Consider the following 57,589-nt stretch of genomic DNA (forward strand, 5'->3'; position numbering starts at 1 on the left):
CCGATCTGGAAAACATCCGCAGGGCCACATCCTGCACAATATCCTCGGCATCCCGTTCCGATGTATCCTGAATCCTCGACTGCACATAAGAGCGCAACGAGCCATACTCCTCATTAAAGAAGTCGGTCAGGTTATTTCGGTTATCGGTTTTGGCTGCCATTCAGATGGTTCGGGTTGCTTTTCATCTATAGAGACGAAGAAATTATTTTCTATTGCAGTTTCTCCACAATTTTTTTTGAAAGGATGCTTTTTTGTGGATTTGGATGCTTTGTAATCCTCTTTTAAACCAATACGCCAACCTTAAATTAAATATTTGCACGTATTTTTGGCTTCATGTCAGATATCGATATCATTGGTCAGTATAGGGAACAGTTTGTTACGCACTTACAAACAAGGATAAAGCTGGGGGAGCCCAAAAACCTTTACGAACCTGTTCACTATATTTTAGGATTGGGAGGCAAACGAATGCGTCCCATACTTACTTTGATGACGGCCGAGGCCTTTGGCGTAAAAGCGGAGGATGCCCTGGATGCAGCATTGGCAGTGGAAATGTTCCACAACTTTTCGTTGGTGCACGATGATATTATGGACGATGCCCCGCTTCGACGCGGAAAAACAACGGTGCATGAAAGATGGGATGTTAATACGGGAATCCTTTCTGGTGACGCCATGTTGATTCTGTCCTATCAATTTTTTGAAAGCTACCCAGCGGAAACATACAAAGAACTCACAAAATTGTTCAGTAAAACCGCATTGGAAGTATGCGAAGGCCAACAATACGATGTGGACTTTGAGACCCGGGACGATGTTACCATTCCCGAATATCTTAAAATGATAGAGTACAAGACCTCTGTGTTGGTCGCAGCCGCCATGAAGATGGGAGCCATCGTAGCCAATGCTCCAAAAAAAGATGCCGATGCGATTTACGAGTTTGGACGCAATCTGGGCATTGCCTTTCAGTTGCAAGATGATTATTTGGATGCCTTTGGCGACCCCAAAACCTTTGGAAAACAGGTTGGTGGGGACATTATGGAGAACAAAAAGACCTATTTGTTCCTAAAATCCTTGGAAAAAGCCTCCAAAGATGATCAAGATGGCTTGTTGCATCTGTATTCCATTAAACCTGAAGATTCCACAGCGAAAGTGGATGCGGTGAAAACCATTTTTAAGGAAAGCGGGGTAGTGGAGGAAACCAAAAAAGCCATCCAAGAGTTTACCCAAAAAGCATTTGATGCTTTGGCAAATACCGACCTTCCAGAAAAAAACAAAGCCTTGCTAAAGCAATTTGGCGAAAGTTTGATGGAGCGAACCGTTTAAAACAGCCGTTTGAACAATGCTCTTATAAACGGCATCGGTTTGGGTGCGGTCACAATTTTTAGCTCTTCCCACAGATTGGTCTCGTTCTCCAGGAATTTCAAAATCAAGGAAGCCTTTCTTCTTTTGAACATTGACTCGAAGATTTCGTGTCCTAGATGATTGCTCTCATATAAAATGTCCAGCAAAAGCATATCGTAGAACAAAAACCTGCTTTTTTGATGGAACTCGGACAACGGTTTCCCGGTTTTCAGATGACTTACCAATTTGGGCACTTGCTGGCTCGTGTTATAAAACGTGTAGCCTGTGCTTGGTTTGGCCCAACCCCCTGCGATACCGATGCGGGAAACACGGTCGGTGTTGTGTTGATGAAATGGGTGACAGGTCATGGGAATGCTGCCAAACTCAGTTTCCACAATGGCGTATTTGGTATTGTTATATTTTTCTTTAATGTATGTTTTGATGGCCTCTTCGTACTCGCTTTTCTCCAAAAGATGCTCTGAAAACAGGGTGTATTCCACCAAGGCTTCTGTTTCTGAAATTGGAAGCACATACATAAAACGTGTATTGCCTTTTTGGGGGACGGAGAAGTCCATAAAAGTAGCTTCGCCCGGATTAAAAACAGACTGGTCGGTTTTTATTTGCCATCCCAAAAAGTGTTGTTGCAAAACGGGAAACTCCTTCTGTTTAGTTGAAATTGATGCGTCGTACAAGCTGGAAAACACCTTTTTGCCCGTAGAGGTCTGTGATTGGGTGGTTACCAAAACCTCATTTTCTTGCTCTTGGATATCGGTTACTTCTTCCTGAAGCCAAGTAATGTTGGGATAGGTTTTTACCTTTGGTAAAAAGTGATTGTAGAAGTCAATACTGCGAAGCATTTTGTAAGTGTAGGGTGAAATGGAGGTGGATTTTTCAAGTTGCAGTCCGCCCACATAAATGTTGTCCCAAGTTTTATGGATTAAATCATCAAACGGGCCATTGCCCCGTTCCCAAAAGCACCAAGTTCGATCGTTTTTGGACTTGTCGTCCTTGTCAATTATTAAAATTGATTTGGAAGCAAAGAATTTGTCCTTGCCCAAGGCATCGGCCAACAACAGGCCAGCAGCTCCCGCTCCTATAATGATGTAATCGTAGTTGGGCATGGGTTCAAAGATAGGGGAAAGAAGGAATAAAGATTTTTATAAAAGCATGAATACTTTAAAGCAGGATGTACAGTGCGAATTGCTATTGAAGTTTATCGGTCAAGGCTTCAATAAGATTAAGTAAATCATCTTCAATAATCTGCCAAACAATTTCTAGATCAATTCCAAAATATTCGTGAACAATGCGATTTCGGAAACCTCTTAAATGATTCCATTCAATTTCTGGGTTATCGGATTTGTAGTCTTCGCTCAAGCGGTTGGCCGCTTCACCGATAATTTCAAAATTTCTGATAACTGCGTCCACGGTTTTACCATCATCTTCAAAGTCATCAAACCCCATGTCTTTGGTATATAATAAAATCTTTCGTGCAGATTCAACCATATCGCCAATTAAAAGGGAATAGTCTCTTTTAGACATAAATCAAGTCGGATAGAATGGTGTTAAGATATTGCTCTTTGATACCCTTTTTGGAAACCAAATCTACTTTTAGACCCAAAGCTTTTTCAATCTCGTTGGCCAAATCGATAAATCTGATTCCTATTTTCCCATCAAATTCTACCATAATATCAATGTCGCTGGTATCTGTTTGCTCATTACGAGCGTAGGAACCAAACAAAGCCATAGAGGATATGGGGTAGCGTTCTTTTAAACGTACCTTAAGCTTTGAAAGTTTGTTTACTATATTTTGGGTTGTTTCCACACTCAAAGTTAACAATTCCCTCTAAAAATATTCTTTTTTGGAATACTCTTGGGGTGAATTAAACCATTTTGGTATTAAAAAACCGTATACCGCAATCCAAAGAACCCGCGGATGCCTTGGTTGGGGCCGTACACGTAGGCGGGGTCAAAAGTAAGGGCGTAGGGATTGTTCGGTGTAGCCACGGCATTACCAGAACTGTCAAAAGTCACTTCTTTGTCAAACGGGTCGTTGGCTCGGGCAATGATAAAGGGATTGCCCCGGTTCGGCGTCCAATCCAACAGGTTTTTGATACCTCCGTAAACTTCAAAATTGTTCAATCCTTTGTAGGTAAACTGGATGTTCTGGATACTCCACGTAGGAGAATATTCCTGTCTCGGGTCCAGGTCACCCAAAAGGGGCAATCGCATGGGGCCGTATAAATTTCCCGTATAGTCCGCTGTCAATTTTAACGAGTGAAAGGTGTATGATAAATTCCATGTAGCGGTAATGCTTTCGGTTAGAATCTGTTGCTGGGTCACTCCGTTTTCGGTACTGCTCACATCCTGCCAAGTGGCCCCGACCATAATCTTAAAACTGCTCGGAAAAGCAATATCCAAATTGGCACTTACCCCTTGCGAAACTGATTTTCCATCCAGATTATCATAAATGATTTGGTTGGGATCGGTCTCGTAATCAGGCAAGATTACGTTGGAAAATCTAGTGTGGAATGCCGAAGCATCAAGTCCGATAAAGGTGCCGTTATCACTATAAATCTTCTTCAAATAGTTGATGTTGACATTAACTGACCGTTCGGGTTTCAGCTCTTCAGCAATAATCACTTCCCGCGCACCGGTCAATGCTGCGTGTTCCTCCGTAAACAAATTGACTACGCGAAATCCCGTTCCAGCGTTCACCCGAAAAATATCGTTGTTGGAAACCTTCCATTTGTAGGCGGCCCGGGGAGTTAAAATATTGCCGTGTCTTTGGTCATAATCATACCGAAGCCCCACCAAAAAGGAATGTTTGGGCGCAAAACTGTATTCATCCTGCGCAAAAAGACTCGGAATCCAAATGTTATCGGCCTCAGTGGTCGCAGGTGTATTGTCGTCATAATAATTGTACCGAATCGCACTTCCGAACAGCAAATCGTGATTGCCGGCGATTTTGTCCCAAGTGAGCTGAGCAAAACCAATGCGCTGGTCTGCCAAATATTCCGTATCGCCATACACCGAGTTCTGGTTGTGGTCATTATAGGAAAATGACAAGAGGAGTTTTTCTTCCAGAGGCAATTGATATTTCCCCAACACCTCCCATCTACGGGTGTAGATGCTTTCGCCATAAATTTCATCGCCACCACGATACTCCGGCGTCCATTGCATTTCGCCACCCCAACGATCCTCATAAAAAAAGCGTCCCGCCAAAGAGAACAAACGGTTATCGCTTCGCTCAAAATTCCACTTTTGAAAAATGGAAATACGATCTTGAAGGGTCAGATCGGTAAAATTATCGCCGTTGTTGTCCACGGGGATGTCGTAATTAAAATAATTGACGCCCAAAAGAAGATCTGTTTTTTGGCCAATTTCAATTTTACTGCCCACATCCAAATTGTACTCGCCCCAACTCGTGGCAAAGCCATCGGCAAAAAATTCCGGAGCGCTCAATGCATTTTTGGTGATGATGTTGATGAGTCCACCCACAGCCTCACTTCCGTAAAGTGAAGAAGCAGGGCCTTTTACGATTTCAATCTGCTCAATCAAGGAATTGGGAATACCCGTAAGGCCATAAACCGTCCCCAAACCACTTACTATGGGCATCCCATCGATAAGAACCAAAGTGTATGGTCCCTCTAACCCGTTGATGTGAATATCTCCCGTGTTGCACACATTGCAATTGATCTGCGGACGCACCCCGTTTACGTTTTGAAGTGCATCAAAAACACTAGCAGTAGGGTTCTTTTTAAGAAAGTTAGGGGAATAGACCTCGACGGGCACGGGACTTTCCAATCGGCTAACGGGTTTGAGGGTGCCCGTGACCACGGTTTCATCCAAACTTTGTGCAGAAGCATCCAATTGTATGTTGATGGTTTTTGATTCATTGGCGCTTAAGCTGATTTTGGTTTGATACGATTGATACCCCAAAGAGGTTACCAATAATACATAGTCGCCTGGCTCAACGTTTGCCAACTCAAATAGACCATCAATATCCGTAGCAGCTCCTATTTCGGTTCCTTTCAACACCACATTTGTCAAGGGTATTGGTTCTCCGTTGTCCGTAACCTTTCCATTTAAAGATGCTGTTTGCCCAAAAGAACAACTGCTTATCAAACCAAGCCATAAAAAGATGATATGCCTATAAATTATTTTCAATGTATATAAAATTAAATTTAGACAAAACTAAAAATAGATTTTGTTAAATAAAAATGTATTTTTGGAAAAATATTTTTTGATGACTAGATCGGAGGAGAATTATTTAAAGACCATTTTTCATTTAGGTGGTGGCGATTCCAAGTCCATAACTACCAATGCGATTGCGGAGCAAATGGAAACAAAACCATCTTCCGTAACCGATATGGCAAAGAAATTATCGGAAAAAGGATTGGTGGATTATGTCCGGTACCAAGGTATTTCATTGACCGATGCAGGGATAAATACAGCTTTGTCCATCATTAGAAAGCACCGATTATGGGAGGTTTTTTTGGTGGAAAAATTGGATTTTACTTGGGACGAGGTACACGAGGTGGCCGAACAACTGGAACACATCAAAAGTGAAAAGTTGATTGACAAGATTGACGAACTCTTGGAATTTCCCAAATATGACCCTCACGGCGATCCCATTCCTACCAAGGATGGAAAGTTTCAGGAGCGTGATGAAAAATTGCTCAGCGATATGCCCATCAATTCCAAAGGAGTATGTGTTGGGGTTAAGGATTCTTCCGTACCCTTTCTCAAGTTCTTGGATAAAAACAATATTGCCTTGGGAAACACCATCAAAGTTTTGGACAAGGAAGATTTTGACAATTCCCTGCGCATCCAAATGGAGGGCAAGGAAATGCGGATATCACATCAAATAGCATCTAATTTATATGTAAAAAAGAACGATTGATGAAAGAAGTAATACACTATTTTCAGGAAATAGACCCGGTATTGGCAGCGTTGTACGCGACGCTTTTTACATGGGGACTGACTGCTGCCGGGGCAGGCCTGGTTTTTTTGTTCAAAAGTCCAAAGAGGGCTTTGATGGATGGCATGTTGGGCTTTACGGGAGGTGTTATGGTCGCTGCCAGTTTTTGGAGCTTGTTGGCACCAGGCATTGAGATGAGCGAGGGGGAAGGCTTTGTAAAAGTGATTCCCGCAGCCGTTGGTTTTTTGCTTGGAGCGGGTTTTATTTTTGGTTTGGATAAAATTTTGCCCCATTTGCACATCAATTTTAAAATGGATGATGCAGAAGGGGTAAAGACGCCCTGGCACCGCACCACGCTACTGGTCTTGGCCATTACCTTGCACAATATTCCCGAAGGATTGGCAGTCGGTGTCCTATTTGGAGGTGTTGCTTCTGGCTTTGAGGGCGCAACCATTGGGGGTGCTGTGGCTTTGGCCTTGGGTATCGGTTTGCAAAACTTTCCAGAAGGTTTCGCTGTTGCCGTACCAATGCGCAGGCATGGTCTCAGTCGAAGAAAAAGTTGGATGTACGGTCAGGCCTCGGCCTTGGTAGAACCCATAGCAGGGGTATTGGGAGCTTGGGCCGTATTGACATTTGAGCCCATTCTTCCTTATGCCCTTTCGTTTGCCGCGGGTGCCATGATTTTTGTGGTGGTGGAGGAGGTAATCCCCGAAACGCAACAAGACAAATACACCGATATCGCCACAATGGGCTTTATCGGTGGATTTATAATTATGATGACCTTGGATGTTGGGCTGGGATAGATTTATTTATCCCCCGATCAAATCAAAAACACCCTTGGTCAAGAACTGATCGGTGTCGGTTAGTCCTGTTGAGATGATTTCGGTATACCCACCATAAGTATTGCCTTGTTTTACGGGAACACGTTCAAAAGTGTATCGACTCCCTTCTTTATTCACCAATTTTAGCACGTAGGAAGTCCCCTCGGATTCAATTACTGCTTCTTCCGGCAAAGAGAGGGGTTTGATGGTGTCCGTCATAATTTTGGCATCCACGAACATACCTGGCAGAAAGTTCGCATCCTCCTCGTGTTCCAAGTGCCCGTGTACCTTGATGGATCTTTTGGCACCGTCAATGGAGGTGCCTACCAAATAAACTTCTGCATTAAAGGCATCTTCTGAAGCTTCTGGAATCCTGAACTGGATTTTTTGGCCTTTTTTCACTTTTAAGATGTCTTTCTCAAAAACCGTGAGTTCCAAATGTACGTGGTCGTTGTCCACAATCTCCAAAATCTCCGTGGCAGGAGAAACATAGCTTCCCTTGGCCACATTCATTTTTGTGATGCTTCCCGAAATGGGTGCATAAATGGGCGCTTCTGATGTAATCTTGCCCTGCTCTACATTACTGGGTGATATGTTCAGCATTTGCAATTGCTCTCGCAAGCCTTGGTAACGGGCCTTGGCTGTTTCATAATCGCTCTTGGCTTGGAGAAAGTTCTTTTGCGAGGCGATTTTTTCTGCAAAAAGGGTTTGGTTTCTTTCAAACTCGGCTTTTAAATAATCCAACTGATTGAAAACCTCCAGATATTCTTGTTGCATCTTCAAAAACTGCTGGTTTTCCAAAACCACCAAAAGTTGCCCCTTTTTTACTTGGTCACCGACCAATAGTGACGTCTTTTTTACAAAACCGCCCATAAAGGCCATTACACTAGCCCGGTTTTCGGGCGGTACATCTATCATCCCAGAAGTCTCCACCATTTTTGGGAAGGTTCTTTTCTCCATCGGACCAATAGTGAGGTCATTGGTGTCGAGTTGATCTTGAGTGACCACGATTCCTGTTTTTTCTTGTTGTTCTTCGGAAGAGGATTCTTCGTTGTTTTTGTTGCCACAGCCCATCAACAGAAGGAGAACAGCGGCTATTTGAAGTATATTTTTCATTGTTATAATGTTATTGTCAAGTAATTAATGGCGATTACGGTTTGATTGTATTGGTTGAGCACATCCAAATAATCCAGTTGGATCTCGTAGGCGTTTTCTAAACTTTGGATGTATTGGAAAAAGTCGATTTCCCCGTTTTGAAAGTTTCCAGAGGCCGCTTTCAAAATCTGATCGGAAAGATGACCGCCTTCGTCTTCGTAATAGGAGAGTTCCTTGGCCTGTTGTTCCAATTGCCCCAGAAGGGTTTTGTAGCGTTGGTTCATCGCAATAGTGATTTCGGTATTTTCCATCTCCGTAATCTTGGTCTGGATCTTGGACGATTTCACCTTGCTACTGTGCCCAAAGAAGAAAAGGGGAATACGGACACCCAGCTGAATACCGTAGAGCGATGTTCCCAAGCCCTTGTTGGTCCCTTGAAAATATTCCAGGTTCAGGTCCGGCAGCAATCTATTTTCTTCCAGGCTCTTTTGGGCATTGCTCAACTCTTGTCGCTTGTCCAAAAATGATGCTTCCGTTTCCAACATTCCTTGCGCATTCAACACCTTAAGTTTTTGTGGTTCTTCATCCACAAGCTCCAAGGTGTCTTCAATCTGCACCAAGCTCACAATCTGATTATAGGTGGTGAGTTGTTGCTGTTGTATCTTGGAATAGGTGTTGGCAATTTGCCGTTGTTTGGCCGTGGCTGTCACCTTTTCCAGATAATTGGTCTCCCCGAGTTCAAAACGTCGGGCGGCTGCGTGCGCAAATTTGCTATAAATACTGTCCAGCGAAGCGTAAAGCCTTGCTTTTTGGTTCAAGGTCTGGTATTGGTAATAGGCAATACTCAGGTTTTGGTACAGTTGCTTCTTTTTTATTTCAAACGAAGATTTTTGAAGCTCATAATGCGATTTTTGAAGTCTGTTTTTTGCTCCGTACACCGTAGGAAACTCAAACTGCTGTTGCGCTCCAAAAACCTTGAGCGGTTCCCCGTTCAAGGCTAGGTTGTTCTCATCATACTGGTAATAAATATCCGTTTTATCAAACTCAAAAGCGGTTCCTATGAGGGTTTCCGCCTGATCTACCAGTAAGGATTCGGCTTGGATTCCTTTGTTATTTTCAAGGGAAAGTGCCATTAAATCCTCGAGATTCAATTTAGTTTGCGAAAACCCTGAAACTGAAATCAACAGCAACATAATGGTCAAAGCACTCTTTTTCGCTTTACGGTCTTTTCTTCTTTTTCCCATCCCACTAAACTTAATATGGTGTGAATACGCATATAACACGGGCAAAACCACCAAGGTGAGTAGGGTGGCCGTTACCAATCCGCCGATGACCACTGTGGCCAAAGGTCGTTGTACTTCGGCACCGGCGTTGGTGGATACCGCCATGGGCAAGAAACCTAAAGCTGCTGCGGATGCGGTCAACAACACGGCTCGGAGCCTATCTTTGGTACCTTGTTTGATCAAATCTTCCATGGAGTTGAAATCACTGCCTTTCAGTTCCTTAAAATGTTCAATAAGCACAATGCCATTCAATACCGCAATACCAAAAAGAGCAATAAAGCCCACGCCTGCAGAAATACTAAACGGCATGTCCCGTAGCCAAAGCAAAAGCACACCTCCAACGGCAGATAATGGAATGGCCGAGAAAATAAGCAAGGCTTCTTTAACAGAACCAAAAGCAAAATAGAGCATAATAAAGATGAGCAACAAGGCAATTGGAACGGCAATCAACAATCTGGCTTTTGCATTTTGAAGGTTTTCAAACTGGCCACCGTAAGTGATGATGTAGCCCGGGGGTAGTGTAATGTTTTCATCGACCAATAATTGCACATCGTCGACAACGGATTGAAGGTCACGGTTCCTTACATTGATGCCGACAACGATACGTCTTTGGGTGTCATCACGGGATATTTTGGCGGCCCCTTTTTGATGGGTAATCTCGGCCAATTCGCTCATCGGAATTTTTCCGCCATTGGGGATATCCACATAAAGGTTTCTTAAGTTGGAAATATCTTGACGGTTCTCGGAATCCAAACGAATGGCCAGATCAAACTGTCGCTCGCCCTCGAATACACTGCCTACCACTTTTCCTGCGAATCCCATCGAAATCATTTCGTTGAGGTCGGCTATGTTGAGTCCGTGGCGTGCAATTTTGGAACGATCAAAAGAAACGTTCATCTGGGGCAAGCCTTCCACTTTTTCCACTACAATATCGGAGGCTCCCTCCACATTTTGGATAAGATCTTTGATTTCGTTGGCCTTTTTGTTCAATGTTTCCAAGTTTTCACCAAAAATCTTGATAGCGATGTCCGCCCGGACCCCGGTGATCAATTCATTGAAACGCATTTCAATAGGCTGGGTAAACTCAAGTTCCATGCCTGGGATTACAGCAAGGGCTTCTTTGAACTTATCTGCCAATTCATCCTTGGTTTTGGCAGATACCCATTCATCTTTGGGTTTAAGGGAAATTATCACATCACTTTCTTCCATGGACATGGGATCAGTGGGTACTTCCGCAGCACCTATACGACTTACTACCTGTTTGACCTCGGGAAATTGATCTATTAATATCTGTTCGATTTTTGTGGTGGTTTCCACTGTTTTGGCCAAAGAGGTCCCTGTTTTTAGTACGGGTTGAATCACAAAATCCCCTTCATCCAATGTGGGTACAAATTCCCCTCCCATGGAGGAGAACAGCAAAATGGCTCCTACTAAAAGTGCGGCAGCTACGGAAAGCACGAGCTTTTTACTTTTCAAGGCCCATTCGATGACCGGTTCGTATTGTTTGTTGATCCAGTTGACCAAACGTGTGGAGATACTTTTTGCTGATTCCCTGGATGGTTTTAGGAACAAGGCCGATGCAACGGGCACATAAGTAAAGCACAAAAGGATCGCCCCCAATAGGGCGAAACTGAAGGTCAATGCCATGGGCTTGAACATTTTGCCCTCCACACCGCTTAACGATAGAATAGGAATGAACACAATCAAGATGATAAGCTGCCCGAATACGGCAGAGTTCATCATTTTTGTGGCACCCTTGAGGGTGATGTCATCTTTGATGGATTGTGTTTCGTTCTTGCCCAAATTGGCAATCTCTGTTTTCTTTTGGGTGATTTGGAAAGCAATGTATTCCACAATGATCACGGCTCCGTCGATAATAATTCCAAAATCGATGGCCCCAAGGCTCAATAAGTTGGCATCTACCCCAAAAATATTCATCAGGGTAAGGGCAAACAGCAAACATAGCGGAATAACCGATGCCACTACAAGGCCCGAACGCCAGTTGCCCAAGAGCAGGACCACCACAAAAATGACGATCAAGCAACCCAGGACCAAGTTTTCGGTCACCGTGAAGGTTGTCCGCCCAATGAGTTCGCTACGATCTAAAAACGGATTAATGTAAACGCCTTCGGGCAAGGATTTTGATATGGACGCAACCCGCTCCTTAACGGCTTCGATCACCCGTTTGGAATCTGCATCCTTGAGCATCATAATTTGCCCAAGGACTTTCTCGCCCTCACCGTTGCCGGTTATAGCACCAAAGCGTGGTGCACTGCCAAAACCAACCTTCGCCACATCCTTAATGTAAATAGGGATGCTGTTTCGGGTCGTTACCACTATATTTTCAATATCCTTTAGGCTGCTTACCAACCCTTCACCACGAATAAAATAGGCTTGATTCACTTTTTCAATATAGCCGCCACCGGTAACGCTATTGTTTTTTTCCAAAGCGGTGAACACTTCTTTGGCGGTAATGTTCAAGGCGTTCAATTTTTGGGTCTGGATAGCTACCTCGTATTGTTTTAGGTGACCGCCCCATGTATTTACTTCAACTACACCGGGAATTCCGGAAAGTTGTCGTTTTACGACCCAATCTTGGATGGTCCTAAGTTCCGTTGAGGTATATAGGTCTTTGTACTTTGGCTTCACATCCAAAATGTATTGATAGATTTCGCCCAAGCCAGTGGTGATCGGCCCCATTTCTGGGGAGCCAAACCCTTCGGGTATACGACTGGATGCTGACTTGATTTTTTCGGCAATGAGTTGTCTGGGCAAATAGGTGCCCATATCGTCTTCGAAGACGATGGTTACGACCGACAATCCAAACTTGGAAACCGAACGGATCTCCTTAACGCCGGGGAGGTTTGCCATTTCCAGCTCTATGGGGTAAGTGACAAACTTCTCCATATCCTGTGTGGAAAGACTGTTGGAAGTGGTCAATACCTGAACTTGGTTGTTGGTGATATCGGGTACGGCGCCGATGGGTATTTGTGATAGTGAGTATAAACCCACAAGGGCTATAGCTGCCGTAAATAGAAGAACAATAAACTTGTTCTTAATACTAAAGTTGATGATTTTTGAAAACATGATTCATAGAAAATAATAGCATTATTAAAGTGGAATAAGGCTTGCGAAAAGTGTTCAGCAAAGCTGAAATACTATGAATTATGCGTGTTTGGGCGGCTGGAAGAGGTTGTCTCCCCAAATGTGGGAGTAAGACATTTGATAGTGGAAATTGCCTTTGGTGGTGACAGGGATTTCGGAGCGAGAATAGATAAAGTCATCGGCTCCGAGGACAAAAACCAAGGGCTGTGCACATTGCGATTGATGCTGAAAGGGCAGTTTTTCGTGCTCTTTTTTCTCCTCTTGGTGTTTTTGGCTGTGTGAGGCTTTTAGTTCCCCGTAGTGTTTGGATACAAAAACCATAAAGTCATCACCATATTCCTCGTTGTGGAATTGGTAGTGCTCAACAAGCTGCCCAAGTTCCGCCAAATCCTTAAAATGAATGTTGGCCCCCTGGAGCAGAATGAGCAAGGATATCCCTATGATAACTATTTTATTCATCCTGACTACGTAAAGTTACGAATATTACGTAGCAGGATAAATAATGGGGTTTAATTTAGAATAAGTCTCATTTTTAAAAACCATGAGGCCCTATTGGGCCTCGATAGTTGAAATTCCATTGTCTTTTAAAATAGCATTTATTTTTGGTAGCTCTTTATCCAATGTGTTGTTCAGTTTTGCCATGTGGCCATCCAGTTCCGTTGTAAGCTCATCGTAAACCACATAAGCTGCATCAGTGGGTCTTGCATCCCCATTCTCAATGCTACGTTGCAATGCATTGAATCTGTTGTTCAATTTAATGGGGAAGTTCAAGGGATCTTGCCCCGATTGGTTCTTGGTTTGATAAAGGTCCTCTTCGATTCCGGTCAAGATTTCCATAAAATCCTCTGAAAGCTTTTTGAACTTTCTGCTGGAAACGCCTTTGCCCAAACTATCCATTTGTTTGCGGATGCTTCTGATTTGAATCACAGCTTCGTTGGCAATGGTAGCTTTGTCGGTTATTTTGGAAGCCAATTCAAACTGTTTTTGAAGGTCTTCCGCAGTGATTCCTTTCAAGTTTGGATCCATTTCAATTTTAAATGGATAGCTTTTAATGACTTCGTCGCCCACTTTCATTTGCACAGTATAGGAGCCAAGAGGTGCTTTTGGACCTGTTCTGGCCGATGCTCCCCAAATTATGATGCCATCAAAAGTGGTTGGACCAGGGTATCTTAGGTTCCAAGTAAAGGTATTGATACCTTTTGCTGTAGTGGGCTTGGTACTGTTCCCTCGACTCCACCAAGATGCATTGTCGTCCTTTTCATATTTAGGTTGGTTGCCACCAAAAGATTCGATAAGGTTATTGTCTGCATCAAAAATTGAAAAAGTGACCGTATCCACTTGCTCTTCCAAATAGTATTGGAAGTTAGCGTTGTAAATGCCCCTAATCGCATCCGTCGGTTTAAAAAGCACATTTTTTTCACTTTTCAGGTCTTCGGAATATTCCCTAAAGGGTTGGATGTCGTCCAAAATCCAGAATCCTCTACCGTGAGAGCCTAAAACAACATCATTGTCCTTGATCACCAGATCACGGATTGGGGTATCTGGCAAGTTCAATTGAAGGGATTGCCAAACTGCTCCATCATTAATGGAAAAATAAACACCGTGTTCTGTAGCCAAGAATAAAAGGCCTTCTCTCTTGTGGTCTTCACGGATAGCTCTGGCAAAGTGTCCATCCTCTATACCTGTAATGATTTTGGTCCAGGTTTTCCCATAATCGTGTGTTTTGAAAACATAGGGAGCCCTGTCATCCACTTGGTATCTGTTGGCCGCCACATACAAGGTGCCTGGATTGTGGATGGATTCTTCAATAATGCTCACCCTTGAATATTTAGGAAGCTCTTCTGGAGTAATATCTTCCCAGTTTTCACCACCATCCCTTGTGATATGGATTTTTCCATCATCGGAACCGGCCCAAATGGTGTTGATATCGTGATTGGATGGCGCTAAAGCGAACACAGTGGCATAAATCTCAGGTCCGTTCATGTCCATGGTGATCACTCCTCCTGTTTTGCCCAAAGTTTCTGGGTCGGCATAGGTAAGGTCTGGACTTATTTTTTCCCAGGTCTGTCCATCGTTGGTGGTTTTCCAAACGTGTTGGGAACAGGTGTACATTACATTCGGGTCTTTTGGCGCGAACATGATGGGGAAGGTCCATTGCCAACGTTCTGGAAGCGCGCTTGCAGGTTCGCCGGAAAAAAATCTTGGATACACTTGAATGTCCCTGACCTGACCGTTGCTGCGGTCGTAACGTGTTAAAAGAGCTCCTTGGCTTCCTGCATAAAAAATATCGGGGTTGGTCGGGCTTTGTGTAATCCAACCGCTTTCACCACCACCTACGGCATAATACCATCCGTGATTGGGTCCACGGGCTTGTTTAAAATCCCATCCATCGCTGGGCATGGCCAGGGTAGAGTTATCTTGCTGGGCACCCACTACATGATATGGGACGTCACTAGTGGCCATCACATGATAAAACTGTGACGTTGGATAATCTTGCTCGGTCCACGTTTTACCTCCGTTGATACTTACTACGCCACCGCCGTCATTCGAATTTATCATTCTGTTCGGATTGTTGGGGTCTATCCACAGGTCGTGGTTGTCGCTATGGGGAGTGTTTATTTTTTCATCAAAAGTTTTTCCTCCATCGGTAGATTTAAAGAATCCTACATTTAGTCCGTACACCACATCTTTGTCTTTGGGGTCGGCATAAATTCTGGAGTAGTAAAAAGCACGTTGTCTCAGTTTGCGTTCGTTGTTGGTCAATTCCCAAGTCTTGCCTGCATCATCAGAACGGAAAACGCCACCTTCGTTGGCCTCTACAATGGCCCAAACACGGTTGGAATCCGCAGGGGAAACGGTTACCCCAATTTTGCCAATGGGTCCTTTGGGCATTCCCGGGTTTTCGGTAAGATCCGTCCAAGTTTCGCCACCATCGGTAGATTTCCAAAGCTTACTATCTGGGCCACCGCCCCACATTTTCCATGCTTTTCGGTACACTTGCCAGGTACTGGCATAAAGTACATCGGGATCGTTCCGGTCTATGATCAAATCGGCTGCACCGGCCTTATCACTTACATAGAGTACCTTTTTCCACGTTTCGCCACCATCTACAGATTTAAAAACACCACGTTCCTCGTTTTCTCCATACGGGTGGCCCAGTGCAGCAACGTAAACAATATTTTCATCGGTCGGGTCTACTCGAACCCTGGAAATGGCTTGGGTTTCTTCCAGGCCAAGGTGGGTCCATGTTTTACCTCCGTCGGTGGTTTTGTACACACCATCCCCTTGTGTAATGCTACCGCGAAGCTGGGTCTCGCCCATCCCGATATAGACCACATCAGGGTTGGTTTCGGCTACGGCCACAGCTCCCACGGAAGAGCTTGTTATTTGGCCATCGGTGACACATTCCCATGTATTCCCGCCATCAATGGTTTTCCAAAGTCCACCTCCTGTGGCCCCAAAATAATATTCGTTGGGCCTGGATGGGCTTCCGGCGCACCCTAAGGTTCTTCCGCCACGGTCAGGGCCAATATTTCTCCATGTAAAACCGCTGTAAAAACTGGTGTCAACGGTAATAGGGGATGCATTTTGTGCGTAAATAAATAGTGTTGAGAGGAACATGGAAAGTAGCATCCACGTTTTTAATGAGGTTGTTGGTATTCTCATGATGTCAAGGTTGGTTATGAGTAGTTAGAATAAAGCTTCAATTTACTCAAACTTTTTGAATTGGATGTGTATTCCAATTATAGTTCTGGATCATCGTAATTGATTCCGGTTGGATTAAAGAGCTCCCAACGATTCAGGGAATAGTTCCAAGGAGCGAAGGTTTGTACCAATTCTACAAACAAAATCCTGAATTCCTCAATTTCTTTTCGTAACAACTCAAGATACTCGGTATGCTTGAAACCCCACATTTCCAGTCCTGAACAACCGGTCTGGACCTCGCGGGCTGCTTTTCTGATGATAGTGGCGTTTTCCATACGTATTGTATAAAGGTAGCCCTATTTGGACATATAAGCATGGCGTCGTTACGCAGTGGTTCGGCATGGTGACACAACAGGCCCAGTTCTGTTTCTTCGAGAGATGCATACTCCTCTCTTCATCATTTACCAAGGAAGCGATTTTATCGGCCAGGTCAAAAATGTGCCCCCTTTTTTGTAAATGGGCATTTTTTCAAATTCTTCTCGGCTTTTGCCAGGTTCATCGTTGTCTTCGAACAGGTTTTAATGGTTTAGCTGTTGTAAAATTAGTCCGTAATCGTGTTGCAAGTCTTCGTGAAGCAATGGAATTTTTTTATTAATGTACTCCAATTGCCTGTTGTATAAGTTTTTAAGGGTCGTATTCCTGTTGATTGATGGCCGGAAAGATTTCAGTTTCTCACAGAAGTACAGCAACAGTTCCACCTCAGTGGCTTTATTTCCCGAATAGCGGATATACTTTTTGATGGTCCGAAGTATTTTTCGAACACTCTTTTTAATGTAGAAATAACTGTTGATGTTGATGTCGGCGAACATATCATCCACCTCTTCTTTTACGGTTTCGATGTACCCTTCCTCACTTTCGGATTCAAATAGCAAATAGGTGAGGAGTTCCTTATTTTCTTTTTTGAATCGGGCCAATCGCAAACAAAGTTGCATTGTTTCATCTTGCGATTTAAACTTCAGCTCTTTTTTTAGTTGGGCAACGGTGGCAGCCTTCATAATCGACTATCTTAAATAAGAGGCTCCGTTTACATCGATAATGGTACCAGAGGAATAAGCTGCTTCGGATGATGCCAAGAACAAAATGGCATGGGCCACTTCTTCGGGTTGGGCCATTCGTTTAAAGGGGGATTCACGGAGCAGGTTTTCACGTTCGGCGGGGGTAAGGGTCTCTTTGGCCATTTCCGTTTCGGTAAACCCGGGCGCAACAACTCCAACATAAATGTTGTGCGGGGCCAGCTTTTTGGCCAGGGATTGGCTCATGGAATTCAATGCAGCTTTGCTGGCCCCGTAAGCTGGTTTTGTGGGCTCTCCGCGAAAAGCACCACGGGAGGAAACGCTCACAATATGTCCGCCTCCTGTTTCCATCATGGCTTTTGCGCCCCAATAACACAAATTGGCAACGGCAAACAGATTGGTCTCAAAGGTTTTTTCCCATGCATTGGTCCAATGGTCAAAATCCACTTTGTCTATTTCGTGGAAAATGGAAATGCCCGCATTGTTAACCAATACATCAAGTTGACCAAATTCTTTTATAAAGTCATTAATCAAGGCTTCGGTTTCTGTCTTTTGTGAAATGTCCCTTTTAAATAGTTGATGCCCTTCACCCGGCAATGCTGCCAAGGTTTGTTGGGCAACTTCATCATTGCTTCTGTAGTTGATGCCTACTTTGGCGCCTTTTTTTGCAAACGCCATGGCGGTTGCTTTTCCGATGCCTCGGGAGGCACCTGTTATCAATACATTTTTTCCTGTGAAATCCATAAAATGATTCTTAATGCTTCAAATATACTAGGATTGTATGTTCTTGACCCTTAAAAAGAATTGAACTACCTTTAAATCTTATCAAATAGCACCTGATTGTAAGAAGATGAGCAAAAGAAAAAGACATTGGTTGTGGAACGTTTTGATAGTGCTTACCATAGTACTTTGTGTTCTCGCTTTTGTGGAACACTATAAAAACTGGCACAAGATCGAAGAGGGCAATCTAAAGATCTTCTCTGGTATCTATTATCAAAAAATACCCTTGACCGAATTGGACAGTGTATTGTTGGTGGACAAGTTGCCCGAAATGGAACGCTCCAGCGGGTTTTCCTGGATGGAAAGGGAAAAAGGGGTTTTCAACGACTCCATTACAAATACCAAAGTATATGTTTTTGTGGATGACCTGTATCAACAAAAGATAAAGGTGGTGCACCACGATTCCCTTAAAATGTACCTGAATCTTAGGGATAGTCTGGAAACCCAAAAATTATATACTATTTTGCAGCGTAATTTGTTGGGTGAAACTGAGCCACCCGAATAATTTCCTAAATAGTCCTGGTTTACCATGAGAATACTCCTTATTGCCCTATTTCTAGCGCCTTGGTCCATATTTTCACAAAATAACATTTCTGTGCATGTGCACAATGTAGCATCCGACAAGGGGCATATAAATGTGGCCGTCTACAATTCGGATGCTACTTTTTTGTCTTTTGATAGAGTATTTAAAGCTGGTAGGGAAGCTGCTCACGAGGGGATTGTACAATTGATGATTGAAGATTTACCTGCGGGCAAATATGCCTTGGCGGTTTTCCACGATGAGAACGGAAATGGTAAATTGGATACGAATTGGTTGGGCGTACCCAAAGAAAAAGTAGCTTTTTCCAAAGGGAAAATGAAAACCTTTGGGCCGCCGAAGTATAATGAGTGTGCATTCCAAATCCATTCCGATTACGAAATCGACGTAAAACTTTAAAAGTTAAAAAATGGGAACAATTTTTATGGCCCAGCTTATAGGGGCCTTGTACGGATTTTTGGCTGTGATAATTGGGGCATTTGGAGCCCATGCCCTTAAAAAGAAATTGACTCCCGAACTGCTGCAGAGTTTTGAGACAGGAGTTAAATATCAGATGTACCACGCTATCTTGCTATTGGTCTTGGGCTTTAATCTCAGTTTTGACAAGCCCTTGGATTCTTGGATAGTAAACTGTTTTATTTTTGGAACCTTATTGTTTTCCTTTAGTATTTATGCACTTTGCTTGGGTGCTGCAAAAGGAAACAAACCTCGTTTTTTGGGACCGGTTACCCCGCTGGGAGGTTTGCTTTTGGTCGTGGGCTGGGCCTTGTTGCTTTATTCCTTTGTCTCTAATTTAATTTGATGTCAACTACAACCGCAGTTGTCTTGGCCACAGGAATTGGAATTGTTGTTTCCTTTGCTGAAGATTGATTTGGGGAGCAAGAATTTCCAAACCAAATAACCTGCTGCGATGAGTAAAGTTCCGTATGCCAATATTTGTTGAATCATGTTTGTTTTTAAATTAGGATTTGGTAGGCAATCAATGCTACAATATAAGCAAAAGCACTCATAAAGCCCAATTGAATCATAGGCCATTTCCATGAATTGGTTTCTCTTTTTACAATGGCGAGGGTACTCATACATTGCATGGCAAAGGCATAAAACAGCATTAAAGAAATACCCGAGGCCAAGTTGAACAATGGTTTGCCATCTTCGCCCAGTTCTGCTGCCATTCGGTTTTTAATGGTTTCCTCTTCGTCACTCCCAACACTGTAAATGGTGGCCAAAGTACCAACGAATACTTCGCGAGCGGCAAAGGAGGTCAAAACTGCGATGCCAATCTTCCAGTCGTAACCCAAGGGTTTTACTAGGGGTTCAAAAGCCTTTCCCGCCTGTCCAATATAGGAGTGCTCCAACTTATAGCTGGCTATTTCCTGAGCCACGGCCCTTTGGGAAAGCTCTGCGGTGAGCACCTGAACGGAATCTTGTAGGGCATTGGGAGGCAATCCTTTTGCTTCGGAAGATTGTCGGTAGGCTTCTATATTGTTCTTGACATAGTTTTTACTGTAGGTACTCAACCCTTCGTTTTCTATTCGTTCCGTAACAATACGGTCGGCATCCTGAAAATCATCAGAATAACCGTTGGACCCCAAAAACCATAATACAATGGAGATGGCCAAAATAATTTTACCTGCTCCCAACACAAAACTCTTGGTCTTTTCAATTACGGTGTAGGCCACATTTTTAAGTAATGGGAGTCGGTAGGTGGGCATTTCCACCATAAAAACAGACCTGCTTTTTATTTTAAGAATCTTGTTCAAGACCATTGCGGACAACAGGGCGGTTCCAAATCCGATCAAATAGAGCAGCATTAAAGTCAAAGCCTGATAACTGAGTCCAAGAATGCTGCCTTCGGGGATTACCAGAGCAATTAAAATTAAATATACGGGCAATCTGGCAGAACAGGTGGTAAATGGCGTTACCAAAATAGTAATGAGCCGTTCTTTCCAGTTCTCTATGGTTCTGGTGGCCATAATGGCGGGAATGGCGCATGCGTTTCCAGAAATTAAGGGCACTACGCTTTTTCCGCTCAGCCCAAAAGGACGCATAAGGCGGTCCATTAAAAATACCACGCGGCTCATATATCCTGATTCTTCCAACAGGGAGATAAAGAGGAACAAAAAGGCAATCTGTGGTATAAAAATGACAATACCGCCAATACCGGCTACAATGCCCTCGGCGAGCAAATCTGTAAAAACACCAGGGGGCAATGTGTTTTTGATCCATTCTGCCGCCATTGCAAATTGTTCGTCAATAAAGTCCATGGGGTAGGAGCTCCATTCGAAAATGGCCTGGAAAATGAGCAACAAAATGGCGAAGAAAATTAGGTAACCGAAGACTTTATGCGTAAGAATTTTGTCCAAAGAGGCACGTAAGCCTTTGGCCACCATAAAATCGACCTTATAGGTCTCTTTTAAAATATTGTTGATGAGCTGGTATCGAAGTACGGTTTCCTTATGCTGTAATTTTTTTAGTTCATCCTTGGATTTGGTAGAGAAATCCGTGGCATCTTGAATCCGTTTTTTCTCTATGGGCATGAAGTTCACGTCCTGGGTGATCACCAACCAAAGTTTGTAAAGGTCTTCCTGTGGAAATGTTGTTTTAAGACGTTCAAAGTATTCAGGGGAGATTCTGGTCGGGTCCAAGATAGGTTTGGAAGAAATACTCTTGTAGTCGGCAATGAGTTCCTTGATTTTTTCAATGCCCGTATTTTTTCGCGTACTTACCAAAGCAATTTTGGTGTTCAGCTTTTTTTCCATGGCCTCAACATCCAGCGATATTCCTTTGCGGGACATCCGGTCTGCCATGTTTATGACCAAAATGGTCGGAATCTTAAGGTCTTTTATCTGAGTGAAAAGAAGAAGGTTCCGTTTGAGGTTTTCCACGTCGCTGATAACAACGGCCACATCGGGGTAATCCTTGTCATTCTTGTTGAGCAAAAGCTCTACCACTAGACTTTCATCCAAAGAAGTGGTGTTTAGGCTGTAGGTTCCGGGCAAATCCAAAATATGTGCTTTGACCCCTCTTGGGAGTTTACAGATACCTTCTTTCTTCTCTACGGTGATGCCCGGGTAGTTCCCGACTTTTTGTTTGAGTCCTGTAAGTTGATTAAAAACTGAGGTTTTTCCCGTATTTGGGTTCCCGATAAGGGCTACGTTGATGTTTTTGCTCATTTGGCCTGCGTTTCTTCAATAATATCCAGCTCTATAAGTGCTGCCAAAGACCTTCTTATTGCCAAATGACTTCCGCTGAGGTTAATGTAAATAGGGTCGTTTAAGGGGGCAATTTGTAAAAGCTCCACACTATTTCCTGGAAGACAGCCCAACTCCATTAGTTTTATAGGGAGGATATGTTCGGTAAAATCCTTGATTATGCCCTTTTGTCCATATCGTAAATCTGCTACGGTCGCCACAGTTCTTATTTAGAATAAATTTAATTAAGGGCAAAAATAAGTAAAAAAGGTAAATTACAAGGTGTATTCATGGATAAAGGTGCAAAGGGCTACTCTTTGTAACTGGCTTCGAGTATTTTGATGTCCTCAAGGAGCTTGTCAATATCCTCACGATCGGTGCCGTCATAAAAGCCACGAATCCGTTTTTCCTTGTCCACCAGAATAAAGTTTTCGGTATGGATCATATCAAAAGGCCCCCCATCACCATCATTTTTAACAGCCAGGTACGATTTCCGCGCCAACTCATAGATTTGTTTTTTATCCCCTGTCACCAAGTTCCATTTGCTATCTACCACACCTTTTTCCAATGCATATCTTTTTAATTGGGCGACAGTGTCTATTTCCGGGGTCACGGAGTGGGAGAGGAGCATTATGTTAGGATTGTCCATCACCGCATCCTGTATTTCGGTCATGTTTTTGGTCATGATCGGGCAAATGGTAAGGCATGTGGTAAAAAAGAAGTCGGCCACATAGATCTTGTCCTTGTAATTCTCTTGGGTGATGGTATCCCCATTTTGGTTCACCAAGGAAAAATCGGCCACTTTATGGTATTTTTTGGTGTAGTGCAAGGTGCTGTCAACCAAAGATTTATCGACCATAGAGGGTTGGTACACGGGAAGCATTTTTTTAGGTTGTAGCGCATTATAGAATAGATAAACGATAACTGCCGATAGCGCCAACATTACCATTCCGAACAGCTTGTACTTTGCGAAAAATGATCCCATGGTCACAAAATTACGGTCCAAATGGCTATTCCTCAAGTATAAAGCCACTAATTGTTGCTAAATCTTTCTTAAATCGTAGTGGGATGAAAACTGAGGTTTTTTTATCAAAACCTAAAAGGTTACTTTTGTGCGTTTTAACAAAAGACGACGAATGACCCCTATATTGATCAAGACCATACAATTCTTTCTGAGCTTATCGCTTTTGATCGTGCTTCACGAGCTGGGACACTTTATCCCGGCAAAGCTTTTTAAGACCAGGGTGGAAAAGTTTTATCTCTTTTTTGATGTTAAATTTTCCCTTTTCAAAAAGAAAATCGGTGAAACCGTTTATGGTATTGGTTGGTTGCCCTTGGGCGGATATGTGAAGATATCCGGAATGATCGATGAGAGCATGGACAAGGAGCAGATGCAACAAGAGCCAAAACCATGGGAGTTCCGCAGTAAACCGACATGGCAGCGTTTGATCATAATGCTGGGCGGGGTAACGGTGAATTTTATTTTGGCCGTAGTTATTTTTATTGGATTGGTTTTTACTTATGGTGAAGAGTACATTGCCAACGACAGCCTAAAGGATGGAATATGGGTGACGGAGAAGAGCTTGGGAGACGAATTGGGAATCCGTACAGGAGATAAAATTTTGTCTGTTGATGGTGAAAAGATAGAGGCATTGCAGCAAGTGCTCCCAGCAATGGTCTATGGTGAAAATTACACCATTGAAAGGGATGGACAAGTTATTGAAAAAACAATCCCTGTTGATTTTATAGAAACCTTATCTGAGGATAAGGAAAAGGCACGTTTTATATCTTTTCGTCTCCCTTTTATAATCAACGACATACCAAAAAAATCCCCAAATGCGGACAGCGGACTCCAAAAAGGTGATGCAGTTGTTGAAATGGCTGGAAAACCTGTAGAGTATAAAGATGAAGTAACCCCCATTTTAGAAGCGAACAAAGGAAAAGAAGTGCCAATTAAGGTTATGAGGGACGGAAGTCCAGTAGACCTAACCATTTCCATTACGGACGAAGCTACATTGGGTGTGGTTCTAGGAATGTCACCCGAAGAATATAAAGAGGCGGGCTATTTGGAATTAAAAACTTTAAAATATACTTTTTGGGAATCGATTCCCGCAGGATGGAATAAGGGAGTAAAAACACTTTCGGATTACATCAAGGGAATGAAGAAAATATTTAACCCAGATACGGGTGCCTATAAAGAGGTGGGAGGTTTTGCAGCTATTGGTGGCATGTTCCCTGATACATGGAACTGGCCTGCATTTTGGGCCACAACGGCATTTATATCCATTATTTTGGCATTTATGAACATTCTGCCTATCCCTGCATTGGATGGTGGTCACGTAATGTTCTTGCTTTACGAGATGGTTACCGGCCGAAAACCAAGCGATAAATTTTTGGAGTATGCCCAAATGATCGGTTTCTTTATTTTGATTGCTTTATTGCTGTTTGCTAACGGCAACGATTTGTATAAATGGCTTTTTAAATAGAAAAGCAATTTTTTTGTTTGTGGTGTAAAAAAGATTCTATTATATTTGCACCCGCTTAAGGTAAAATATTCCTCCTTAGCTCAGTTGGTTAGAGCATCTGACTGTTAATCAGAGGGTCCTTGGTTCGAGCCCAAGAGGGGGAGCCCAGTAAACACAGGCCTTTCGAGAAATCGAAAGGCTTTTTTATTTTCACGGGTACAACATAGGTACAACATTCCTAAAAAGGTCAAATTCCACTTTTTCCGTTCTGTTTTGGCTTTATTCCGGTAGGTCTAAAGATGGCAAAGCTCCCATTTACGCTAGGATTTCTGTGAATGGTAAAAAAGCTCAACATCAGTTTAAAACGAAGAATTCAAATCACATATTGGGATTCTAAAAAGCAGCGTGTAAAAAGCTCTTCCTTTGAAGCTAAATCCATCAATCAATATCTTGATGAGTTCTACTCTGGTCTGTTCCAATCATTTCAACAGCTGCGCATAGAGGGCAAGCACATCACCCCTCATAGTGTAAAGGCCAGATTTATGGATGAGGAAGAGGATAATCAACATTTTACCTTGAGGGATATTGTGTCTTATCATAATACCAAAATGTTTCCCAAGCTACACTGGAATACTTCAAGATTATATCTCACCAGTCAGAAGTATATCTTTTTGTTTTTGAAGAAAAAATTAAAAAAAGAAGATGTCTGGAATATCCTACAAAAAATCCCTTTTTAGTCAAAAATGTATAGATACCATTAACCTATATTATTGAATTAAGAATAATTGGTTTAACAACTTAATTGGGCAAAAAAATACGGTCTTGCTCCGGGTGATAAATCATTTGATTATACGAAGGCCTAACTATTTCGTCTAAGGAAGCTACAAATCCACGAGTTCTCATAGCCGCGAAAACCAATATTTCCGCGTTTGGATAGATTTCTTTTAATTTCCTAACACAGGCACACGATGTTCTTCCCAAAGTAAAAACATCGTCAACAATAATTAACTTTTGAATAAACGCTTGTGGTGGCGTACACAATAAGCTGTTAAAATGGGTGTTGCAAGAGGGACGACTTTCAGCAGTATAATAATTACTTGATTTTGGGACAGGAGCTATTCTTGCAATTAAGTTTTGTACACTTCCACCAAAACCTGAATTCACAAGGTGCTCTGATAAAATTCTTGTTGGCCAAAGTGCACCCTCAACCATTGGTGTACTACGAGGTGCTGGAACCAATACTGGATTATCTCTGAACATCTCTGAAATTGGGTGATTCAGGGGTAATTTAGACATATAGTAAATGAGTCTTTCAATAACTAGGGAATTTCCTGACTTAATATTACCGCATATTCGTTTTGAAAGCTGTGCTTTTTCATTGGTTCCCCTGCTAGCATATTCAAGCATTGTAGCGAATGGAATCTCAAAAGGCACCCTCAAACTTTGAGGTCAAATAAGGGATGTCAGTAAATATCTCATCAACATTATCCCTTGAAAGTACTTGGGCGCCGTAATCCAACATTTCTTTCGCCCAAGAGATTTCCTTTTCCTTAATAACATTTTCCAAAATATATACTTCCCGCCCTAAACGAAGGGCCTCCCAACCTTGATGACGAGTTCCACTTTTTTCGGATGCCTCTATTATAATTGTAGCGTCTGATATTAGGGCCATTGTTCTATTACGAATTGGGAAATTCTTTGGTTGAGTCGGATATCCTTCGGGAAATTGTGAAACGGCTAAATGTTCTTTTTTAATCATTTCCAAGAGATTGGCATTCTCTTTTGGATATGAAACATTTAAAGGAGTTCCCAGAACCGCTATAGTTTGACCCCCAGAATTTATTGCAGTTTGGTGAGCAATAGTATCGATACCTTTTGCCAAACCGCTAACGACGATGATGTCATGTTTTACTAAAGTCGATGAGATTATTCTAGCTCTTTGTAAGCCTTCTTTGGTAGCGGCCCTAGAACCTACAACTGAAACCCTTCTCTTTTCATATAACAAATTTTCATTTCCACCAAAAAATAACTTTTCAGGTAAAAATTTCTTTTCGGCGTCAGTTAATAGTTGAAAATATGTTTCGATGCCCATGGGAAGAGTTTGTATTGGTACAACAATGTACAAAATTAAAGTAAAATATATTGCCTGAACCCTAGAATCGCGTTAAATCAGATGTGCGTAAATAAGGTAAAACCAAGTAAATAACCAGATCCTTATTCAGGCCTATTAAAAGAATAGCTTAAAAATGGCTAAAACTATATAGCCCATTCCCAGACTATTATTAATTTGTCAAAAGAAAAAAACTCTTTGTTTATTTATAGTTTGCCGCAAATCCATGCCTGTTTATGGGGAATTATAATATTATTTTTTCACTCCGCGTGCAAATAAAAAAGGCTCCAGAGTGTGAATTTCTCTGAAGCCTTACTATCTCTGCTCCCCCTCTAGGACTCGAACCAAGGACCCTCTGATTAACAGCAGCTTTTTTTAGCTGTCATTAATTTTCATTTGGCTTCTTATAGTTTGATTATCAATATATTATGAAACTTTTCTTTTCATTTAGAAGTATCAATACTACCTTTAATTGACCATTTGTTGTACCTATGTTGTACCCAAAATACCGCTGAAAAATGATCAATGTGCGAACAGTTTTAAGAAAAAAACAGCTTTCTGATGGAAGTTATCCGGTATGTCTTCGTGTGACCAAAGATAGACGATCTAAATACTTCAAGACCATTTACAACGCATTTCCGAAAGAATGGGATGAACGCACCGGTTCCTTCAATAAAAACCACAGCAATTTTATTCAGGACAATCGGTTATTGTTGAAGTTTCGGGACAGGGCGTTAAAAGTTATTGCAGAATTGGAAATGGAAAAGGATGATTTCTCTTTGAGGGAATTTGAACATAATTTCAGGCTGGCGTTCAATCCGGTCAGAAGAAACGTTTTTGATTTTTGGGATGAACTGATTAAAGAATTAAAGCTTGCCGGTAGAATGGGCAATGCCCGCTTCCACAAAGACACCAGTAAATCCGTCCAGAGATTTTTGAAGTGGGACAAAGACCTTTCCTTTACGGACATAACCCCCTGCATTTCTAGAAAAGTATGAGGCCTATCTGCGCTCACGAGGTGGCACAGATGGCGGTATTGGTGTTCGGATGCGTTCCATAAGGGCTTTGTTTAACCAGGCCATCAGAAGAAACATTGTAAAGGAATCGTTATACCCATTTCGTGCATACAAAGTATCGATATTAAAAGGAAGGGGAGCCAAAAGGGCACTTAACTTTATAGAAGTGAAACAAATAATCAATGTTGACCTAATTGACCATCCTGAGCTTCGCGATAGTAGAAATTACTTTGTTTTTAGCTTCTATACCCGAGGGATGAACTTTGCCGATATGATGAAATTGAAATGGAAGGACATCAAAGGTGGGAACATTTATTATACCCGTTCTAAGACCAAGGGAAATTTCACTATTCAGATTCTACCACCAGTTTAGGAAATCTTGGATTATTATCGCAAGAATTCATTGGGCACGAAATATGTCTTTCCCATTTTACTCCATGACGAACTTAGCCCTAACCAGATAGAGAACCGTAAGACCAAAGTGCTTAAAAATTATAACAAGGATTTAAAGGCTATTGCTGAATTGGCCGAAATTGAAAAATCTGTGACCAGTTATGTGGCACGTCACAGTTTTGCCAATTGCCTTAAGCAAAAAGGTGTCGCAACAGATATTATCAGTGAATCATTGGGGCATCAGAACATGGCCATCACACAGGCCTATCTTAAAGAATTGGATACTTCGGTGGTGAATAAAGCTATTGAGGTATTATTATAATAAATTCAAACTACAAGAGTAATACGTACCTGACCATCAATATTTTATTCCTCGTTTATAGAGATTCGGGTTATAACATATGATTTGAACAAAAAATGTGTTTGTCAAACCCATCATATAAATTCGCGAAAATTATCTCTGTGCACAACATTGATTTCTGCATCATAAGTCTCCATGAACATTTTGGGAAACTTGGCCTTGGCCTTAGGGTTCCACTTAAATTCATATCCTCTGATTTTACCGGACTCTTCCTCTACATAGTCAATTTCCTGCTGTTGTTTTGTCCTCCAAAAATATGATGAGGCTAAGGAACTCTCATAGGTCAACTTTTTTATACGCTCACTGATCAAAAAATTTTCCCACAACCCTCCTGTATCGGTACGACTGTCCAGTGTATTGAAATTCCCGATAATGGCATTTCTGACCCCTGTGTCATAGAAATAAATTTTTTGATTTGTTTTGATCTCATTTCGAAGATTTCTACTAAAACTCGGCAACCTAAAGATTACATATCCCTTTTCAAGAATGTCAATATAGCTGTTCACGGTGTTTTTATCCACCCCGACCAATTGTGCGATTTCATTGTAACTGACCTCATTCCCTATTTGGAGTGCCAATGCCCGTAAGAGTTTCTCCAATACCTGGGGCTTTCTAATGCCGCTGAACGCGAGAATATCCTTATACAAATAGCTACTGGTCAACTCCTTCAATATTTCGATTTCCTCACCTTGGTTATTGATAACGTCCGGGTACATCCCATATAAAATTCGCAATTCCAGTTGCTGTTCTGCTTTCACATATCCGACATGGCCTTCAAATTCCCCCCAAGAAATAGGATAGAGCCGAAAATCCCATTTTCTTCCTGTTAAAGGCTCGTTCATTTGATTTTTGAGCTCAAAAGCTGATGAGCCACTGACCAACAATTGCACCTGTTTGAACTGATCAGTAATTATCTTAAGGGTAACCCCAATATTTTCAATCCTTTGGGCCTCATCGATAAATAGAGTCTTATGGTTCCCAATGATACTTTTTAATTGCTCCGTATTTGCATTTCCCAGCAGATTTCTGACCGTAGGGTCATCTCCATCCAGAAATAGATGTTCCTTATTTTCCAAAATTGAATTGATCAAGGTGGTCTTTCCAACCTGTCTTGGACCAATTACGATAATTGCCTTGCCCTTGTCCAACTTTTGGATAATTTTTTGTTCCAATATTCTTTTAATCATATATAATCAAGTGAACGTGTTCACCAAAAGTAATGTCTTTTAATGAATTAAACCTCGGAAATTGTTGTTTTACCTGAATTTTAGCATTCGGACTCCAAAATCCATCAAGATTAGATGGTCCAATAAGAAAACAGTAGGTTGAATTCCCAGAACCTTTGGAAAGTGTGTAATTTTAATCCACAATAAAACAACCAAATCAACGGACTGATTAAATATGCCGATGAACAATAAACAACGTACCGCCACCATCAAAGAAAAAAAATACCCTTATTTTACATGGGTCGATATACAGGACCCCTCCGACGAGGAAGCCAATGAATTGGTGACCGCCAAAGGTCTGAGCCCCATCTTGGTTAAGGATAGCCTACAGGCAGGGCACCTTCCCAAGCTTGAACCCATCGAAGAAGGTTATTTTATGATATTGAGGGCATGTACACAGGAAGTTGACAAACCTACCTCTATAATTGATTTTTCCAACAAAATCGCCTTTTTTGTGTTCAAAGATCGTTTGATCACCATACATAGGGCGGAGTATGCCTTTCTCGATAGTGCTCCCCCCCATATAAAGCATGTGGACGCACTCGTGCTCCATATCGTGGACAACATGGTGGACAGTTTTCAGGAACCGGTGGAAAACCTGTCCAACAAGATCGATGATATGGAGAACCATATCTTTACCAAAAAAGGGAGCAATCTCACTCTGGAGCAGCTTTACTTCCTAAAATCCAAGGCTCGTATCGGTAAAAAACTCATTGGGCTCATCCAGACCGTCATCAACGAGTTAGCGGTGGGCAAGGGCCACAAGTCTAGATTACAGGACATCAAGGACAGTCTTACCGCCCATCACCTGCTCTACGACGAGGCCGTGGAGGATACCAACGGGCTTCTGGACTCCTACCTATCGGTCACCGCACAGAAAAGCAACGATGTCATGAAGGTTCTCACCATCTTTTCGGCTTTTTTCCTTCCCCTGACCTTCATTGCGGGAATATATGGGATGAACTTTGATGTTATGCCCGAGCTTCGCTGGCAAAATGGGTACTTCTATACCTTGGGGGTTATGGTTCTGATCTGCCTTATCGTATTTCTTTGGTTCAAGAGAAAGCGTTTCTTTTAGCCCAAATCCCTACTTTTGCTCAAAAAACTGGGGTATGGTATTTTATATCATGGACAAACCGGGCGGCAACCTTGAATAATACCAGACTTTGCCCATGTCATCGCCCAATGACATCATCGGGCTCGATCGGTTGGTCATATCCTTGTACATGGAAATGGTCCGATTCAACCTTTCCAGTTCTTTCTTAACGGCCGTCTTAATTTTTTCTTTATTTTCCCATAAACCTACAAAAATGGCCCGTCCACGGGTTATTCCAAGACATTGACATTGATCATCTTGTCCGCTTTGATCAATAACTTATGGCTACTGCTTGATAGATTGGTGATATATACCTTTTTGTCCACTTTGTGGTACCGTTCGGTCAGCTTGTTCACCGCCTCTATTGCGGACATATCCACAATACGGCTTTCCCTAAAGTCGATGATGATTTCCTTGGGGTCATTGAGCACATCGAACTTTTCATTGAACATCTTGATGGAACCAAAGAACAGGGGGCCATATATTTCGTAATGCTTGATGCCCTTTTCGTCGATTCGCTTTCTGGCTCGGATACGCTTGGCATTGCCCCAGGCATAGACCAAGGCAGATATCACGACCCCTATCAAAACAGCTAGGGCCAAGTTGTGCAAAAACACCGTAACGAGTATCACGATCACCATGACGATGATATCAGATTTAGGGTATTTGTCCAGCACTTTAAAACTTACCCACTCAAACGTTCCGATCGCCACCATGATCATCAGCCCGGTCAAGGCCGCCATGGGTACTTTTTCGATGACGCCAGCCCCGAACATGATAAAGAGCAGCAGGGCTACAGCGGCAACAATTCCTGAAAGACGTGCACGTGCCCCGTTGGATATGTTGATCAGACTTTGTCCCAACATGGCACATCCTCCCATTCCGGAGAACAGTCCGGAGGCGATATTCGCCACCCCTTGTGCAGCGGCCTCTTTGTTGGTACGTCCTCGGGTCTCGGTAATCTCGTCGATAAGTTCCAAGGTCAGCAGACTTTCTATCAAGCCAACACCGGCCACAATGGCCGCATATGGGAAAATAAGCGTCAAGGTTTCCAATGTAAAGGGAATGTCGGGTATATGGAACGGGGGAAACCCACCTTGTATGGAGGCGATGTCACCTACAGTCTTGGTGTCTATTCCAAAAGCAACCACAACCCCAAAGACCACCAATATGGCGACCAAGGATGCCGGAACGGCCTTGGTGATCTTCGGCAGTCCCCAAATGATGAGCATGGTCAAAAGCACCAGCCCCAGAATCACATACAATGCGCTGCCCGTAAGCCAATCCCCAGAGGGATTCTTGAATTGGTCCAATTGGGACATGAAGATAATAATGGCCAGCCCGTTCACAAACCCATATACCACGGGCAAAGGTACCAAGCGCATCAGGGTGCCCAGTCTCAAAGTTCCTGCAATAATCTGAAGGATACCCGCCTGTACCACGGTGGCGAACACATATTCCACACCATGGCTGTTTGCCAAAGCAACGATCACCACGGCAATGGCTCCGGTAGCACCGGAGATCATTCCGGGCCTTCCCCCAAAGATGGAGGTCACCAGACCCATGACAAAGGCGGCGTACAGTCCCACCAAGGGTGACAGGCCAGCGATCATGGCAAAGGCCACTCATAATTGTCTTCCTTTAGTTAAATGTTGACGAAGACGAAAGTCAAATCAAGTATGTAACCTAAATTACTTGGTTAAAAAACAGCAATCTAAAAAATGTTGACGATTTGTGAACTGTTAAAGTACATATCAAAGGAATCCAATTAAAATCAAAAAATATTAAATACTTGATTTTCATTTATTTAATGATTCATTGAATCATTGGGAAGTCAAAAAGTAGCCCCGGCAAGAATCGAACTTGCATCTAAAGTTTAGGAAACTTCTATTCTATCCATTGAACTACGGGGCCATCTGTAAAAATGGACTGCAAAAATAGGTTTTTTTAAAAACTTTATGCAACCGTAGGGGTCAATTTAGGGTGATTTTCCCTTTAAACCATTGGAGCGGTATGGCTAAGTCCGTTTTTTCTCTTCTTCTTTTAGTATTTTTTCCAAATAAGAACGTGACAAGGGCTTGTCCACGTAACCAGAGATTATCCCATTCTCTTTGGCTATGGCTCGATCCTTGGCATTGGTAAAGGCTGAAAGTACATATACGCTTGGAAGTTCGTGCTCCACGAACAAATTTTTTAGGTTTTGCAAAAAATCCCATCCGTTCATACCATCCATAACAAGATCTAAAAAGATAATGTCAGGTAATCTGTCGTGCTCCTCAATGGAACTGAAACAGGCTTGAATGCCCTCCTCACCGCTGGAACAAGTAATAATATCAAAATCGCCGTGGGATTGTTGTATGCAGTATCGGGTGGCAAATTGGGACACCAAATCATCGTCTATAATAAACGTAGTTAGCTTCATGTAGGGACTATTACGTAAGTTTTGGGACAGACAAAGCTATATGCTGGAGACCAACAAACCATTCATGATCGTTGTTTTGTCCAAATATCCCGTTAAGTCACTCTTAGTGTGGCAATTTACTCCTTAAAACACCATACGCAAAGGCTCCAAGTAATGCTCCGACCAAAACAATGACTATGGGCCAATACCCTGCTCCCACCAAAATATAGATAGGCCCGGGACAAGCACCGGCCAAGGCCCACCCCAATCCAAAGAGTGCTCCGCCCAAAATATACCTAGCGATAGATTTTTCTTTGTCCAGTATAGCAATTGTTTCTCCCGAAAAGGATTTTACTTTCGATTTTTTGATCCATTGCACCAAAACAATGCCCACTGCCAATGCCGAGCCAATGATTCCGTACATGTGGAACGAATCAAACTGGAACATCTCATAGATCCTGAACCACGAAGCCGCTTCCGATTTATACAAAACAATTCCCAAAAAGGTACCCAATATGATGTACACTATATTCTTCATACGGCAAAAATTAAGGGGAACAATAGATGAACCATGATCAGTCCGCCGATAAAGAAACCGATAACTGCAATCAAAGAAGGTCGCTGTAAGTTGCTCAAACCAGAAATGGCATGTCCAGAGGTACAACCTCCAGCATATCGTGTACCAAAACCCACCAAAAAGCCAGCCACCAAAAGAATGATCCAAATTTTAGGGTCGGTAAGGGATTCCATACCAAAAAGTTCCGTGGGCAAATAGGCCGTGCCTGCACTGTCAAACCCGAGTTCTTGCAGTTTTGAAACGGTTTTATCCGATATGTTCACAGCCGGATTTGGAGAGAGCCAATGCGCGCCCAAGAATCCCCCAATAACAGAACCAAGGACGACCAAAAGGTTCCACCGTTTGGATTTTACATCTGTTTTGAAGTAATCCGAAAACTTTCCTGCACCACCAATGGAACAAAAAGTTTCCAAGTTGGAGGACATTCCAAAACGTTTGCCCATAAGAATCAATAAAGCCATGATCAGGGCAATGAGCGGGCCTGATACATACCAAGGCCAAGGTTGATAAAGCATTTCCGTGAGTTTTTGACAAAGATCACGAAAATGCCTTAAATATCAAACCTATGGAATATCAACAACAGCTCTTATCGGAATCTTGTACTCCGAATTTCTTCAAAATATCTTCCAGCAAACACCATTTGGTCAAGGATGACTGAAGCAGATTAGCACCTACAAATGCAGTAAACCAAAGCCAATTTTGACTTACATAAATGGCCAAAACCAGACTTATCAATATAAACGTTCCCGCTACGCCTCTTACAATTCTATTTTTCATGATTTTATTTTTATACAGTTCTTTCAATAGGTACTTCGACCGCCCGAATAGGGTTTGTGGTCTCACTTTTTTGGTTGAATTCTTCCAACAATTTGAAAAACTCGGTGACTTTTTCTTCCTCGGTGAAGGAAAAAAACAGGTTGGATGCTGCGCCCCCCTTTTCACTGGGGAACCAACTATTGGTGTAGAACATAGGCGGAGTGTTTTTGTACCCATCTATGTCCGACCCGCTAAAATTTTCTATACCTGCCTTTTTGAAGAGTTTGAACACTTCCTTTTCATACTCTTCGACCGTGGTAACAATGATCATTTTCATGTGCTTATTTTTATGTTTTTTTCGTTGGTCATATGGAACCTTTGAGGACTAAAAGAATCCTTGTACTCTTTGTCCAAAAATTATTTTAGTGTTGTTGGTTTCATCTTATTTGTAATTTTTTCGTTCTATCAAGTAATACACCAATGGCACTACCAATAGCGTCAAAACAGTGGACACTATGGTTCCTCCCATCAGTGAAATGGCCAATCCCTGGAAAATGGGGTCGAACAAAATCACAAAGGCTCCAATAACAACGGTCCCTGCGGTCAATAAAATTGGTGTGGTACGAACGGCACCGGCTTCTATAACTGCTTGTTTCAAGGGAACCCCGTCATCCAATCTCAAATTGACGAAATCAATCAGCAGCACCGAGTTCCGCACCATGATTCCCGCAAGGGCAATCATACCAATAAAGGAGGTTGCTGTAAAAAATGCACCGAGCAACCAGTGTCCGAGCACAATACCGATCAATGAAAGTGGTATGGCCACCATCATCACCATGGGTGCCTTAAAGTTTTGGAACCACCCCACGATCAACATATAAATAATGACAATCACACCCAAAAAGGCGATTCCCAAATCGCGGAACACCTCAAGGGTTATCTGCCATTCCCCATCCCACTTTACGGTGTAATCATCTTCAAACTGGGGTTGTTCCATATAGAGTTCGTTGATGGAGTATCCCTGCGGAAGCTCCAATTGGTTCAACTTGTCCGTCATCCCCAAAATGGCGTACACGGGGCTTTCCAATTCCCCTGCCATATCCGACATTACATACACGACCCTTTTTTGGTTTTTCCGGTAGATGCTCTTGGCCTTGATCCCTTCTTTTACCTGAACCAAATCCCCAACGGAAACCATATTGCCCTGCTGTGATGTTATCTTTAACTGTTTGATTTCAGCCAAACTGGATTTATCCTTCTCACTAATGGAAAGCACAATCCCAATTTGATCAAAGGCATCTTCACGGTAGATATGCGATACGGGCTGTTCACGAAAAGCCATACCCATCACCTGTACAATTTGTTGCGGAGTAATGCCATAAAGCATCGCTTTCTCTTTGTCGATTACAAAATCGTACTCGACTTGATCATCCTCGACCATCCAATCCACATCCACAACATCGGTGGTATTGTTCAAAATACCTTTTACCTTTTCGGCCAATGCAATCTGTTTATCATAATCGGGGCCGTACACTTCGGCCACAATGGTGGAGAGCACAGGAGGTCCAGGCGGCACCTCAACAATTTTGATGTTCGCATCGTATTTTTTGCCCAATTCCTGTATTCTTGGTCTGAGCAATTTGGCAATATCGTGGCTCTGTTCGCTTCTATCGTGCTTATCAACAAGATTCACCTGAATATCGGCCATATTGCTACCACCACGAAGGTCGTAATGTCTTACCAAACCATTAAATGTGATTGGGGCAGATGTCCCAACGTAGGTTTGATAGTTGACCACTTCCGGACGAGTGGAAAGATATGCTCCAATTTCCTTGGTTACAGCCGACGTTCTTTCCAAGGTCGTTCCTTCGGGAAGGTCTATCACTACTTGGAACTCGTTCTTGTTATCAAAAGGAAGCATTTTTACGGCTACCGATTTGGTAAAGAACATTCCAATGGAGGCAAGCAGCAAGAAGAAGGTAATCCCCAAGAACAGCCATCTTTTTTTCCTGCTCTCTATCAAAGGGCTTTCAAATCGAGAGTAAGCTTTGTAAATGAAGGTGTCCTGTATTTCAACGGGGGCTTTTTCCTTTTTCTTCTTTTTGTCTTTCTCCCTCAGGAAGATGTAGCCCAAATACGGGGTTATCGTCAATGCCACGAACAATGATAGCAACATCGCAATGGAAGCTCCAATGGGCATGGGTGACATATAAGGCCCCATCAACCCAGATACAAAGGCCATGGGCAATACGGATGCAATTACCGTAAACGTGGCCAAAATGGTCGGGTTCCCTACCTCATTGATGGCATAAATGGCCGCATCCTTGAACGGCAATCGTTTCATTTTAAAGTGACGGTGCATGTTCTCCGCAATAATAATGGAGTCGTCCACTACAATACCTGTTACAAACACCAAGGCAAACAAGGTAATTCGGTTCAAGGTGTAATCCAGCATATAATAGCTGAGCAAGGTCAATGCGAAGGTAATGGGCACCGATAGGAACACCACAAGTCCGCCTCGCCATCCCATGGCCAACATGACCACAAAGGTCACGGCAATGATGGCGCCGATCAAGTGCATCAACAATTCCGATACTTTTTGCGATGCAGTCTGTCCATAGTTCCGGGTTACCTCAACCTTTACCTCATCTGGAATCAGGGTTGTTTTTAAATGATCCACTTTCTCCAAGACCACATCGGCAATCTTCATGGCATCCGCACCTTTGCGCTTGGCAATGGATATGGTTACCGCAGGATATTCTGATTTATAGGTCTCTGCCTTTTCACTTGCAGCCCCAAATCCAAGGGAAACATAGTTTTTAGGCAGTTCTGGACCATCCAATACCTTTGATATCTGTTTTAGATAGATAGGTTGACCTTGTTTGGTGCCTACAATCAGGTTTTCAAGGTCTTCCTTGGTTTTTAAAAAGTTTCCTGTACTGATGTGGAATTCGGTATCGTTGGAAAGGAAGTTTCCGGCATCCATTTGCTGGTTGTTGGCCTTGATCATTTGGGCCACGGCCAACATATCTATGCCCGATTCGGCCATTTTATCCTTGTCCACCACCACACGAAGCTGGGGACTGCGTCCTCCTATCTTTTTGGTGATGGAAACGCCATTTACTTTTTCGATCTCGTTGATGAGCTCTCCTGAAATCTGCCTTAACTGAAAATCATCGTACTCCTCGCTCCAAAGTGTCAATGCTAGCATAGGCACATCGTCAATGGCTCGAGTTTTTACCAAGGGCATGGTAACCCCTGCCGGCATTTGGTCCATGTGCTTGTTGATCTCATCGTACAAACGCACCAAAGATCGTTCGATATCTTCTCCCACGTAGAACTGCACAATGGCCATTCCCTGCTCTTGCATGGAAGTGGTGTACACGTATTCTACGCCTTTAATGTTCGATATAATTTTTTCAAGCGGTTTTGTGATCCTGGATTCCACCTCGGTGGGACTGGCTCCGGGATACCCTACAAAAATATCCGCCATGGGCACGTCTATCTGGGGCTCCTCTTCCCTTGGGATAAGGAAGGAACTGTACACCCCAATGACCATAAATACAATCATTAAGAGCACCGTTAGCTTGGAGCTGATAAACCCTTTGGCAATTCTACCTGCAAGTCCGTCTTTCATTGTTAGCGTTTTTGGGTTATTGAATGCTTACTTTGGCTCCGTTGTACAACTTTCCTTCGGCCGAGACGATATACTTATCTCCTTTGGATAAGCCCGACAACACTTCCACTTCGTCTCCGAAATTCTCTCCCAGTCGCAACCAACGCAACAGGGCCACATTATCCTGACCCAAGGTATACACGCCTGTCAACTGTCCTTTATGCACCAAGGCTTTGGACGGAACCGTAATAACTTTTTTTCCGTTGCTCTCATTTTCCGCCTCCAGCCTAACGGTTGCATACATACCTGACAAAATCTTGGCCTCCGTTTTGTCCATTAAAACCTTCATCAAATATTGTCCACCCGTATTTTGGGCCGATGCACTTAACTCGGACACTGTACCTGTTAGCGTGGTATCCAAAGTTTTCACAAGTATTTGAGCATTGGTTCCCACTTCTATACCGGAAATATTATTCTCTGAAACCTTCGCAACTACTTCAAAACCTCCTCCAGCTGATTCAATGGAAACCAACGGAACACCAGGGTTGGCCATATCGCCCTTGTCAATGTAGGTATTGGTCACCACTCCGCTAAATGGAGCCCTGATATTGGCATAAGCAAACTGGGAGTTAACCTCGTTCTTCATTTGGTTTGCGGCTTCCAATCTGGCTTTGGCCATTTCGTAGTGGGCGGTCATGTCATCCAACTCCTTTTGTGAAGCACTGTTCTCGTTAAAAAGATTCTGGAATCGTTCATAGTCCTTCTTTGCATTGTTGAAGGCAACAGTTGCCTCCGTAATGGATGCCTCCACCTGTGCTTTTTTGGCACGCAAGTCCACGTTGTTGATGGAAATCAATAGATCTCCCTTGTTTACTTTTTGACCTATCTTCACAGGAAGGGATTCCACGTGGCCCATTATTCTAGTGCTTAAAGTGGCGCTGTTTACAGCTGTTATTTGACCACTACCGGCCAAAATGGTGGAATTATCGCCAGTATCCACATCGGCAACGGTTACCTTTACCGCCTCAGAGGTCGTCGCGGCTTGTTTTTCATCACTCCCACACCCTGCAAGGGTCAATCCCAATGCAAGAATTAAAGTGAAGCTTTTATATATCGTAGTGTTTTTCATGTTGCAATTATTCTTTGGTTAAAAATGTTAATAAGGATTGTGCTTGATTGTATTCAAAAATGGTTTGATAATAGGCCAATTGTTTTTCCGCATAGGTGGCTTCGGCCATCAATAGATCCGTTGTTTTTTCGAGACCTTCCTTGAACCGGTTGGTGCGGATTCTCAATGATTCTTCGGATTGCTCCATAGCCAATTTTGAGGTCTGGAGCCTGCTCGCGGCATCCTCGACCATCCGTTTGGTGCGTTGTAGCTCCATAGTACTTTTGGCGACGTACTGCTCGTATTCCTGTTTCGCTTTTTCATAACTTGTTTTACTCTTTCCTGCTTTGGCAAAGCGTTGGGATCCTTTAAAAACATCCCAACTCAAACTTGCCCCAATAATGTATCCTTTGGCATCGGCCTGAAAAATTTGATCGTCGTACATTTCGTAGCTGGCAAAGGCATTAAGCCTTGGCAAAAAGGTCATGTTATCCGCCTTCATGTTGGCTTTGTAAGCTTCGGACACCAAATCCATGGCTTTTACATCGGCCCTGTTTTCCAGTGAAACGTCCACTGATTCGCCCAAATTATCAGGCACCAATTCTTCGGAGGGTTCATAGACCACATCTCCTTGTTCGTTCATTAAAAAGGCTAAATAGTCCGATGCATTTTTCACATTGCTTTTGGCTGTCTTCAGTTGATCGGAAACCTCGGTGACCCGTACCTTCACTTCCAACAAATCCGCTTTTTGAAGCAAGCCTTGATCATAGCTGTTCTGTGCCATGTTCAAATTGGCATTTGCAGCCTCATGGGCTTTTTGAAGTACATCCACAGCTCTATGTGCCAATTGTAATTGCCCGTAGGCCTTTTGGGCTTCAAAATCCAGATAATCGCGGGTGCGCATGGCCTGAAGCTCTTTGGCTTCCATGGTTGTTTTAGCGGCTTTACGTTGATAAAACCCATCCAAATTGATCAAGGGCTGTTTCACCGAAACTACGGTGGCGTAGTTCTCGATCTGATCGGGATCGTTCAACAAGGCAGGGTTAAAATCTGCCTGGGTCAAAATCTCTTGGTTGAGTTTGGAACCGAAAGCCATCAAAGGATTTGTGGTCGCCATTCCTGTATGCGACACAGCTATCTGTGGCAAAAAAATGGAATTGGAGAACCTATAATCGTATTTTGCCATTTTGGCCTCCTGTTCGGACACCTTGATGCTGGCATTGGACTCTTGCACCTTTGTCAATACTTCTTCCATGGAAATCTTGACAGGGTCTTGGGCAAATAGTTGTCCCTGGATCCAAATGAGTATGGTAAATGTAATTATTCGTTTCATGTGTTTAACTAATTTGAAGCAAAATTAAATTTGGCAATTCGCCTGCACAGTAACCTTGGTTACCGAGAAAAATGTCCTGTTTCCATAAAAAAAAATGAACCTCAACATGCCCCTGTCACCAAAGAAATGGGTCATATTGAGGCAAATTCAATAAGTAGGACGGGGGTTATGCGTTCCGGGTTCCCCCGTGACCTCCAGCCACCACAATCAAAACTTTAATGCTCAAATAGATGAACTTAAAGAACTGGATGATGGGGTTCATCATCATAAATCGTTTGTATTTGGATATTCTTCGTGTCATAACTGTCTATTCTGGAATTAACCACCAAAAGGGTTTCATTTTTGCTTTGTAAAGGAATGCGTGGTGAAGGGCCAACTTCAGCCAATGTCCGGCAAGGCCAATAGTGCCAAAAGTTTTGCCCAATTTTCTGCCATGTGTATCTGGATATTTCTTAAAATCTGGAACAATGGGATAGGTGGTAATGCTAATGCCACTGCCCTTCGTCATCCCGAACCCCGCCGATGCTATGCATGCAGCACCCATATTTCCCATGGATCCTTTATGGTGCAACCCCTTGTCTGAATGTTTGATCATTTCGATGATGTTGTCGGCCACCAATTTTGCGGTGATGCCCGATGGCATTCCCGTTCTTGGAGGGGCGGGTGTAATATCCGTACCGTTCTTGCTCTTTCTGGGTTTGGAAATACCGTGCGGCGGTGCAAAGGCAATTCCTGGGGCAAAAATGTTGGGATAGGAGGGGTTTTGATAGGTTTCGGGCCAATCCTGCACACTCCACTCTTCATAGGGTTTGGGTGTGTAGTCGGCATCCACGACCATGAATCCCCTAAAGAGTTTGTCCGTGATATCGTCCCCCGTTTTGTTGTAAGCCTTAAACCCATGACCTGAGAAAGAGGGGATCAACATGGCAAAATCAAAAGATGCCTGTTTTTGTTCCCCTTCAAGATTTTCATAATGGGCCACCCCATCTTCCACTTTATGGACGCCAGCTCCCAAAATCCATGAAATGCCACGGTCTTCGAAAACCATTTCAACCATTTCACTGGACTTCATAATATTACTGCCATAACTCAACAACATACCGTCCATGCCAAAATCCCCGAGATGGTATTCGTTGGAAACCCAAGTGATCTCGGCCATGTCCCTCACTTTGTGCCTACGCAGCTCTTGTTCCACGTTCAGGATGTATTCGAAAGCGGCACCCTGGCAGGTTGATTTCGCATGCCCGGTCCCAATCAAAATTTTGGCCTTTTTTCCCTGTTTCATTTGTTGGATGAGATCATTCAGCGCGGTCCATGCTTCATCGGCATGGGTATAGGTGCAAACGGAATGGGCTTTGTTTTTTCCGGGCGATAGCCCTTCGGTGGCCTCAAAATTGAGTTTTGGACCAGTGGCATTGATCAGGTAATCGTAGGTTACCTTTTCTTGGGTTTCTTTTTCATCTCCGGCAACATATTCTGCCAGCACATAGGGCTTCGATTCTTCTGTATCGCCCTCTGGATGATAGCTGACCGCCTTTGCCTGTTTGTAATCGATATGTTTTTTGGCATACAAAGGAGCCAAAGGGAACAGAATGTCCTTCGGTTTCATTCTCCCGATTCCCACCCAAATGTTGGAAGGAATCCATTGGTAGTTACTGTTGGGTGATACCACCACTACTTCATGCTCTTTGGAGAGCTTTCTTCTGAGATGGGATGCGGCCACGTGACCAGCTATACCAGCTCCAAGGACGACTATTTTGGCCATTTTATATCATTTTACCCAAAGTTACCTTTAGGTTTTAAGATATAAAGTGACCTAGGTCACATTACAAAGAAGAGGTGGAAGTCTAATCTAATTATCTCATCAACAAACAAAAGCTCGTTTGTTGTGATGCCAAAAGAGATGTGGAAAAATCTTATTTTTTATCGCTGTTCATCATAGCAAAGACTGCAATTACCAGAACAACGACCACAACAGCGAACACACCTATCATCCAGATGCCGTTCTCCCATGATACCAATGGAATACTAAAGAGTGTTTTCACAACGTATTGGTTTTAAGTTTAAATCAAAATTAAATACTGTGCTGTAACCAAAACATGATAATCCTCATAAAGTCCTTAACCAACTTTCGGGTTTTTATCAAATTCCTGTATGTTAAACACAAAAAGAGGTCTAAAAGATAGGTTTCAGTTTCTCATAACAATTGATTTATCGGTATGATGGGATTCTGAAATGAATTCAGAATGACGCATTTTCAATACTTTTTTAAAACTTCTCCTTTTTCAACTTTCCAAAAAATTTAATCCTTGACCTTGCAGCTATTGATTCCAAAAAGGGTGTACAAAGGACAAAAACCAACAAAACTTGTTAAGACAAATATGACAGCCAATGCCAGCAATATGTACGCTAACGTTCCTGTGATCATGTTAAAATAATATAGTGCCCCTACACCAAGCGCCAAGATAATCCGAATTGTGCGGTCTGCCCCGCCCATGTTTTTTTTCATCATTGATAGTTTATGATTCTTACTATACAATTTACCAAAAATTGGATCAGCTTGTACAGCTTCTTTTTGACTTTCAAAGAATTGGGTTGAAAAAGTTGAGGTTCATTGCAAACTCGACAGTAAACGTGGTTGTACAGATGCACTATTTTTAAAGTATTTTTGTTTTTGAATCAGTTTTTAGCTTTTTTAACGACTCAATACAAGTATGCTGGATTATTTTGATGCTTTTATCAACGGTTTTTTGGGAACGGCCAGGTGGACTTGGAAGTCAATCATTTTTGAAGTCCCCTGGTACACCAACTATTTCTGGGGACTGATCCTAATTTCTGTTTTGGTTTGGGTTTTGGAGATTTTGTTTCCTTGGCGCAAAGAACAATCCATTTTTAGAAAGGATTTTTGGTTGGACACATTTTACATGTTTTTCAACTTTTTCATTTTTGCCATTGTAATAAATGGGGTTTACAAAGTACTCGGCGTATTTTTTGCCGATGTGGGAATTACTTCAAAAACATTGACCATTGTAGATATTGCACATTGGTCACAATGGGTTCAATTGCTAGTCTTTTTTGTGGTTCTCGATTTTGTGCAGTGGTTTACCCACGTGTTACTGCACAGGTATCCCGTGCTTTGGGAGTTCCATAAAGTGCACCATAGCGTTAAAGAAATGGGTTTTGCGGCCCATATGCGTTTCCATTGGATGGAAAATGTTCTTTACAAGCCTTTAAAAACATTGGGGGTGATGGTTCTTGGTGGTTTTGAACCCGAACAGGCCTATATTGTACATTTTGCGGCTATAGCCATTGGGCATTTCAACCATTCGAACATCAAATTGACCTACGGACCATTAAAATATATCTTGAACAATCCCGTGATGCACCTATACCACCATGCATACAATCTACCAGAAGGACATCGGTATGGAATGAATTATGGGATAAGTCTCAGTCTTTGGGATTATATTTTCCGCACTAACCATGTTCCAGAAAGTGGCGGAAAAATTGAATTGGGTTTTCCGGGAGACGAGGATATCCCCAAAGGTTTTTGGGGCCAATTGGTCCATGGATTCAAAAGGCCAAAAAAATAAAATCTAATCAGGGTTTTTCGAAGCATCGAAAACTATACTCCAAATACCCCGTACCTCATCGGGTCCATAACCGACAGCCTTGTCTTCTGGGTAAAATTTCGATAAATGGGTCAATACCTCTGGAGCAATATTCTTTTCCGGGCTTCCATGACAATTCAAGCACAAGCCTTTGGTAACAATGGGATAGTAGAAATAAACTTCCCCGTTTGCCTTATCCAAAATAGGTGCGATCGAATCACCTGAGGCAATTGCTTTCTTAAATGTTTCTATATGCGCCGATTCTGTGGCATTGGCCTTATTGTTGGGATTTCGGGGTTTATCGGAAACCCTTTTTATTCGGGCGTTAAACTTTGTGGCCATACTATCCGTCAACGGATAGGCTTTCTCGTTACAGAAAACAACGGCCTCCTTTACGCCTTTGTTCTGTATGGTTCCCATTAATGCCTTTCCCAAAACTTTTTGGGTTTCTTGGGCATAGGACATGCCCATTTCTGCATAATCTGGATTTTCGGGCGATACTTTTTTATCCGATATTTTTGGGCCCTGCTTACAAGAAAGGGACAGCAGAAAAATTAATATGAAAATTGGAGAAAATCGCATTATTTGGATATTTTACCATTGGTACAACTTACAAAAGATTTTGCTTTTTCCACAAAACCATTTTCCTTATGCATAGTGGTATAACCCATTTATTTGAGGGTTTCTTTAATTAAGGAAGCATCATCGGCGCTTTCATGTTCAAAGCCGACCGATGAGCTATCCTTCTCCACAATCACATCTTTTATTTCTGATAATTTCTTTGAAATGGTATTGATACTACCCCGCATTTGGGGTTTTGTGCCCGGAATGTTGTTTTCATATTGGCTATATCCAGATCAATAGCACCAACCCATGTATCCGCCCCTTAAATCGTAAACCTTGGTGAAACCCAAACCCACCAGCTTTTTTGCTGCTTTTTGACTTCTATTTCCGGATTGGCAATAAATGTACACGGGAGCATCCTTTTTCAATTTTGAAAAAGCGGCATCAAATGCAGCTCCTTGAAAAAAATCGATGTTCCTGGCTCCTTTTATATGGCCCGATAGAAACTCTCCCTTGGTTCTGACATCCACCAATTGGACCTTACTTTTGGAAATGGCGGTTTTATATTCCTCCCTATCCAAAATATTGATTTCATCAGGGAGGTTTTGTTCTTTGAACAAAAAGCTAAATATTGACATAGTATCTATCTTTGTTTTAAGGGGCTAAAATACCTCGGCCTACCTATGAGGGTCAGTAACGATAGTTACACAAAAACAACTTTAATGCTTTTTTAAGAAGTTATCCCCACCTTACTTCAAAGTAGTGGGACATACGTAATCCGTAACAGGAATTCCTGCGTTTTTTATGTCGGCAAAACCACCTGCTACGTCAACTAGGTTATGAATCCCCCTGCTTTTTAGGATAGAAGAAGCAATCATGCTCCTGTAACCTCCTGCACAATGGACATAGAAGGTTTCTTGTTCTGGAAATTCCGACATATGATCGTTGATAAAGTCCAAAGGGGTTAAATGGGCATCTTCCACGTGCTCTGCTTTAAATTCAGATTCTTTTCTAACATCATAAACGGGCACGCCTTTATCAATTAATGTTTTTAGCTCTTCGGCATTAACGCTGTTCACGGTATCAATTTCTTTTCCTGCGTTTTTCCATGCATCAATTCCTCCTTTCAGGTAACCCAGGGTATGGTCAAAACCTACCCTTGACAATCTGGTAATGGTTTCTTCTTCGCGTCCTTCGGGGGTTACGAGCAGAATAGGCTGTTTTACATCGGCAACAAGGGCACCGACCCAAGGCGCAAAACTTCCGTCCAATCCAATGAATATGGAGCGGGGCACATGGCCTTTTGCAAATTCATCTTGATGGCGTACATCTAGAACAACAGCGCCTGTTTCGTTGGCGGCAGCTTCAAAAGCCTCTGGAGATAGAGCTTGGGTTCCCCTTTCCAATATTTTGTCGATATCCTCATAACCTTCTTTGTTCATTTTCACGTTCAACGGAAAGTATTGCGGTGGAGGCAAAAGCCCTTCGGTTACCTCTTCGATAAATTCGTCTCTCGTCATATCGGCTCTCAGAGCGTAGTTCATTTTTTTCTGATTGCCCAAGGTGTCCACGGTTTCTTTCATCATATTTTTTCCACAGGCGGAACCTGCTCCGTGCGCAGGGTAAACAATCACGTCATCGGCCAATGGCATAATCTTGTTGCGAAGACTGTCGAACAAAGTACCGGCCAACTCCTCCTGTGTCATATGGGCCGCTTTTTGGGCAAGGTCAGGCCTTCCCACATCTCCCAGGAACAAGGTGTCACCGCTGAAAATGGCATGGTCCTTTCCATTTTCATCCTTCAACAAATAGGTGGTACTTTCCATGGTATGGCCAGGGGTGTGCATGGCTGTTATGGTAATTTTCCCCAACTTAAACTCTTGCCCATCTTTAGCGATAATCGCATCAAAAGAGGGTTTGGCCGTAGGCCCATAGATGACGGGCGCACCTGTCCCCTTCGATAGGGTTACGTGTCCGCTCACAAAATCTGCATGAAAATGGGTCTCAAAAATGTACTTGATGGTGGCTCCATCTTCTTTGGCCTTTTTTATGTAGGGCTGCACTTCCCTTAGAGGGTCTATAATGGCGGCTTCGCCTTCACTTTCTATATAGTAAGCGCCTTGTGCAAGGCATCCTGTGTAAATCTGTTCAATTTTCATTTCTTATGGTTTTTACCAAAAATAAATTTGTCTCTTGTGCTTTTCAGTTACCAAAGTTACAAACTCTTTGTCTTGGACTGTAAGGACACTTTTTTTTGCATAAGGCTTCGCTCTTTTTGTTCGGTACAGCAGTCCACGGCGTCAAAAGTCTGGACAAACAGGTTTTCTTCACCAAGAATGTCCACAATACCACTGCTGTATAGAATATCCCTTGTGGGGCCTATGGCGGCTGCTATAAAAAAATGGATGCCTTTTTTTCGTAAGTCGAGTATAATCCGTTCCAACATGCTCGCAGCACTGCTGTCTATATAATTTATGGGCTCCGCATTTAGGATGATGTACTTGAGGACCGGGCCTTTCTTCTTGATTTGTCGATAGAGTTGTTTTTTGAAATAATCTTTGTTGCCAAAATACAATTGGGCATCGAACCTTATGACCAATTTATCTGCATCCACTTCCACATCTTCCGAGAAACGGTCAATGTTCTTGTAATAGTGGGTTCCCCTGACTTTTCCCAAAACGGCCATGTGCGGTTTGGATATCCTATATACAAGCAACATCAGGGAGAGCAATACCCCTAAAAGGATTCCCTCCATCAATCCAATAAAAAGGGTCATCAAAAAAGTGGCCGTCAACAGGAAAAACTCGTCTTTTCTGTTCTTCCACAATACCAAGGGGTATTTTATATCTATAAGGCCAACCACCGAAACTATGATGATGGCACCCAAGACCACGGCGGGCAATTTGTAGAACAATGGAGTGAGGAAGAGCAGTACGCCCGCTATAATAAGTGTGCTAAAGATGAGTGACATCCCTGTTTTTGCCCCAGCCTGATCATTGACCGCGGTCCTTGAAAAACTGCCTGACACGGAAAAAGACTGAAAGAAAGATCCCAAAATATTGGAAAGGCCCAAAGCTCGCAGCTCTTGGTCGGCATCCAGTTCGTATTCCGGGTGTTTTTCCTCAACTGTCTTTGCTATGGAAACGGATTCCATAAACCCAAAAAGCGCCACTGTTATGGCAATGGGCATAAGCTGTCCCATTTTGTCCCATTGGAATTGTGGAAGCTGAAAATCGGGAAGGCCCTCTGGAATATCGCCCACAATATAAAGCCCCTTTGTTTCCAAATTAAAAACCACTACTGCCAAGATGCCGAGCACCACGATCAACAAGGGGGCGGGCAGTTTTTTGTTGATGCTTTTCAGTAAAAACATTAAAAATATGGAGATTGTGCCTAGTCCGAGGGTCAGTAGGTCTACCTTGTCCAAACTTCCTATAATATTGGCCAACAGTTCATGAATTTTACTGGACTGTGCAAAGTTTGCCCCCAATATGTGTTTCAATTGTCCCAAGCCTATCAATATGGCAGCAGCAGATGTAAACCCACTAATGACAGGTTTGGACAAAAAATTTACAAAAAACCCCATTCTCAAAATACCCAAAAGAAGCTGTATTCCCCCTATGAGCAGGGTCAAAAAAAGTACGGTGGAAATATATTCCTCCGTGTTTACCAGTTGCAATGCACCAACCCCTGCCGCGACCAATAATGAATCCATGGCCACAGGCCCTACGCCCAATTGCCTTGATGTTCCCATAAGAGCATATACCAATGGAGGCACCAATGCAGCATATAGCCCATAGATTGGAGGTATTCCTGCAATCATCGCATAGGCCATTCCTTGTGGTACCAACATGATTCCTACGGTAAGGCCCGCGACCAGGTCTCCTCGGAGCAATGATTTGTTGTATGTGGCCATCCAGGATAAAAATGGCAAGTACCGTTTGATCATGTGATAGGTTTTATACAAAAATAGGGTGGCCCAAGAAGAACCAATGTAACAAAGTATACACTTATAGATCCACAATTTGGATATAACTTCGATGAAGCACCAGTTTCTTCATTTTTTCCAATTTTTTCAATAATCTGGAAACCACAACCCTTGAGGTGTGAAGATCATAGGCAATTTCTTGGTGTGTGTTTCGAATGCGGTTGTCGTTGGTTACCTCGACTTTCTTTTGGAGGTAGTCCACCAATCTTTGGTCTAAATTTTTGAACGCTATACTGTCCACGGTCTGCAATAACTCGTTCAAACGGTTGTGATAGCTTTCAAAGACATAGTTTCTCCACCCTTTGTACTTGCCCATCCACTCTTCCATTTTCTGAACGGGAACCATTATCATTTTGGTTTCGGTTTCGGTTATGGCCCTGATCTCACTTTTGGTTTGCCCCATGCAACATGCCATGGTTACGGAACAGGTTTCGCCTTGTTCCAGATAATATAGGAGCAATTCATCCCCTTCATCATCTTCCCTGAGCACTTTTATGGCTCCGGACAACAGCAAGGGTATGCTTCTTATGTATTGTCCGATATCCATTATGGTTTCGCCTGCCGGGACTTCCTTTAATGTCCCCACTTCAAGAATCTCATCAATAAGGGGTTGTTCAAAATGGCTGTTGAATGTTGCTAAAAGCTCTTCTTCCATAGAATTAAAATACACTCCCCTAAGGTAACCATTTTAGGAAAAACCTTAAGTTTTTGAGCAACCCAAAAATAAAATCCACACTTTTGGCGGGACACCTTAATTTAATTAAGAATATTGTTCGCCGCCAATTCCATATAACCGAGATCAAATTGGAAATCCTCGCTTTCTTTTATGGATTACAATCCCTTATAGTGACCAAAAAAATGCATAACACCATTAAAACAAGTCATAATCTTACCCTGTACACTTCTCCATTTTGCCGCCAATTGCAATTCTTGCGGAATCAAGGCCATTTAAATTATGGTTAGCAAACGATTATTGATTTATATGTTGAATTATTGAAACAATAAGGCACACTTCATAATAATTAGCTATTTTCATTGCCATTTTAATCTTGTTATATGTATTGGATAGGTTTTGATATTGGTAGTTCTTCCATAAAAGCTGCTTTGATCAGTGCTGACGATGGGAGTTTTGTAAGTATGGCCCAATATCCTGAGAGAGAAATGTCCATGGCCTCGATCAATCCAGGTTGGGCAGAGCAAGATCCGGAGGTTTGGTGGAAAAACCTGTGTATCGCTACCAAAAAATTACTTTCGGAAAATAATGTCGATAAAAACAATATAAAGGGAATAGGCATTTCCTACCAAATGCACGGACTTGTAGTGGTGGACAAAGCCCTCAATCCCTTGAGGCCTTCCATTATTTGGTGTGATAGCAGGGCTGTAGCAACAGGGGAAAATTTGTTCCAAAAGGTTGGGAAGGAAAAATGTGTAGGTCATTTGCTCAATTCCCCCGGTAATTTTACACTATCCAAGCTAAAATGGGTCAAGGATAACGAACCCGATACATACCAAAAAATCCATAAGTTTATGCTTCCTGGCGATTTTATTGCCTTACGGTTATCCGGGGAGTGCGTTACCACCCCCTCGGGACTTTCCGAAGGGATAATGTGGGACTTTAAAAAGAACGACCTTGCCGATTGGCTTTTGGAAGCGGCAGAAATAGACCCTAAGCTTGTTTCCAAAATTCACCCCTCGTTTTCAGAACAAGGTTATGTGAGCAAGCAAGGAGCTATGGACAGTGGCCTGCCCGAAGGCATTCCTATAATGTACAGGGCCGGGGACCAACCCAACAATGCCCTTTCCCTTAATGTAATGGAGCCAGGGCAAATTGCGGCCACCGGGGGAACTTCCGGAGTTGTATATGCAATATCTGGGCAAGAAAATACGCGGGAGCATACAAGAATCAACAGTTTCGCGCACACCAACCATACAGCTCAAAAAACGCGAATAGGAAAATTATTGTGCATCAACGGTACAGGAATCCAGTACAGTTGGATCAAAAACGAACTGACCCACGAACTTTCTTACAATGATATGAACCAACAGGCCGAAACCATCCCGATCGGTTCCAACGGCCTTTGCATTCTTCCCTTTGGGAACGGCGCGGAACGCATGCTGGAAAATTGTAGAAAAGGCTCACGCATCCTTAACCTCAATTTCAACATCCATAAAACGCCCCATTTATTCCGGGCAGCGCTCGAAGGCATTGCATTTGCGTTTGTGTATGGCATGGAAATATTACAAAACGACGGCGTTGATATTCAATCCATAAAAGCTGGTAATGATAACCTTTTTAGGGCAGGAATATTTTCCAAAACCATTTCTACACTCACAAAGAGCCGGATTGATATTGTGGAAACCACTGGTGCCGTAGGAGCTGCAAGGGCAGCAGCCTATGCCTTTGGAGATTTCGCAAGCATTGGAGAGGCCACTGCATCAGACGCTATCCAATTGACCTATGAACCCGACAACCAAAAACTGAACGAATACAAACAGGCCTATGAAATCTGGAAAAGGGCCCTAAATGAATATATTGATTAACCGAACAAAACAATTATGATCACAAAAGGAGACAAAGAATTTTTTAAAGGCATTGGAAAAATTGCATTCGAGGGGAAGGAATCGGACAACCCTTTGGCTTTTAAATATTATGATGAAAATAAGATGGTAGGCGGCAAAACCATGAAAGAACATTTCAAATTTGCCATCGCCTACTGGCATACTTTTAACGACACGGGCAGCGACCCCTTTGGGGCACCCACCAAAAATTTCCCGTGGTTGACCAATACAGACCCCGTTCAGCAGGCCAAGGACAAAATGGATGCAGCCTTCGAGTTCATTACAAAAATTGGTGCGCCCTATTACTGTTTCCACGATATTGACCTGATCGATGAGGGCAGTACCTTGGCCGAATCGGAAAAAAGGTTGGATGTCATAACGGATTATGCCCAAGAAAAGATGAAGGAATCCGGAGTTAAATTGCTCTGGGGAACGGCAAACTGTTTCAGCCATCCACGCTACATGAACGGAGCCGCTACCAACCCCGATTTTGATGTGGTAGCCACTGCAGGGGCCCAAGTGAAAAATGCGCTCGATGCAACCATCAAACTTGGAGGGGAAAACTATGTGTTCTGGGGTGGACGCGAGGGGTACATGTCATTGCTCAACACCGATATGGGCCGCGAACAGGACCATATGGCACGCTTCCTGCATATGGCCAAGGACTACGCACGCAAACAAGGGTACAAGGGAACGTTCTTCATCGAACCCAAACCCATGGAACCCACAAAGCACCAATACGACTTTGATTCGGCCACTGTTATCGGTTTCCTTACCAAATACGATTTGTTGGACGACTTTAAACTCAATATTGAGGTAAACCACGCTACTTTGGCACAACATACCTTTGAGCATGAACTGCAAGTGGCAGCGGACAACAATCTTTTGGGAAGCATTGATGCCAACAGAGGCGATTACCAAAACGGTTGGGACACCGACCAGTTCCCTGTTGATGTTTACGAGCTGGCCCAAGCTATGTTGGTGATCCTGCAAGCAGGAGGTTTCCAGGGTGGAGGCATTAACTTTGATGCCAAACTTAGAAGAAACTCCACCGACCTGGAAGACATTTTCTATGCGCACATTGGGGGAATGGATGCATTTGCCAGGGCATTACTGGCGGCCAACGCCATTTTGGAAAATTCCAATTATCTTAGCTTGAGAAAAAATCGCTACGCATCTTTTGATACCGGCTCTGGGAAGGCATTCGAGGAAGGTAAGCTTTCTTTGGAAGATCTTTATGCACATGCAACAACCCATCAGGACATCAAAAAGATCAGCGGTAAGCAAGAATTGTTCGAAAATATTATCAACCAATATATTTGATCAAACAACCGACTAAACAAACCGTTTTGGCCTAAGGCCGAAACATCAAACTTTATTTTATGGCACTTATTTCGTTTTTAGGGTTCACGCTTTTGGTGGGGATAATATCATGGTGGTCCGTTAGAAAAACAGATGAATCATCTTCCGATGGCTACTTTTTGGGAGGCAGGAGTCTTACCGCAGGGGTCATAGCCGGGTCCCTGTTATTGACCAATCTGTCCACCGAACAAATAGTGGGCCTTAATGGGAGCGCCTATAAAGACGGGCTTTCGGTAATGGCCTGGGAAACCTTGGCCGCCCTGGCCATTGTGGTCACAGCATTATTTTTGCTGCCACGCTATTTAAAAGGCGGATTGACCACGGTGCCCCAATTCTTGGCCAAACGGTTTGATGTCACTACAAAAACCATAACCTCTGGATTGTTCCTAACGGGGTATGTGGTGGTGTTGCTTCCGGTAATCCTATATTCTGGGTCGGTGGCCATTAGCGGCATGTTCGATGTTCCTGGATTACTTGGGGTCTCGGATTCCACCGCCTTGGTAATTTGTATCTGGGGAATTGGTATCATAGGGTCTATTTATGCCGTTTTTGGTGGATTGAAGGCGGTTGCCGTTTCGGATAGTATCAACGCGGTCGGACTAATAATCGGTGGAATACTGATTCCTGTTTTTGGATTGATGGCGATAGGCGATGGAAGTATTTTGGGAGGGCTGGAAACCTTAATGGCCGCCAATCCCGAACGTTTCGATTCTACAGGAAACCCTGGACAAGAAGTCCCCTTTGCCACCATTTTTACCGGAATGATGCTGGTCCAGCTTTTTTATTGGGGGACCAATCAACAGATCATTCAGCGTGGTTTAGGCGCTAAAAACTTGGCAGAAGGGCAAAAAGGGCTTTTATTGGCGGCATTCTTAAAGATTTTGGGACCAATCATTCTGGTATTGCCTGGCATGATTGCCTATTACTATTTTGAAGGAGGGCTTGCAAGCAGCGACCTTGCTTATCCGGAATTGGTAAGGGCCGTGCTCCCAAAACCGTTGATGGGCTTTTTTGCCGCGGTTCTCTTCGGTGCTATCCTGAGTTCTTTTAATAGTGTGCTCAACAGTTCGGTTACCTTGTTCGGGATAGATATCTACAAACAGCACATCAATAAAAATGCCTCGGAGATGATCGTGGTAAAATACGGTAAGGTGTTTGGCGTATGTTTGGCATTGGCCGCCATGTTCATTGCCCCGCTCATTGCCAATGCGGGCAGTTTGTTCAACTACCTACAAGAAATCAACGGAATTTACAGTATCCCGATTTTCACGATTATTGTAGTTGGGTATCTAACAAAAAGGGTTCCTGCCATTGCAGCCAAAATCGGTATTCTTTCAGGGTCTGTTCTTTATATCATCAGCCAATTTATCGTTGGCCCAAAAATGGTGGCCAAAGCCCTTGCCGAAGCCAAGGCAAATGGTATTACCGACCCTGCTGAACTAAATATGGTAGAAGCTGGGGCATATCCGCATTATCTTCATGTAATGGCCATATTGTTTGTTTCCAACATTATCATTATGCTGATTATTGGAAAATTCTATCCAAGAAAGGAACCTTTCCAACTGGAGTACACCAAACAGGTATCCATAGAGCCTTGGAAACATGTAAAACTGGCAAGTGGGTTTATCGCTTTTATTGTAATTGCCATCTATATCTACTTTGCAAAGTAGAACCGATTGAATAAAAACGAAAAGGCCCCGAAAATTGTTCCGGGGCCTTTTTTATTGCAATACGCTTTTTAAGAAATTGTCTTTGTAAGCCCTCCCCATAGGTATTTTGGCGCCATTGGTCAACAGTACCAAATTGCCCGAGATCCTGTCGATCTTTTGGGTGTTGATGATATAGGATTTGTGTATTTGATGAAATTGGCTGCTGGCCAATACCTCCACCCAGTGCCGTAGGGACTCATTGGACAATATTTTCTTTTCCTGAAAGTGGATTTCGGTATAATCGGAATCTGAAGTGATCGTATAGATGTCCTTTATCAATACCTTGATATGTTCGTGGCTGGATTTTACGTAGATTTCCGCAAGGGGAGCAGTATCGTTTTTTGATATGATATGCTCTTGCTTGGCGTTTACTTTGTTTATGGCCTGCAAAAAGCGCTGGAAAGAAAATGGTTTTAGGAGGTAATCCACAACATTCAGGTCGTATCCTTCAAGGGCGTATTCGGAAAAAGCAGTGGTCAGGATAACCTGTGGCGGGTCTGGAATACTTTTTAAGAAATCCAATCCGTTGATTTTGGGCAAGTGGATGTCCAAAAACATCAAATCCACCGATTCGGTATTCAAGAATTCCATCGCCTTCAACCCATCGGAAAATACATCTACCAACTCCAAGGTGGGTACATCTTGGATAAATTTTCTTAAAATTCGCTGTGCAGGCGGTTGGTCTTCAACAATAATACACCTCATAACCTATACTTTTTCCAATTCCAATCTTAGGTACACATTATAGGAATTGTCGGCCTCTTCTATTTTTAGAACATGTTTTTTAGGGTACAATAGTTCAAGGCGTTTTCGTACGTTCTTTAATCCTATTCCCTTTGCAACACTGTCCAGGCTAAACCCGGGCTCATAATTGTTCTTGCAACTAAACTCCAATGTAGCATTGTTCAACTTTACGGATATATCTATTTCGATATCGGAAGATTGTCCGGACTGACTGTGCTTGAAAGCATTTTCAATAAATACAATCAAAATTAAAGGTGCGATCTTGTACTCTCCTTCAATCTTGTCCACATCAAACTGAACCTCACCCCTATCCTCTATCTGTAGTTTATACAACCGGATAAAGTTGCCCAATTGCTCCAATTCCTTTTTTAAAGGTACAAACTGTTCCTTGGATTCGTACAACATGTACCGCAGTACCCCGCTCATTTCAAGAATGATCTCTGGAGTCTTTGGTGATTCCTGCAGGGCATAGGAATAAAGGTTGTTCAAATTATTGAACAAAAAATGGGGGTTTATCTGACTTCGCAAGAATTGCAGCTCGCTTTCTTGTATGGTTGTCTCGAGTTCATCTATCTGAGCCTGTTTTTTTAGGGCATCCCATCCAAATTTACAACCAGAAAGTATGAACATTACGGGCAAGACCCCTAAAAGGGAGATATAAATTCCGGGGAAAGTTTCCGCCCTTTTTGTATTGGGGAATATAAGAGGTTCCAAAACTGTTTCTTCTATGGTAATTATTATCGCCACGACCATGCCGGCCCCCAAAAAGAATTGCCAATATTTTTTTTTGTACAAAAATTTGGGCATGAGGTAGTACGTGATCGCTACTGTGGCAACGGCATAAAATAGAAGGAATATAGCCCGGTGCACGACTATGCTTCCTGTATGTCTTTCAAAAGAAAAAAACAGGAGCACTAGTATGTGGAGCACTATTTGAAAAAGAAGTTCTTTTTTAGAAATCAATACACAATAATTAATTAGTGCCAAAACTATACATAAAACTGTTGTAAATGAAAAGCAGTTTTACCAACAACCAAATTTACCCCCTAAACGACATTTTACTTCTTGCCATTCGTAATTAATTGGTTGATTGAGGGTTAACCTGTGTCGTTCACGGAAAATATTTATAATTTACATGCTGATGGTCCATATTTAGACCGGGCCATTGTCAAAAGTGATGGCTCATAAGTTTAAAAAACAATATCACTAACACTTAAATCACTCAACAATGAAGAAGACATTTCTAGCACTCGCATTCTTAACCTCTTTGATGGTAGCTGCGCAATCTACATGGAAATCGGATGGAGCGCACTCCAAGGTAGGTTTTGGCATTACCCATTTAATGATATCGGAAATAGAAGGACATTTTAGTGATTTTGACATCACAGCGACCGCAACCGACACCTTTGACGAGGCTGAATTTACCGTTGATATTAAAACAACCAGTATTGATACGGATAACGAAAGACGGGACGACCACTTAAGAAGTGCTGATTTTTTTGATGCAGAAAGGTATCCTTCCATTACCTTTAAAAGCACCAATTTTGAAAAAACGGGGGACAATACCTTTAAACTGACCGGTGACCTGAGTATGCACGGTGTTACCAAACCGGTAAGCTTGGAGGGAAAAGTGAACGGGATAATTACCGACCAGCGAAGCCAAAAATTGAAGGCAGGACTCAAACTAACTGGCACCGTTAACCGATTGGAGTTTGGTGTTGGCGACGACACGCCAACTTTGGGCGATGAGGTGAAAATCACCATTAACTTAGAAATGGCCCAGCAGTAGTAGTGTAGCATAGAGGGTGTTTAAAAGGTAGGTTTTCGTCAACCTGAAATGGACCTGCATCAGGCTCGAATTCAGAATGGCGCATCCCAATAGGCACTTTTTAGCCACCCTCATTTTTTCCAAATGTTAAGTATTGAAAAAATACATCTAAGCCTCCTTCATAGGTCAATTTTGCACCGACCGTGAAATGGCTCAGCCATTTCTTAGAATCTTTTCCATTTTTTTGCCTTTTGCCAGCTCATCCACCAATTTGTCGAGATACCGGACTTGTTGGGTCAATGGGTTTTCAATTTCTTCAATCCTGTACCCGCAAATGACTCCTTTTATCAGGCTAGCATTGGGGTTCAATGTGGCTTCTTTAAAAAAGGTTTCAAACGTTGCTCGCCGGTCAATAAGGGCCTTTATTTTTTTGTTGTCAAAACCTGTTAGCCATGTTATAACTTGATGTAATTCTTCTTTTGTCCGACCTTTTTTCCCAATTTTTGCAACATAATGTGGATATACCGATGCAAAGGTCATATTCGCCATTCGTTTATTGTGTTCGGGAGTGGTTTTCATTTTATCTGAGTTTTTCTAAGCGCCCTTTTCTTTTTACAATATTTATATAGTCCCATTGTATTTCTAGTGATTTTTTAAGCCACCGTGTCAAATCCGAAGTTGCAACTTCAAGTACACTGGTATAAAAAATGGAGGCGTCTTTAAATTTTTTTCCTTTTACATTTAAGTGGTCTTCTTTAAAATCCGCACCGCTCCAAAACATAGATCTTATTCCTTTTTTTTGGATGCTGTACCCAACAATTGGATTGCCGTCCAAAAACCAAACAGGATGGGAGTGCCAGATCTTATTTTCCGCTTCGGTAAGTTCGTTGTTTATTGTTGAACTAAACCTAAAGGTAGCTTCAGGAGTTATCTAAATCTCCAATCACTACCTTTAAGATGTATAAAACTAATATTTAGCAAATTATGAAAAAAAAGTAGTACCCTGATCGAACGAGCCTGTGAACGTGTTCCAGAATTC

Annotated in this window: 57 protein-coding genes and 2 tRNA genes (1 of these 59 only partly in view); 18 read left to right on the plus strand and 41 right to left on the minus strand. The window is 42.7% G+C overall.

What is annotated here, in order from left to right; genetic code table 11:
• Positions 1–160 carry the 5' portion of an RNA polymerase sigma factor gene (locus AC13CC_RS12870; protein ID WP_326276824.1) on the minus strand. The gene continues 389 nt to the left of window position 1, outside the view, so 160 of the gene's 549 nt are visible here — the first part of the coding sequence; it begins with the start codon at positions 158–160; its stop codon lies off the left edge, out of view.
• A gap of 173 nt (positions 161–333) precedes the next feature.
• On the opposite strand from AC13CC_RS12870, the gene AC13CC_RS12875 reads away from it, so the two are divergent.
• On the plus strand, positions 334–1,317 hold the full coding sequence (locus AC13CC_RS12875; RefSeq protein WP_326276825.1) for a polyprenyl synthetase family protein: 984 nt from the start codon (positions 334–336) through the stop codon (positions 1,315–1,317).
• On the opposite strand, the gene AC13CC_RS12880 is transcribed toward AC13CC_RS12875, so the two are convergent.
• The 4 genes from AC13CC_RS12880 to AC13CC_RS12895 form a co-directional block, all read right to left on the minus strand.
• Complete coding sequence (locus tag AC13CC_RS12880) at positions 1,314–2,456, minus strand: lycopene cyclase family protein (protein WP_482878091.1); 1,143 nt, start codon at positions 2,454–2,456, stop codon at positions 1,314–1,316. The two genes, AC13CC_RS12875 and AC13CC_RS12880, sit on opposite strands and share 4 nt — an antisense overlap.
• 82 nt (positions 2,457–2,538) lie before the next feature.
• Positions 2,539–2,874, minus strand: a complete 336-nt coding sequence (locus AC13CC_RS12885; protein WP_326276827.1) for a HepT-like ribonuclease domain-containing protein — start codon at positions 2,872–2,874, stop codon at positions 2,539–2,541.
• Positions 2,867–3,157, minus strand: a complete 291-nt coding sequence (locus AC13CC_RS12890) for a nucleotidyltransferase family protein (protein WP_326276828.1) — start codon at positions 3,155–3,157, stop codon at positions 2,867–2,869. The genes AC13CC_RS12885 and AC13CC_RS12890 overlap by 8 nt, the downstream gene beginning before the upstream one ends.
• A gap of 74 nt (positions 3,158–3,231) precedes the next feature.
• Complete coding sequence (locus AC13CC_RS12895; RefSeq protein ID WP_326276829.1) at positions 3,232–5,502, minus strand: TonB-dependent receptor; 2,271 nt, start codon at positions 5,500–5,502, stop codon at positions 3,232–3,234.
• A 79-nt stretch (positions 5,503–5,581) separates the two neighbouring features.
• Between AC13CC_RS12895 and AC13CC_RS12900 the strand changes: the two genes are divergently transcribed.
• Complete coding sequence (locus tag AC13CC_RS12900; RefSeq protein ID WP_326276830.1) at positions 5,582–6,238, plus strand: metal-dependent transcriptional regulator; 657 nt, start codon at positions 5,582–5,584, stop codon at positions 6,236–6,238.
• Positions 6,238–7,059 carry a ZIP family metal transporter gene (locus AC13CC_RS12905; RefSeq protein ID WP_326276831.1) on the plus strand — a complete coding sequence of 274 codons (822 nt, stop codon included), beginning with the start codon at positions 6,238–6,240 and terminating at the stop codon, positions 7,057–7,059. The genes AC13CC_RS12900 and AC13CC_RS12905 overlap by 1 nt, the downstream gene beginning before the upstream one ends.
• A gap of 6 nt (positions 7,060–7,065) precedes the next feature.
• On the opposite strand, the gene AC13CC_RS12910 is transcribed toward AC13CC_RS12905, so the two are convergent.
• The 7 genes from AC13CC_RS12910 to AC13CC_RS12940 all read right to left on the minus strand — a co-directional run bounded on the left by AC13CC_RS12910 (position 7,066) and on the right by AC13CC_RS12940 (position 18,022).
• Complete coding sequence (locus AC13CC_RS12910) at positions 7,066–8,193, minus strand: efflux RND transporter periplasmic adaptor subunit (RefSeq protein ID WP_326276832.1); 1,128 nt, start codon at positions 8,191–8,193, stop codon at positions 7,066–7,068.
• 2 nt (positions 8,194–8,195) lie between these two features.
• On the minus strand, positions 8,196–12,542 hold the full coding sequence (locus tag AC13CC_RS12915; RefSeq protein ID WP_482878092.1) for a CusA/CzcA family heavy metal efflux RND transporter: 4,347 nt from the start codon (positions 12,540–12,542) through the stop codon (positions 8,196–8,198).
• Positions 12,543–12,620: 78 nt separating this feature from the next.
• A complete protein-coding gene (locus AC13CC_RS12920) occupies positions 12,621–13,019 on the minus strand; it encodes a hypothetical protein (protein ID WP_326276834.1) in 399 nt (132 codons plus the stop codon).
• Positions 13,020–13,109: 90 nt separating this feature from the next.
• Positions 13,110–16,226 (minus strand): WD40/YVTN/BNR-like repeat-containing protein, encoded by a 3,117-nt coding sequence (locus AC13CC_RS12925; RefSeq protein ID WP_482878093.1) that lies wholly within the window; start codon positions 16,224–16,226, stop codon positions 13,110–13,112.
• Positions 16,227–16,303: 77 nt separating this feature from the next.
• On the minus strand, positions 16,304–16,540 hold the full coding sequence (locus tag AC13CC_RS12930) for a hypothetical protein (RefSeq protein ID WP_326276836.1): 237 nt from the start codon (positions 16,538–16,540) through the stop codon (positions 16,304–16,306).
• 243 nt (positions 16,541–16,783) lie between these two features.
• Entirely contained in the window at positions 16,784–17,260 is a 477-nt protein-coding gene (locus AC13CC_RS12935) for a hypothetical protein (protein ID WP_326276837.1), read from the minus strand.
• Between the two features lie 6 nt (positions 17,261–17,266).
• The gene (locus AC13CC_RS12940) at positions 17,267–18,022 is read right to left on the minus strand and encodes an SDR family NAD(P)-dependent oxidoreductase (RefSeq protein WP_482878094.1); all 756 of its coding nucleotides are present in this window, start codon (positions 18,020–18,022) and stop codon (positions 17,267–17,269) included.
• 106 nt (positions 18,023–18,128) lie between these two features.
• Here AC13CC_RS12940 and AC13CC_RS12945 point away from each other — a divergent pair, with 106 nt between their 5' ends.
• Genes AC13CC_RS12945 through AC13CC_RS12955 form a run of 3 tightly spaced genes read left to right on the plus strand, consistent with a single transcriptional unit; the run spans position 18,129 to position 19,398 of the window.
• On the plus strand, positions 18,129–18,563 hold the full coding sequence (locus tag AC13CC_RS12945) for a hypothetical protein (RefSeq protein ID WP_326276839.1): 435 nt from the start codon (positions 18,129–18,131) through the stop codon (positions 18,561–18,563).
• A 24-nt stretch (positions 18,564–18,587) separates the two neighbouring features.
• Positions 18,588–18,995, plus strand: coding sequence for a DUF2141 domain-containing protein (locus tag AC13CC_RS12950; protein WP_326276840.1), 408 nt, complete (start codon positions 18,588–18,590; stop codon positions 18,993–18,995).
• A gap of 10 nt (positions 18,996–19,005) precedes the next feature.
• Positions 19,006–19,398, plus strand: coding sequence for a DUF423 domain-containing protein (locus tag AC13CC_RS12955; RefSeq protein ID WP_482878095.1), 393 nt, complete (start codon positions 19,006–19,008; stop codon positions 19,396–19,398).
• A gap of 154 nt (positions 19,399–19,552) precedes the next feature.
• Here the strand turns inward: AC13CC_RS12955 and feoB are convergent, their stop codons facing one another.
• From feoB to AC13CC_RS12970, 3 genes are all read right to left on the minus strand, one after another.
• Positions 19,553–21,769 (minus strand): ferrous iron transport protein B, encoded by a 2,217-nt coding sequence (gene feoB / locus AC13CC_RS12960; protein ID WP_326276841.1) that lies wholly within the window; start codon positions 21,767–21,769, stop codon positions 19,553–19,555.
• Complete coding sequence (locus AC13CC_RS12965; RefSeq protein ID WP_163624109.1) at positions 21,766–22,008, minus strand: FeoA family protein; 243 nt, start codon at positions 22,006–22,008, stop codon at positions 21,766–21,768. Before AC13CC_RS12965 ends, feoB begins: the two co-directional genes overlap by 4 nt.
• A gap of 89 nt (positions 22,009–22,097) precedes the next feature.
• Positions 22,098–22,772 (minus strand): SCO family protein, encoded by a 675-nt coding sequence (locus AC13CC_RS12970; RefSeq protein ID WP_326276842.1) that lies wholly within the window; start codon positions 22,770–22,772, stop codon positions 22,098–22,100.
• Between the two features lie 151 nt (positions 22,773–22,923).
• Here AC13CC_RS12970 and rseP point away from each other — a divergent pair, with 151 nt between their 5' ends.
• From rseP to AC13CC_RS12985, 3 genes are all read left to right on the plus strand, one after another.
• Positions 22,924–24,273 (plus strand): RIP metalloprotease RseP, encoded by a 1,350-nt coding sequence (gene rseP / locus AC13CC_RS12975; protein ID WP_326276843.1) that lies wholly within the window; start codon positions 22,924–22,926, stop codon positions 24,271–24,273.
• A gap of 69 nt (positions 24,274–24,342) precedes the next feature.
• Positions 24,343–24,416 (plus strand) — tRNA-Asn (locus AC13CC_RS12980).
• A gap of 171 nt (positions 24,417–24,587) precedes the next feature.
• The gene (locus AC13CC_RS12985; protein ID WP_326276846.1) at positions 24,588–24,989 is read left to right on the plus strand and encodes an Arm DNA-binding domain-containing protein; all 402 of its coding nucleotides are present in this window, start codon (positions 24,588–24,590) and stop codon (positions 24,987–24,989) included.
• 61 nt (positions 24,990–25,050) lie between these two features.
• Here AC13CC_RS12985 and AC13CC_RS12990 read toward each other — a convergent pair whose 3' ends face one another.
• Positions 25,051–25,659, minus strand: a complete 609-nt coding sequence (locus AC13CC_RS12990; protein ID WP_326276845.1) for a phosphoribosyltransferase — start codon at positions 25,657–25,659, stop codon at positions 25,051–25,053.
• 16 nt (positions 25,660–25,675) lie between these two features.
• Positions 25,676–26,344 carry a DNA-processing protein DprA gene (locus AC13CC_RS12995; protein WP_326276844.1) on the minus strand — a complete coding sequence of 223 codons (669 nt, stop codon included), beginning with the start codon at positions 26,342–26,344 and terminating at the stop codon, positions 25,676–25,678.
• 545 nt (positions 26,345–26,889) lie between these two features.
• On the opposite strand from AC13CC_RS12995, the gene AC13CC_RS13000 reads away from it, so the two are divergent.
• The 3 genes from AC13CC_RS13000 (at position 26,890) to AC13CC_RS13010 (ending at position 28,093) form a co-directional block, all read left to right on the plus strand.
• Positions 26,890–27,360, plus strand: coding sequence for a phage integrase SAM-like domain-containing protein (locus AC13CC_RS13000; protein WP_326276847.1), 471 nt, complete (start codon positions 26,890–26,892; stop codon positions 27,358–27,360).
• 184 nt (positions 27,361–27,544) lie between these two features.
• Complete coding sequence (locus AC13CC_RS13005; RefSeq protein WP_482878096.1) at positions 27,545–27,751, plus strand: site-specific integrase; 207 nt, start codon at positions 27,545–27,547, stop codon at positions 27,749–27,751.
• Between the two features lie 6 nt (positions 27,752–27,757).
• Entirely contained in the window at positions 27,758–28,093 is a 336-nt protein-coding gene (locus AC13CC_RS13010) for a tyrosine-type recombinase/integrase (RefSeq protein ID WP_482878097.1), read from the plus strand.
• Positions 28,094–28,206: 113 nt separating this feature from the next.
• On the opposite strand, the gene AC13CC_RS13015 is transcribed toward AC13CC_RS13010, so the two are convergent.
• Positions 28,207–29,319: an ATP-binding protein gene (locus tag AC13CC_RS13015; RefSeq protein ID WP_326276849.1), complete on the minus strand. Its 1,113-nt coding sequence runs from the start codon at positions 29,317–29,319 to the stop codon at positions 28,207–28,209.
• A 220-nt stretch (positions 29,320–29,539) separates the two neighbouring features.
• Between AC13CC_RS13015 and AC13CC_RS13020 the strand changes: the two genes are divergently transcribed.
• A complete protein-coding gene (locus AC13CC_RS13020; protein ID WP_482878098.1) occupies positions 29,540–30,436 on the plus strand; it encodes a CorA family divalent cation transporter in 897 nt (298 codons plus the stop codon).
• Positions 30,437–30,684: 248 nt separating this feature from the next.
• Here AC13CC_RS13020 and AC13CC_RS13025 read toward each other — a convergent pair whose 3' ends face one another.
• The 14 genes from AC13CC_RS13025 to AC13CC_RS13090 form a co-directional block, all read right to left on the minus strand.
• Positions 30,685–32,067 carry a SulP family inorganic anion transporter gene (locus tag AC13CC_RS13025; RefSeq protein WP_326277123.1) on the minus strand — a complete coding sequence of 461 codons (1,383 nt, stop codon included), beginning with the start codon at positions 32,065–32,067 and terminating at the stop codon, positions 30,685–30,687.
• A gap of 229 nt (positions 32,068–32,296) precedes the next feature.
• Positions 32,297–32,368 (minus strand) — tRNA-Arg (locus AC13CC_RS13030).
• Positions 32,369–32,471: 103 nt separating this feature from the next.
• Entirely contained in the window at positions 32,472–32,876 is a 405-nt protein-coding gene (locus tag AC13CC_RS13035) for a response regulator (RefSeq protein ID WP_326276851.1), read from the minus strand.
• 103 nt (positions 32,877–32,979) lie between these two features.
• Positions 32,980–33,393 (minus strand): DUF6691 family protein, encoded by a 414-nt coding sequence (locus AC13CC_RS13040; protein WP_293166723.1) that lies wholly within the window; start codon positions 33,391–33,393, stop codon positions 32,980–32,982.
• The gene (locus AC13CC_RS13045) at positions 33,390–33,947 is read right to left on the minus strand and encodes a YeeE/YedE family protein (RefSeq protein WP_482878099.1); all 558 of its coding nucleotides are present in this window, start codon (positions 33,945–33,947) and stop codon (positions 33,390–33,392) included. Before AC13CC_RS13045 ends, AC13CC_RS13040 begins: the two co-directional genes overlap by 4 nt.
• Before the next feature lie 58 nt (positions 33,948–34,005).
• Positions 34,006–34,209 (minus strand): YgaP family membrane protein, encoded by a 204-nt coding sequence (locus AC13CC_RS13050; RefSeq protein ID WP_293166727.1) that lies wholly within the window; start codon positions 34,207–34,209, stop codon positions 34,006–34,008.
• A gap of 10 nt (positions 34,210–34,219) precedes the next feature.
• Positions 34,220–34,525: a hypothetical protein gene (locus AC13CC_RS13055; RefSeq protein ID WP_014032911.1), complete on the minus strand. Its 306-nt coding sequence runs from the start codon at positions 34,523–34,525 to the stop codon at positions 34,220–34,222.
• A gap of 105 nt (positions 34,526–34,630) precedes the next feature.
• Complete coding sequence (locus AC13CC_RS13060) at positions 34,631–37,825, minus strand: efflux RND transporter permease subunit (protein WP_326276853.1); 3,195 nt, start codon at positions 37,823–37,825, stop codon at positions 34,631–34,633.
• Between the two features lie 16 nt (positions 37,826–37,841).
• Positions 37,842–38,933, minus strand: a complete 1,092-nt coding sequence (locus AC13CC_RS13065) for an efflux RND transporter periplasmic adaptor subunit (RefSeq protein WP_326276854.1) — start codon at positions 38,931–38,933, stop codon at positions 37,842–37,844.
• 7 nt (positions 38,934–38,940) lie between these two features.
• Positions 38,941–40,245 carry a TolC family protein gene (locus tag AC13CC_RS13070; RefSeq protein ID WP_326276855.1) on the minus strand — a complete coding sequence of 435 codons (1,305 nt, stop codon included), beginning with the start codon at positions 40,243–40,245 and terminating at the stop codon, positions 38,941–38,943.
• Positions 40,246–40,411: 166 nt separating this feature from the next.
• Positions 40,412–40,546, minus strand: coding sequence for a hypothetical protein (locus AC13CC_RS13075; RefSeq protein WP_255307398.1), 135 nt, complete (start codon positions 40,544–40,546; stop codon positions 40,412–40,414).
• Positions 40,547–40,552: 6 nt separating this feature from the next.
• Positions 40,553–42,010 (minus strand): NAD(P)/FAD-dependent oxidoreductase, encoded by a 1,458-nt coding sequence (locus tag AC13CC_RS13080; protein WP_482878100.1) that lies wholly within the window; start codon positions 42,008–42,010, stop codon positions 40,553–40,555.
• Positions 42,011–42,161: 151 nt separating this feature from the next.
• Positions 42,162–42,290, minus strand: coding sequence for a hypothetical protein (locus AC13CC_RS13085; RefSeq protein ID WP_326276857.1), 129 nt, complete (start codon positions 42,288–42,290; stop codon positions 42,162–42,164).
• Between the two features lie 257 nt (positions 42,291–42,547).
• Positions 42,548–42,757, minus strand: coding sequence for a YgaP family membrane protein (locus AC13CC_RS13090; RefSeq protein WP_482878101.1), 210 nt, complete (start codon positions 42,755–42,757; stop codon positions 42,548–42,550).
• A gap of 202 nt (positions 42,758–42,959) precedes the next feature.
• Here AC13CC_RS13090 and AC13CC_RS13095 point away from each other — a divergent pair, with 202 nt between their 5' ends.
• Positions 42,960–43,838: a sterol desaturase family protein gene (locus tag AC13CC_RS13095; protein WP_482878102.1), complete on the plus strand. Its 879-nt coding sequence runs from the start codon at positions 42,960–42,962 to the stop codon at positions 43,836–43,838.
• A 3-nt stretch (positions 43,839–43,841) separates the two neighbouring features.
• On the opposite strand, the gene AC13CC_RS13100 is transcribed toward AC13CC_RS13095, so the two are convergent.
• The 6 genes from AC13CC_RS13100 to AC13CC_RS13125 all read right to left on the minus strand — a co-directional run bounded on the left by AC13CC_RS13100 (position 43,842) and on the right by AC13CC_RS13125 (position 49,063).
• Entirely contained in the window at positions 43,842–44,438 is a 597-nt protein-coding gene (locus AC13CC_RS13100) for a Tll0287-like domain-containing protein (RefSeq protein WP_482878103.1), read from the minus strand.
• A gap of 89 nt (positions 44,439–44,527) precedes the next feature.
• On the minus strand, positions 44,528–44,665 hold the full coding sequence (locus AC13CC_RS13105) for a hypothetical protein (protein ID WP_482878104.1): 138 nt from the start codon (positions 44,663–44,665) through the stop codon (positions 44,528–44,530).
• Between the two features lie 48 nt (positions 44,666–44,713).
• Entirely contained in the window at positions 44,714–45,058 is a 345-nt protein-coding gene (locus tag AC13CC_RS13110) for a rhodanese-like domain-containing protein (RefSeq protein ID WP_482878105.1), read from the minus strand.
• 111 nt (positions 45,059–45,169) lie between these two features.
• The gene (locus tag AC13CC_RS13115; protein ID WP_482878106.1) at positions 45,170–46,579 is read right to left on the minus strand and encodes an MBL fold metallo-hydrolase; all 1,410 of its coding nucleotides are present in this window, start codon (positions 46,577–46,579) and stop codon (positions 45,170–45,172) included.
• 56 nt (positions 46,580–46,635) lie between these two features.
• A complete protein-coding gene (locus AC13CC_RS13120) occupies positions 46,636–48,369 on the minus strand; it encodes a SulP family inorganic anion transporter (protein ID WP_482878107.1) in 1,734 nt (577 codons plus the stop codon).
• Positions 48,370–48,430: 61 nt separating this feature from the next.
• A complete protein-coding gene (locus AC13CC_RS13125; protein WP_482878108.1) occupies positions 48,431–49,063 on the minus strand; it encodes a Crp/Fnr family transcriptional regulator in 633 nt (210 codons plus the stop codon).
• A gap of 401 nt (positions 49,064–49,464) precedes the next feature.
• Between AC13CC_RS13125 and AC13CC_RS13130 the strand changes: the two genes are divergently transcribed.
• Genes AC13CC_RS13130 through AC13CC_RS13140 form a run of 3 tightly spaced genes read left to right on the plus strand, consistent with a single transcriptional unit; the run spans position 49,465 to position 53,999 of the window.
• Positions 49,465–50,949 (plus strand): xylulokinase, encoded by a 1,485-nt coding sequence (locus tag AC13CC_RS13130; protein WP_326276864.1) that lies wholly within the window; start codon positions 49,465–49,467, stop codon positions 50,947–50,949.
• 15 nt (positions 50,950–50,964) lie between these two features.
• Positions 50,965–52,290 carry a xylose isomerase gene (gene xylA / locus AC13CC_RS13135; protein WP_482878109.1) on the plus strand — a complete coding sequence of 442 codons (1,326 nt, stop codon included), beginning with the start codon at positions 50,965–50,967 and terminating at the stop codon, positions 52,288–52,290.
• Positions 52,291–52,349: 59 nt separating this feature from the next.
• Positions 52,350–53,999, plus strand: coding sequence for a solute:sodium symporter family transporter (locus tag AC13CC_RS13140; RefSeq protein ID WP_482878110.1), 1,650 nt, complete (start codon positions 52,350–52,352; stop codon positions 53,997–53,999).
• A 51-nt stretch (positions 54,000–54,050) separates the two neighbouring features.
• On the opposite strand, the gene AC13CC_RS13145 is transcribed toward AC13CC_RS13140, so the two are convergent.
• Together AC13CC_RS13145 and AC13CC_RS13150 are read right to left on the minus strand one after the other, a co-directional pair.
• Positions 54,051–54,743 (minus strand): LytR/AlgR family response regulator transcription factor, encoded by a 693-nt coding sequence (locus AC13CC_RS13145; protein WP_326276867.1) that lies wholly within the window; start codon positions 54,741–54,743, stop codon positions 54,051–54,053.
• Between the two features lie 3 nt (positions 54,744–54,746).
• Positions 54,747–55,712, minus strand: coding sequence for a sensor histidine kinase (locus tag AC13CC_RS13150; RefSeq protein ID WP_482878111.1), 966 nt, complete (start codon positions 55,710–55,712; stop codon positions 54,747–54,749).
• Between the two features lie 298 nt (positions 55,713–56,010).
• Here AC13CC_RS13150 and AC13CC_RS13155 point away from each other — a divergent pair, with 298 nt between their 5' ends.
• A complete protein-coding gene (locus tag AC13CC_RS13155) occupies positions 56,011–56,571 on the plus strand; it encodes a YceI family protein (protein WP_326276869.1) in 561 nt (186 codons plus the stop codon).
• A gap of 192 nt (positions 56,572–56,763) precedes the next feature.
• Here the strand turns inward: AC13CC_RS13155 and AC13CC_RS13160 are convergent, their stop codons facing one another.
• Positions 56,764–57,129, minus strand: a complete 366-nt coding sequence (locus tag AC13CC_RS13160) for a DUF2200 domain-containing protein (protein WP_326276870.1) — start codon at positions 57,127–57,129, stop codon at positions 56,764–56,766.
• Positions 57,130–57,589 lie beyond the last annotated feature (460 nt).

Source organism: Flagellimonas sp. L-11 (genome assembly GCF_056857735.1).

Bases quoted from the DNA above. Each gene is read 5' to 3' on its own strand.
- AC13CC_RS12875 (WP_326276825.1), top strand. From the start codon at position 334: ATGTCAGATATCGATATCATTGGTCAGTATAGGGAACAGTTTGTTACG.
- AC13CC_RS12880 (WP_482878091.1), bottom strand. From the start codon at position 2,456: ATGCCCAACTACGATTACATCATTATAGGAGCGGGAGCTGCTGGCCTG.
- AC13CC_RS12885 (WP_326276827.1), bottom strand. From the start codon at position 2,874: ATGTCTAAAAGAGACTATTCCCTTTTAATTGGCGATATGGTTGAATCT.
- AC13CC_RS12900 (WP_326276830.1), top strand. From the start codon at position 5,582: ATGACTAGATCGGAGGAGAATTATTTAAAGACCATTTTTCATTTAGGT.
- AC13CC_RS12905 (WP_326276831.1), top strand. From the start codon at position 6,238: ATGAAAGAAGTAATACACTATTTTCAGGAAATAGACCCGGTATTGGCA.
- AC13CC_RS12910 (WP_326276832.1), bottom strand. From the start codon at position 8,193: ATGAAAAATATACTTCAAATAGCCGCTGTTCTCCTTCTGTTGATGGGC.
- AC13CC_RS12915 (WP_482878092.1), bottom strand. From the start codon at position 12,542: ATGTTTTCAAAAATCATCAACTTTAGTATTAAGAACAAGTTTATTGTT.
- AC13CC_RS12920 (WP_326276834.1), bottom strand. From the start codon at position 13,019: ATGAATAAAATAGTTATCATAGGGATATCCTTGCTCATTCTGCTCCAG.
- AC13CC_RS12925 (WP_482878093.1), bottom strand. From the start codon at position 16,226: ATGAGAATACCAACAACCTCATTAAAAACGTGGATGCTACTTTCCATG.
- AC13CC_RS12930 (WP_326276836.1), bottom strand. From the start codon at position 16,540: ATGGAAAACGCCACTATCATCAGAAAAGCAGCCCGCGAGGTCCAGACC.
- AC13CC_RS12935 (WP_326276837.1), bottom strand. From the start codon at position 17,260: ATGAAGGCTGCCACCGTTGCCCAACTAAAAAAAGAGCTGAAGTTTAAA.
- AC13CC_RS12940 (WP_482878094.1), bottom strand. From the start codon at position 18,022: ATGGATTTCACAGGAAAAAATGTATTGATAACAGGTGCCTCCCGAGGC.
- AC13CC_RS12945 (WP_326276839.1), top strand. From the start codon at position 18,129: ATGAGCAAAAGAAAAAGACATTGGTTGTGGAACGTTTTGATAGTGCTT.
- AC13CC_RS12950 (WP_326276840.1), top strand. From the start codon at position 18,588: ATGAGAATACTCCTTATTGCCCTATTTCTAGCGCCTTGGTCCATATTT.
- AC13CC_RS12955 (WP_482878095.1), top strand. From the start codon at position 19,006: ATGGGAACAATTTTTATGGCCCAGCTTATAGGGGCCTTGTACGGATTT.
- feoB (WP_326276841.1), bottom strand. From the start codon at position 21,769: ATGAGCAAAAACATCAACGTAGCCCTTATCGGGAACCCAAATACGGGA.
- AC13CC_RS12970 (WP_326276842.1), bottom strand. From the start codon at position 22,772: ATGGGATCATTTTTCGCAAAGTACAAGCTGTTCGGAATGGTAATGTTG.
- rseP (WP_326276843.1), top strand. From the start codon at position 22,924: ATGACCCCTATATTGATCAAGACCATACAATTCTTTCTGAGCTTATCG.
- AC13CC_RS12985 (WP_326276846.1), top strand. From the start codon at position 24,588: ATGGTAAAAAAGCTCAACATCAGTTTAAAACGAAGAATTCAAATCACA.
- AC13CC_RS12990 (WP_326276845.1), bottom strand. From the start codon at position 25,659: ATGCTTGAATATGCTAGCAGGGGAACCAATGAAAAAGCACAGCTTTCA.
- AC13CC_RS12995 (WP_326276844.1), bottom strand. From the start codon at position 26,344: ATGGGCATCGAAACATATTTTCAACTATTAACTGACGCCGAAAAGAAA.
- AC13CC_RS13015 (WP_326276849.1), bottom strand. From the start codon at position 29,319: ATGATTAAAAGAATATTGGAACAAAAAATTATCCAAAAGTTGGACAAG.
- AC13CC_RS13020 (WP_482878098.1), top strand. From the start codon at position 29,540: ATGAACAATAAACAACGTACCGCCACCATCAAAGAAAAAAAATACCCT.
- AC13CC_RS13025 (WP_326277123.1), bottom strand. From the start codon at position 32,067: ATGATCGCTGGCCTGTCACCCTTGGTGGGACTGTACGCCGCCTTTGTC.
- AC13CC_RS13035 (WP_326276851.1), bottom strand. From the start codon at position 32,876: ATGAAGCTAACTACGTTTATTATAGACGATGATTTGGTGTCCCAATTT.
- AC13CC_RS13040 (WP_293166723.1), bottom strand. From the start codon at position 33,393: ATGAAGAATATAGTGTACATCATATTGGGTACCTTTTTGGGAATTGTT.
- AC13CC_RS13045 (WP_482878099.1), bottom strand. From the start codon at position 33,947: ATGCTTTATCAACCTTGGCCTTGGTATGTATCAGGCCCGCTCATTGCC.
- AC13CC_RS13050 (WP_293166727.1), bottom strand. From the start codon at position 34,209: ATGAAAAATAGAATTGTAAGAGGCGTAGCGGGAACGTTTATATTGATA.
- AC13CC_RS13055 (WP_014032911.1), bottom strand. From the start codon at position 34,525: ATGAAAATGATCATTGTTACCACGGTCGAAGAGTATGAAAAGGAAGTG.
- AC13CC_RS13060 (WP_326276853.1), bottom strand. From the start codon at position 37,825: ATGAAAGACGGACTTGCAGGTAGAATTGCCAAAGGGTTTATCAGCTCC.
- AC13CC_RS13065 (WP_326276854.1), bottom strand. From the start codon at position 38,933: ATGAAAAACACTACGATATATAAAAGCTTCACTTTAATTCTTGCATTG.
- AC13CC_RS13070 (WP_326276855.1), bottom strand. From the start codon at position 40,245: ATGAAACGAATAATTACATTTACCATACTCATTTGGATCCAGGGACAA.
- AC13CC_RS13075 (WP_255307398.1), bottom strand. From the start codon at position 40,546: ATGACACGAAGAATATCCAAATACAAACGATTTATGATGATGAACCCC.
- AC13CC_RS13080 (WP_482878100.1), bottom strand. From the start codon at position 42,010: ATGGCCAAAATAGTCGTCCTTGGAGCTGGTATAGCTGGTCACGTGGCC.
- AC13CC_RS13090 (WP_482878101.1), bottom strand. From the start codon at position 42,757: ATGATGAAAAAAAACATGGGCGGGGCAGACCGCACAATTCGGATTATC.
- AC13CC_RS13095 (WP_482878102.1), top strand. From the start codon at position 42,960: ATGCTGGATTATTTTGATGCTTTTATCAACGGTTTTTTGGGAACGGCC.
- AC13CC_RS13100 (WP_482878103.1), bottom strand. From the start codon at position 44,438: ATGCGATTTTCTCCAATTTTCATATTAATTTTTCTGCTGTCCCTTTCT.
- AC13CC_RS13105 (WP_482878104.1), bottom strand. From the start codon at position 44,665: ATGCGGGGTAGTATCAATACCATTTCAAAGAAATTATCAGAAATAAAA.
- AC13CC_RS13110 (WP_482878105.1), bottom strand. From the start codon at position 45,058: ATGTCAATATTTAGCTTTTTGTTCAAAGAACAAAACCTCCCTGATGAA.
- AC13CC_RS13115 (WP_482878106.1), bottom strand. From the start codon at position 46,579: ATGAAAATTGAACAGATTTACACAGGATGCCTTGCACAAGGCGCTTAC.
- AC13CC_RS13120 (WP_482878107.1), bottom strand. From the start codon at position 48,369: ATGATCAAACGGTACTTGCCATTTTTATCCTGGATGGCCACATACAAC.
- AC13CC_RS13125 (WP_482878108.1), bottom strand. From the start codon at position 49,063: ATGGAAGAAGAGCTTTTAGCAACATTCAACAGCCATTTTGAACAACCC.
- AC13CC_RS13130 (WP_326276864.1), top strand. From the start codon at position 49,465: ATGTATTGGATAGGTTTTGATATTGGTAGTTCTTCCATAAAAGCTGCT.
- xylA (WP_482878109.1), top strand. From the start codon at position 50,965: ATGATCACAAAAGGAGACAAAGAATTTTTTAAAGGCATTGGAAAAATT.
- AC13CC_RS13140 (WP_482878110.1), top strand. From the start codon at position 52,350: ATGGCACTTATTTCGTTTTTAGGGTTCACGCTTTTGGTGGGGATAATA.
- AC13CC_RS13145 (WP_326276867.1), bottom strand. From the start codon at position 54,743: ATGAGGTGTATTATTGTTGAAGACCAACCGCCTGCACAGCGAATTTTA.
- AC13CC_RS13155 (WP_326276869.1), top strand. From the start codon at position 56,011: ATGAAGAAGACATTTCTAGCACTCGCATTCTTAACCTCTTTGATGGTA.
- AC13CC_RS13160 (WP_326276870.1), bottom strand. From the start codon at position 57,129: ATGAAAACCACTCCCGAACACAATAAACGAATGGCGAATATGACCTTT.